We start from the raw sequence: 57,671 nt of genomic DNA on the forward strand, positions 1-57,671 counted from the left end.
CGTTCGGCTTTTCCTCCTTCCCGCTCTTCCTGCTTCCTCTTCCTTTCGCCTCCTTTGCCTTCTTCTTCTCTTTGTTCTTCCGCCTTCACCTGGACTTCTCTTTCTGAATTGACCTTTTTTTATTCAAACAAAGAATTGCTGATATTGTATCCAGCAAAATGATCTGTTTCTGCTTTCTATGGCTCATTTGCATTCCAGGTTATAGCTACCGCATTATTTTCATAATTCATAATTCATAATTCATAATTCAATAGGGTGGCGCCAGCCGCCGGAAACCATGCCCCAGCACAATCAGTAAAAACAACAGGTTCCGGGCTGGAAGTGCCGGCCAGAAATATCTGACTGGTCGAGCGGATGACCCTGGATCAGCCAGTCGGTCAGCAATGGTTTCCAGAATCCGCCTTCCACGTGGCCAGTCCCAGATTCCAGTACGCCACTGGAGAGGAATTCCCGACTCACCAACCACGGTTCCGGCCAGTGCACCGGTAATCGCGGCCACCGTGTCAGTATCGCCACCCAGGTCAAGCACCGATGTGAGTGTGGCTTCAAAATTCCCAAAATGTCGGTACCAGGCATAAAGCGCAACTGGAACGGTGTGAAACATATAGCCGGAAACACCTCGCGACAGTCCAAGCCTGTCAGCAAAAGTTTCAACTGAAATCTCTTCATCAATTGCGGCTGACAGCTTTTGGAGCAATTCCCGCCAGTCGGCATCCGTTCCAACCTGATGCAACAGGGCGAGAAAATCTTCTGTGGAAGGTCGTGAGACCGGATTTTCACGCACCACCCAGGCGGCGATATCGGTCACGGCTTGCGCACCGATTACAGCTTTTGGGTCCGTATGGGTAAGCCGGGTTGATGCCGCAACGAAGGCGTTTCTCAGTTCCTGGTTTTCGGCAAAAAATGCTCCAATCGGTGCCGAACGCATCGCCGGCCCGTTGCCAGCCGAGAAAACTCCGCTCCGACTGGGCGGGAACCCAATCCACAGTTTCAAGGTGGCTCGCAAGGTGGCCACGCCAATTCCGGCTGGCAGTGAAGCCACCCAGCCACGCAAACACCATCCCAATCGGCTGGTGAAACGCTCGACAGAGTCTGGATGCGCTAGTAAACTCTGAGCCACGAAAACCGTGTGGTCGGTGTCATCACTCACCATCCCCCAGCCAAAACAAAATCGGTGACGCCAGGTTCCACCATACCATTTTCGAATTCGTTGTCGGGACAGCCCTTCTGCCGGTAATCCGAGCGCATCCCCGACAGCCGTCCCAAGCATTAACCCTCTCAGCCGTTGTGTTCGATCCATCTTTTTGTGTGTTTGGAGGAAGCCGTCTGTTGTTTGTGTCCGCATCGGGCGCAGGCGAAGATCAAAATCCACCTTGTTATGCACCGTTACCACGATACTAACGCCATGATCATTGGTATCAGTGGCGGCACCGGTTCGGGAAAAACCACTGTCGCCAGGAAAATCATTCAAGCTGTCGGCCCTGAAAGAGTGACCTTTGTCCAGCAGGATGCCTATTACCGCAACCTGGGAGACATGCCGATTGAACTGCGCCATCGAGTGAACTTTGATCATCCCGATGCTTTTGATACCGAATTACTTTTAAACCATCTTGAAGCTTTGCGTGAAGGCGAAACCATTGAACAACCAATTTATGACTATGTGACCCACTCACGCAAAGCCGAAGCGATCCATACTGAACCACGTCCCGTCATCATTGTTGACGGCATCTTAATTTTCTTCAGTCCACAAATGCGGGCACTGATGGACATGAAAATTTATGTTGATACTGATGCTGATTTGCGGTTTATCCGCCGATTGGAACGCGACGTTCACGAGCGAGGCCGGTCGGTGGATTCGATTGTCAATCAGTACCTGACGACGGTTCGCCCCATGCATTTGCAATTTATCGAACCGCTCAAACGCTATGCTGATGTGATCATCCCGAAAGGCGGCGACAACGAAGTCGGCATTGACCTGATCACCGAAAAGATCAAAGCCATTCTGGCACGAGCCATTCCAAGCCAACCGGGCTGAAAAAACCAGGGCTGAAGATTCGCAAGCTCAGGGCCTGGGGCTGAAAAAACAAAGTCTTCAGCCCCAAACTCAACCTGATACCGATTTGCAATGGTCCCCTCGTATCAGCAAACAGTTAAGTAATTCAATCAGATAAACTTAGCATACTACTGACTACGGACTACTGACTACAAACTGGTATAATTTTTCAATTAAGGAGCCGAAGCAAGCGTTATGGACTACGATGTTTTGGTTATCGGGACCGGACCAGCCGGACAGCGGGCTGCCCAAACAGCAGCCAAATACAAACCCAAAGTGGCCGTGGTCGAACGAAATCCACTCGTGGGCGGCGCCTCACTCAATACGGGCACCATTCCATCAAAAACCCTGCGCGAAGCCGCTGTTTACCTCTCCGGTCGCCGGTTGCGCGATGTATATGGTGAAAGCTACACGGTGAAAAAAGACGTTACGATGGAAGATCTTGCCATCCGATCCCGTCACGTCACCCAGGCTGAACGCGAAGCCGTCAAACGCCGCCTGACGCATAGCCATATCGAAATTTTTCAGGGCGTGGCCTCGTTTGTGGACCCGCATACCATTCAAATTGCTGGTGCTCCACGAACTCAAACCATCACAGCAGAAAAAATTATCATTGCCACCGGGACACTGCCTCGCCAGCCGCCAGGGATTGAATTCCGGCGTGGGCATATTATGGATTCCGATGCCATCCCGGAAATGACTGAAATTCCACGCAGCCTGCTTGTGATTGGGGCCGGGGTGATTGGCGTCGAATATGCCACCATCTTTGCTTCGCTCAATGTCGAAGTCACGCTTGTGGATGGACGCCCAACCATTCTCGATTTCGTGGACCGCGAAGTGATTGACATGCTGATGTATCACATGCGCGATTTGGGAATTTCGATCCGATTGGGCGAAGCCGTGGCCAGTGTCGAATGGGTTCGCAATGACCGCATCGTCGCCACGCTTGAATCCGGCAAACGCATTATTACTCAAAGTATTCTGGTTGCCACCGGTCGCCGGGCGGCAACTGACAACCTGAATCTGGCGGTGGCTGGACTCCACACGGATGATTCAGGTCGCCTGAAGGTCAATGATTTCTTCCAGACCGAAGTCCCACACATTTATGCCGCTGGGGATGTAATCGGCTTTCCGTCACTGGCATCCACCAGTATGGAACAGGGCCGCAATGCAGCGCGGCATGCCTGTGATCGCGAAGTGTTCCGGCTGAACGAAGTCTACCCTTACGGCATTTACACCATTCCGGAAATTTCAACCGTCGGCAAAACCGAAGCTGAATTGACCAAAGCCAAAATTCCTTATGAAACGGGCGTGGCACAATATCGCGACATCGTTCGAGGACGCATTCTGGGCGATAAAGCCGGGATGCTCAAAATTCTGTTTCATCTGGAAACCCATGAAATTCTGGGCGTTCACGCCATCGGCGAAGGTGCCACGGAACTCATTCACATTGGTCAGGCGGTGATGGCGCACGGCGGAAAGCTCGACTACTTTGTGGATTCGGTCTTTAACTATCCGACGCTGGCCGAAGCCTACAAAGTCGCCGCACTGGATGGAATCAGCAAGCTCAGTTTTGCCTGAACCAGTTTTTCGTCAGTAGTCAGTAGTCAATTAAGCTTATTCAATTGAATAACTTATACCATTCTGGAATAAAGTTTTTGTGCGTGAGCGCAGTCACGTTATTCGATCAAATGGAGTTCGTGGACGATTGACTACGATCTACTGACGAAAAACTGGCATTCGCTACTTATTCAAAGAAGACAGTGATTTGAAACTGGGATAAGCAGGATAAGGGAAGCGGGTTCAGCCTGGAGCACATTCTCAAAATTGAAGCCGAACTGAATCTCTTCTCTGAGGTACCCCAATGAAATCAACCAGTTCAAAACTCCAGACTGTTCTTTTCCTTTCTCTCCTAATGACTGGACTTTGTGTTTCGCAAAGCACCATTGCTCAAACCAAACCGCCCAAATACAAAGCTGTGACCGTGGAACTCAGTATTCCAGGGTTTGGAGAACCCCGTATAAGTGAAATTCCATTGAATCATCGCTTTGGAGGTGGTGGTGGTGGTGGGCGAAGTCTGTGTAGCCTGTCGGCGGAAGAATTAGAGAAAGGTACTGGGATAACAAACTATTCCTTTTCAATGAGTGCCCGGAATTTCCGTGCCAGCCAGCTTGTTATGGTCAACCTTACTTTGACATTGTACCAGAATAATACTCGGATATTGCCTCAAGATGATGAGCCAGGGATTTGCCTCAAAGAAAGGTTATATGTCGGTTATGACGAAGTCCGCGAAGTCTCCCTGCCGCATAACGTCAAGGTCAAACTCTATTTGAAACCGCTAACTCCGCCTGAGAAAAAACCAAAAGCTAAAGCGGCAGAACCAGTTTCTGAACCAATCGAACCTCAACTCCAGCAAAACACTGCAATTGACGATTCTCAAGCCCTGAACCCTGATAAACCCCTATTTCGAATAAGGATGCCGGTGCAGGATTGTGTAGGCCCGATACAACTGTTCAGCCACCAAAACCTGGGCAATTTCATGGGTAAAGGTCAATTTTGAGAGCGACCAGCGCCAGTTGGCCCGCTTTCTGACACTTTCAGCCACGCCGGAAAAGCCACCAATGACAAAATAGAGGTCTTTGGTGGCTTCGTTCTGGTGGCGTTCAATCATTTCCGCCAGTTTTTCAGACGAAACCATCGCTCCCTCAACATCCAAAAGCACCATAAAGGCACTGGCTGGGATTTTTGCCAGAATAGCGGTTGCTTCCTGTTCCTGAGCCCGCCGGACATCACTGGCGGTTGATTCAGCAGCTTCCCGCACGGTCATGACGTCACATCGGACAAATCGCCCCAACCGTCCCAGATAATCCTGAGCCAGGGCTGCCAGATGTGGCGATTTCAGCTTGCCGACCGTGATGAAGTGGATTTGCATAAACCCTTTGGAATGAAGAATGAAGAAACAGAATGAAGAAACAGAAACATGTCTTCCTGGCTCTTGATTTGGAGCCCTAAATCACCGCCAATTCCATTTCACAGGCCGTAAACGACCTGCCTCAATTCAACCACCGCTCCGCGGCGAAAACCAGAACCGAACCAAATTCGAAAACCCGGAACCCGGAACCCGGAACCCGGAACCCGGAACCCGGCATTTTCTTCATTCTTCACTCTTCACTCGCTTCTGGTTATAAGGGATGTCGTAAGCGCGCATTTTTTCATACAGATTCTTGCGGCTGATGCCCAAAATTTCGGCAGCCCGGCTCTTCTGACCACGGGTTGAGCGCAGCACTTCACGGATATAGAGCGCTTCGAGCTGGGCCAGCGTCGGCTGTTGCTTGCGTGAACGGATGATCGAAACGGCTGATGCGACCTGTGATGGAAAGACTTCAAGGCCAAGTACTTCCGAACGTGTCAGCAAGACCGCACGCTCAATCAGATGAAAGAGTTCGCGCACATTTCCTGGAAACGCATACCCGTTGAGCGCTGCCTGACTTTCCGGAGTCAAGGTACAGAGCGGACGGGCATGACGGCGGGCAACCAGTTCTAAAAAGTATTTTGCCAGGGGGAGAATGTCTTCGCGCCGTTCGCGCAAGGGAGGGAGTTCAAGCGGAATCACGTTCAGCCGATGAAACAAGTCAGCTCGAAAGGCACGGCGTGACACTGTTTCAGGCAGATTGATATTGGTCAGGGAAATAAGTCGAGCGTTGAGGGACAGGAGTTGAGTGCCACCAAGTCGGGTAAACCGACGATCTTCGATCACCCGCAGCAACTTGGCCTGAGCTGGCTGTGAAAGACCAGTGACTTCATCGAGCACCAGCGTTCCACCTTGCGCGGCTTCAAAACGGCCTGGTTTGGTTGCCGAAGCACCCGTAAAGGCACCGCGTTCATATCCAAAAAGTTCGGCTTCAAGCAGGTTTTCAGGCAGCGTGCCGCAATCAATTTTGACATAGGCGCCCGATGCCCGGAGGCTGTGTTCGTGAATCCAGCGGGCGAGTAAATCTTTACCGGTTCCGCTTTCGCCGCTGATGAGGAGGTTCGCTTCGGTGGGCGCCACTCTGGCGGCTCGCTCCAGGACTTCCCGCATGGCCAGTGACTGAGCCACGATGATGATTCCTGGATCGGCCTTTTCCGCCAGCCGTTTGTCGGTCTGATTTTCCATAGGCGCACAAAAGCGAGTAGCGAGTAGCAAGTAGCGAATGGTCAAACCAGGATTCTTTTACTTTGATATTGCGGTAATCCCTATGCACGGTTTACTCAACCTGCAGCTTATGAATTCAACTCGTGTTGTCTCTGTTGTTTGACTACTTGCTACTCGCCACTCGCTACTCGCTTTCTACTCAGCGTCATTCGGAATATTGATCCGGCGACCATCGCGCCAGAGGCGTTCCAGGTCATAGAACGCGCGGGTTTCTTTAGTGAAAACGTGGATGATGATGTCACCATAGTCAAACAGGATCCACTCGCCAGCACCTTCTTTGTGGTTGGTGTAGGTGCCCTGCTCACCAAGTTTTTTCTCGATTTCAGAGGCAATGGCTTCGGTTTGACGGGTTGAAGAACCGCTGCACAACAAAAAGTAATCAGCAAAGCTGGTCACCTGGGAAATTTCTAAAATAACAATATCAAAGGCTTTCTTTTCTTGGGCTGCCCGAATGGCAGTCCAGAGACGCTCATCCTGAACGTCACTGGCGGAAGAAAGCACCGCATCCAGTTGCGAAGAGGGAGTTGGCATCAATTCGGTCATGTGATCTTGATTCTACTTTTCTGGTAAAGCTGATACGTGTAGATGTAGCGTTCCACCATCGGCGGAACATATTGCGCGATGGACTTTCCTTGACTGACAGCGGCGCGAATTTCCGTTGCGGAAACGTCTAACGCCACCAGATCCGTCAGAAAAATCCGTTTGTTAGGGGCGGTCAGTTCAGTTGAAATTGTTGAGAGCGAAAACCCATTTCGAAAATCAACCACCCGGTTCTCACCAAATCGTTCGCGATGGAAGGTGGCATCTCCCAGGTCATATCCTGGGCGCGACATCACGATGATGTGGCAGAGGTCAATGAGCGTCTGAAATTTATACCATTGGTGGAGCATTCCAAACGAATCGGCGCCCATGAGAAAGAAAATATGGGCATTCGGTCCATAGCTGTCGCGAAACGTACTCACTGTTTCAACTGTGTAGGGCTTTTCCGGCGCAAACAGTTCAATGGTTGAAACTCGACTGTGTTCCGAATGGAGTGTGGCCAATACGGTCATTGCGTGGCGGTGATAGGCCGTGGTCACCTGCTCAAATTGTTTGTGAGGTGGGCTGCAGGTTGGAATAAACAGCAACTCGTCAAAGCTGAACAGACCAATCAAACTTTCAGCCAGGCGCAAATGACCATAATGAATAGGATCAAAAGTTCCCCCAAACAGTCCAATTCGGCGCGGTGTTCCCATACCCTCACTCTTCGACAACCGCAGTAACAACGGGTTCAACCACGACCGATGGTTGAAAAATTGATGGCGGTGCGGGCTGTTTGGCTTTTAACTCCGTTAATTTCTGGTCAACTCGATAGATCAGCGGTTTGACGCCTTCACCCGTAACTGATGAAATCACAAAGAGTTCCAACCCACGGGCCTTGCAAAAATCACGCAGGGCGTCGGTTCGTTCAGATGATTGCACCACGTCCTGCTTGGTGGCCACCACGATTTGCGGACGCTCGGCAATCTCAGCATTGTAGAAGCGCAATTCACGCATGATCGTTTCATAGTCCTGTATCGGATCACGACCTGAAAACTCTGATACATCAATCAAATGGAGCAGCAACCGCGTTCGTTCGACGTGGCGCAAAAACTGCAGGCCAAGGCCGTGGCCTTCGTGGGCGCCTTCAATCAAGCCTGGAATATCAGCCACAACGAAACTGCGGTAATCTTCCAGTTGAACCACGCCCAGGTTGGGTACCAGTGTGGTAAATGGATAGTCGGCAATTTTGGGTCGCGCCGCGGAAATCACTGAAATCAAAGTGGATTTCCCGACATTTGGATATCCGAGCAAGCCAACATCCGCCAGAATTTTGAGTTCAAGCTGCAGATAGCGCATCTCGCCGGGGTACCCAGGTTCGTGTCGGCGCGGTGCCCGGTTGGTTGACGTCGCAAACTGGGCATTGCCGCGTCCGCCGCGTCCGCCGGCAACCACCAGCACTCGCTGACCCGGTTCCATTAAATCCGCCACGAGTTCATTGGTATCAAAATCAAAGACCTGGGTGCCAATCGGTACTTTGACAATCATATCGGCGCCGCTTTTGCCGTGGCAGCAACTGCCCTCGCCGTGTCGGCCACGATCAGCCTTGTATTGTGGGTTATAGCGAAATGAAAGCAGGGTGTTCATCTGGTCGGAAGCCTCCAGGTACACCGAGCCTCCATTGCCGCCATCCCCTCCGGACGGACCGCCGCGAGGGACAAATTTCTCACGTCGGAACGCCAAACAGCCGTTCCCACCGTGACCGCCTTCGACATAAATTTTAGCTCGATCAATAAACATATAGCAAAAAACACAAAGGCACGGGACTGCTCTGGTCAGCCCGTGCCCGTGAAGAGTGGAAACCTGTGAGGACAATGAATGCTGGAAAAATTAGACAGCGGCGGCAGCCTGAGCCTGTGGTACCACGGCTGGAGTTGGATACACGCTGATGTATTTTCCTTTACGTCCCTTGTCTTCGAATTTGACATAGCCGTCAACACAAGCAAACAACGTGTCATCGGAACCGATGCCAACATTATTGCCGGGCTTGTATCGTGTCCCGCGCTGACGCACCAAAATCGAACCACCTGTCACAAACTGACCACCAAAACGCTTTACACCAAGGCGTTTTGCGTTTGAATCGCGACCGTTTCGCGAACTACCGACACCTTTTTTGTGAGCCATAACAAAAACCTCTCTCAACCAATGCGAAATCTTATGATATAGAATTGCCTGTGAGCAGCGCCACGGACGCCATTAGGCGATGGATTCAATGCGCACCGCCGTAAATCCCTGGCGATGACCTTGTTTCCGCTTGTATTGCTTGCGGCGCTTGAATTTAAAAACAATGACCTTCGGGCCGCGGCCCTGTTCAACCACAACACCCTTCACGGCGGCACCGTTGACGGTTGGCTGTCCAATTTTGATTTCCGAGCCATTGGAAAGGACCAACACCTGGTCAAATTCGACCGATTCTCCAACATTGGCTGCCAGGGATGGAAAGCGAACCACTTCCCCTGCCTGAACACGAAACTGCTTGCCTCCAGTTAGAACGACTGCGTACGACACAAAGGACTCCCTCCAGGGTTTTGATCAACCCTCTCGATGTGATGATATCTTCTTCTGTATTGAAGCGAAAAAGTGTGCTTTTTGAGAAAAGGGGCATTATACGAACGAAAAAAGGAAATTGTCAACCTCAAGGGACAAACTTGGAAGTTTCAAGAATGATCTGGAAAAGCCCGAAATTAGACTGAAAAATTTACTGGAACCTTTCACCGACTCAAGCGTAAAGGCTCTTCTGAAACTTTTCTTTCCATTTCAGCACTAACTCCCAAACAATCCGTGAGACAAAACTCCAGGCCATCTTTTATCGTCCCGGAGGTGTATTTTGACTCAGTTTCCTTTGTCAAATAAGCCATTATCTACTGGAAGTGTCTTTCCGATCACATATTCTTGGATGGAACCTAAACCTGAGATCACATCGCTGGTCACGCCACAATCCATTCTTGGGGTCAGCGCCTGGGCACAGGATGCGCGTTCAATCCTGCACGCCCACGCCTCGCATGACCGTCCCCTGATTTTGATCGGGGAACCCGGTACCGGAAAACGCTTCCTTGCACGCCAACTTCACCATTTAAGCCATCGCAGCCACCAGCCGTTTATTGCCATTGAATGCCAAACGCTGTCACCAGCTTCACTCCGGGCGGCATTACTGGGATTGTCCACGATGGGAGCCAGCACAACCGGGCAAGGGCTGCTGGAACTGGCACGCGGCGGCACGCTTTATCTCGGAGGGCTCGTCGCCTGGCCGGCGGAGTTGTCTGACTTGCTGGCTCGGATCGACAGTTCGAGTACGCTCCTTCCACCCTTTCCAAAACCGACAGCCAGTTTCCAACCGCATCTGGTGACTTCCCAATCACAGGCACATTTTGATGTTCGCCTGGTGTTTGGCCTGTTGCCGGTGGGCGAAGCCGATGCCCGTGAAAGCTGTATTGCTCAGGCCGACCGACTGGTCATTCCACCTCTGCGGGAACGCAAAGCCGATATTGAAATGCTGGCTGAACATTTTCTGAGTGAATTTCTGCAAACACTGGGCCGGGAGGACCGATCCCTGGGACCCGATGCCCGACGACGGCTGCTTGAGTACGAATGGCCGGGCAACATCAAAGAACTCAAAAGTGCGATGCTGTATGCTGTGCACCATCTGCGAACCAAGCCGGTCAGTCTCCCGGATTTACCGCCGCCGCTGGGACAGGGCGAGCCACAAGAAAATAATTCATCCCTGAGTGAACTCGCTCAACAAAATCTATCGCTCCAGGACGCAGTTGAAGCTTTTGAAAAACAACTCATCACCGAAGCGCTCCGCCGCACCGGTGGCCACCAAACACGGGCGGCCCAGATTCTGGGAATCAAATTAACCACCCTCAACATGAAACTGGCCCGGTTTGGAATTGACCCGCGAACCATGCGGTTTCAGTAACCTGAAGTATTTTTCCGCTTGAGAGAGAGGCAAGGGGACTGTTTCATCCCTTGCCCTGCTCTGCGTCTTTGAGTCCCCGTGGGTACTCCGCCTTCCTCACTCCTGCCTTGATCAAACCTTCCACCAGAAGCTCTTACAGCGACAAAGTTTCACGAATAATCGGGTATACCAGCGACAAAAACTGGTTCACAATTCGCCCTGAAACGCCCCAAATCGGATCCCGATCACCATAGTGATAAAAGTACACCGGTCGAGTCCGACCCAGCACCTGAAACTGGCGGACCTCCAGAGCCTGGGGCTGATCAATGATTGGAATCGGTACTTCAATCAGATATTCAATTTCGTGGGCATTGATTTGAAACTCATACGGGTACGGAATCCACCCAACCACTGGTGTAATCAAGTACCCGCTCATGGTCAGGAATTCGTCCATTTCCCCTAGCAATCGCACATCCTGGCGACTCAGCCCAATTTCCTCCTCGGCCTCACGGAGCGCGGTGACCTGCGGGGTTTGATCTTCCGGATCAACTCGACCACCAGGAAAAGCCACTTCGCCGCTGTGATCGCGCAGTTTGGTGGAGCGCTTGGTCAACAATAAATGCGGGATATTGTCTTTTGAAAAAATTGGCACAAGCACCGCTGCCGGAATATAGTCCCAATCAGCACGAATCTGTTTGGAACGCGATGCCAGCAGGTGCGTGACACGATCCGTGATCTCCGGTTTCATGGCACTTCCTTCACAAGGTTTCGGTTTCCGGATATCAATTTCCACTGTGAAACCATTTCAATTCAAGAATTTCCGACCAAAAAGGACTCCTTATGACGCTTTTGGCCCGCTACATTTTTTTTGCCAGTGGACGGCAAGAACTCAGAAAAAGCTCACGGCACATTGGCCTGACATTGGCTTTGATTCTTACCGGCACGGTCACGACCTTAGCACAGGAACGACCCGCAAACGAGATTGCCACGCGAATCTCACCTCAAACGACACGCCCGTCCTCGCGTCCCACTCCCCCATCACCCCAACCCGGTGAAGCGGTCAGTTCTGAAACTGAATCGCCCGAACTAGCGATAGCCAAAGAACTTCGCGCTCTGGTCAAAGCCGTGGAATCAATGCGCGACCAGCAGCAAGCGCAGGTGGCCGTCAGTTTTCTGCAGGTTCAACAATCACGCTTGAGCACGCTCGAACAACAGATGACCACGACCCGCACCCAACTGACACAGCTCAAGCTCAGACAAGAACAAAACCAGGTTCGAACAGGCAATATTCGCAACGAATTGATTGGCCGGACAATTCTGGATCAAGCTGAAGGAGAACGAATTATACGCGCTGAAATCCAGGCCGAAGATGCCCGCTTGCAAAAGGAAATTCTGGCAACCGAGCAACAACTGCTTCTGATGCAGCAGGAATATGATCAAATGAAGTTCGAGACCCAGCAAATTCGTGATCAAATTTGGAATTATCTGCGAGCAACTCCCACAACGAATGAATGAAGATTGATGACATTTGACACTCAGCCAGACTACAATCAGGGCTTCTACATAATCTGCTTGACCATCGTTCGCACAATTCAAAAAAAGGTAGTCAGCCATTAATCTGGCCAATGAATTTTTTAGGTGGCCAGAGTGTTGCCGATCCCTGCAACGTGTCAGGTGAATTTCTCGAATTTCTTCATTTCTAAAAACTCTGGAGTTGAATTCTCGCCGCCATGTACTCACTGATCATTCGTTCACCTGGTTACCCGCCTCAGAAAGTTCGTCTGGTCCGTCCACAAAATACCATTGGACGTTCGGTTCGGGCTGACATTGCAATTCCAGATTCTTTTGCTTCGCGCCTGCATGCACGCCTTCAGGCTGAAGAAAACGGATATATCCTGGAAGATTTGCAAAGCGCCAATGGCACCTACTTCAATGGAATGCGGGTGAGTGTGCCGATTCGGCTCAAACCGGGAGATGTGATTCGGATTGGTGAAACGGATCTGGAATTTGCCAGCGATACCATTCACTCAGTCAGTAACCTTTCACGGACAGCCGTGTTTCTGGCCGATAGTTTGCCAGCCGCCGCTCCGGAAGCGACGATTGGGATGGCCGGATTTCGGGCAACGGATGAAATTCTGGGACGTGCCTCCGGGCAATTAGGTGGAAAAACCTCAATGGTGGCACCAAAGATGCCCAGCGGCGCCAGTGCCATCGAGGTCAGCGGGCCACCGACCGATCCCAAACGCCGGTTGCTCGCCCTGGTCAGCAAGGTGGGTGTGGCACTTTTATCCAACTCTGACTTAGACGAAGTGTTGGACCAGGTAATGAACATCGTCTTTGAATCCCTGCCGGTTGAGCGGGGGTATTTGATGATGAGCAATGAAAACCAGTCGGAACCAAATGCCAGTTCGCTCATCTGCAAGGTGGCCCGTGTGGGAGGAAAATCCATCAGTGGAGAGGTGACCTTGAGCCGCCATATCACTGAACAGGTGCTGGTGGCCCGAACGGCGGTTCTGACGCTGAATGCCCAGCAGGATCCACGATTTGCCGGCCAGCAATCCATTGTGCTTTCCGGGACCCGGTCCGTGATGGCGGTCCCGCTTGCGCTGGGTGATCAGGTTCACGGGCTCATTTATGTTGAAAACCCCTATGAGCAACGCTTTACCCCAGATGATCTGGAGGTGTTGACCACCATCGCCAGCGTGGCGGTGATTAAAATTGAAAATGCTCGATTGCTGGAAGAACGGCTGGAAAAACAACGCCTTGAAGAAGAAGTAGCCCTGGCCGGACGAATTCAGGCTTCGATGCTGCCACGCTGCGACCCGGAACTGCCTGGTTTTGAACTGGCTGGACTTTCACGACCAGCGGCTGGGGTGAGCGGCGACTATTATGATTACATCCGGATTTCAGACAGCCATCTGGCCGTCGTGATTGGTGACGTTACAGGCCACGGTATTTCATCCGGGTTGCTGATGGCACTTGCCAAAGGTGGTCTGTTAAATCAGGTCATTATTTCGAGCAAAGCCGAAGACGTGATGACCGCCATGAACACGTTGATTTATGAAAATGGGAGTCGGCGTGACCTGATGACCTTCTGCTACCTGCTCGTCAACCTCTACTCCGGTGAAATCTCGCTCTCAAATGCGGGCCACCCCTTTCCGTACTGGTTCCAATCCCCAACCCGAACTGTTCACAGCATCGAAATTGGGGCGTATCCACTGGGGGCAAAAGCCCTGGCGGTCTATCCGGCCCAAACTCTCACCATGTCCGTCGGCGATGTGATCGTAATCTATAGTGACGGGATTGTTGAGCTGCAAAATACACGCAAAGAACAACTTGGCTATCAACGATTTGAAACCATGATCCGCGATATTGCCCATAAACCGGCGCGTGAAATTTGCGAAGGACTGGTGGAATCAGCTTTGAAATTTTCAGCCGGGTGTCTCCCCGAAGATGATATTACGGTTGTCGTTCTCAAACGCCGACCACCGCTCGTCCGCTGATGACAAGGTGACAAGGTGACAAGATGACAGGGTGACACAACGACAGGGTGACACAACGACAGGGGGCAGGTACAACCAAAGCGAATTGTTTTACGACTCACTACTCGCTACTCGCTATTATGCGCTACTCGCTTTGGGGGTTCTTGTTATGCGTCTGTCGTTGATTTTTGTTTGCCTGTTGACAGCCTGCTCAACCCTGGGAAATTCCAACACCTCACCGCTGGTTGTGTCGCCCACGAATACAAATGCCTCAAATCAACTCATTGATCGCGTGCGGGTTCCAGTTGGGTATCAGCGATTGAAACCGCCAACTGGGAGCTTTGCCAACTGGTTGCAGCACCTCAAGCTCAAACCTGGTACTCCTGCCGTTCACCTTTTTGATGGTTCACTGAAGAGAAACCAAAGCGCACACGTTGCGGTGGTTGACATTGATACTGGCACCACTGATTTGCAGCAATGTGCCGATGCCGTGATGCGGCTTCGGGCTGAATATCTCTTTTCATCCGGAAAAAAATCTAAAATTGCCTTCAATTTTACCAGCGGCTTTCGGTGTGATTTTGCAAAGTGGGCCGAAGGGTACCGCCCTGAAGTCACCGGAAATACTGTGCGCTGGGTCAAAACGGCTTCAACCGATGGTTCTTACAAAAGCTTTCGGGAATATCTGATCCCAGTTTTTACCTATGCGGGAACGGCATCGCTCAGTCAGGAACTGAAACCAGTTTCCAACACCCGCGAAATTGAAATCGGCGATGTTTTTATTCAAGGAGGGTTTCCAGGCCATGCCGTGATTGTGGTGGATGTGGCCACGCATCAACAAACCAAAGAACGGCTGTTTTTGCTGGCTCAAAGCTATATGCCCGCCCAGGAAATCCACCTTCTACGCAATCCAACCAATAATCAACTCAACCCATGGTACAGCGCGAATTTTCAAGGAAATGTTGAAACACCAGAATGGACTTTTCCTCCTGGCAGCCTGAAGCGGTTTGGTGAGTAGTCAGGAAGAGCGAAGTAGCGAGTCGCGAACAGAAAGCGAGTAGTGAGTAGCGAGTAGTGAGTAGCAAGTTGCAAACAGTCAATCCAGGATCAATTCCCAGTTTAATTCAAATGATTGCTCTGAAAATAAAAGGTTTATAGACAGGTGCTCTGTCTGACTACTCGCAACTCGCAACTCACTACTCGCTTACTTGAGCCCTTCTTCCCCAGCCTGCCTGAGAAACGCCCAGGTGAAAATACTGGAATGATTATCCTGCCACGTCACACCCAGCGCATATCGCCCGACGTGGTGCATCGAAGTTACTTCAAATTTTGTGACATCACCGAGCAGTGGAAGACTGAGCGAGCGTTTTTTCTTTTCAGGCTCAACGGGGACTTCTTCAACCAGTTTGGGATGTGGATTTTCGCCACGTTCCTGAGCACAGGTGGCACAAGGGCAAACCCGCCGAAGGCTCATCAATCGGAACACGCTTTTTTCACCATCGCGCCACACCAGTTCCATGGTGGCAGTTGAGCGGCTCACATTGACCGCTTCCGGAAATAATTCACCTGACATAGTCGGATTCTTCCTTCGATTGTGGTTGTAATTGCTGGAAATATGGGGCTTTCCCCATGGGGTGTTTGGTGATAACATACGCCCCTCTTATCGCCGGGCGCAATCCAAGCAAACGGCACTTTTTTCAGCAATCCCAAATATCATCCCAAACACGATACCCAAATCCAACATCACTGTGTAAGGAAACGTCTGCCATGTCTTCAGAAACCCCACGCGAATTGAAAGTGGGCGATCCCGCACCAGCTTTCAGTTTACAAACCGGCGACGGAACCACCGTCAACCTGTCTGATTTCAAAGGTCAGCGCGTCGTGCTTTATTTCTATCCACGCGACAACACACCAGGATGCACCCGTGAAGCCTGTGGGTTTCGCGATGACCTGGCCAAACTCAATTCCCTGCGCGCTCAGGTGCTGGGAGTGAGCACCGATAGTGTGGCGTCGCACAAAAAATTTACCGAGCAATACCAGCTCAATTTTCCGTTGCTTTCCGACCCGGAAATGACAGTCTCGCAGGCATATGGCGTCTGGCAGGAAAAAAGCAACTATGGGAAAAAATACTTCGGCATTGTTCGAACGACCTTCATCATTGATGAAGAGGGCAACATCAGCCGGATCTTCCGTCGGGTGAAAGTTGATGGGCACACTGAAAAAGTGCTCGAAGCTTTAGCTGCCAAATAAGACCAGTTTGTAGTCAGTAGTCAGTAGTCAGTAGTTCGCTCAGTTTATTTGGTTGAACCACTTGACTATTTGCTCATACCGAAGATTTCGTTGCAAAGTGGCATACGACCATTTTGGAATGAACCCTTGCATTACGGGAAAGCTAAAGTATTGAAGAAATTGTATTTCCCTGAACCCTGAACCCTGAACCCTGAACCCTCAATGGTACAAGGTCAGTCCCTCCCAACAACCGATCCCAATCAAAGCTGTTTTCCATGGAAATTCCGATTCTTACCACTGAGCGCCTGTTGATGCGGGCATTTCGTGAATCAGACCTTGATGAGTACGCCGCCATGTGTGCTGATCCGGAGGTCATGCGCTACCTGGGCGAAGGTCACACGCTGGCCCGGTGGGAAGCCTGGCGGCAGATGGCCATGATCATGGGTCACTGGCAATTACGTGGATACGGAATGTGGGCAGTCGAAGAAAAATCAACTGGAAAATTGCTGGGCCGAATCGGGTGTTTTTACCCCGAAGGCTGGCCCGGATTTGAAATCGGCTGGACACTGAGCCGTACTGCCTGGGGCAAAGGATTTGCCACCGAAGGGGCCCGGGCGGCTCTCGACTTTGCGTTTCACAGGCTCGATCAAGATCACGTCATTAGTTTGATTCGTCCCGACAACCAGGCTTCCATTCGCGTGGCAGAACGCCTTGGCGAATCGCTCGAAGGCTCAGTCACTCTCTTCGGAGGCGAAGCGCTGATTTATGGGATTCATCGTCCCTGAGAACCAGGGGCTGAGGGCTCAGGGCTGAAGAAGACCTGAAGCTATCTGAGCCTGTTTTCAATCCTTCGGCTCCAGGTCCGAAAAAGCCAGATCCCAGACAACTCTCACAAATTCTAAGAAAAAAAATATCCAACACCATTCAGGCCAAACATCTACCCGAATACTCACTTCTGACGATCTCACTTTATCTTTGTGTTTTCTTTCACTTCGGAGTCTATTCAATGAAGGTTCGTTCTTTGTCTTTGTTGTGCCTGGCACTCTTTTTTTCAACCATACCGGGCATTGCCCAACACGCGGGAACTGCGTCTCAGAACCTGCTCAAACCCCGAACCCCGAACCCTGAACCCCGAGTTCAGTCAACTCAGCAGAAAAAAGAGTTGACCCTCGATGATGTGGCAACCCCATTTCGATTTTTTGGGGATACCGCCGATGTGCAATGGCTGCCTGACGGACAGGCATATTTGATCGAAAATCCATCCGGCGGCGGATTGGCCAAAGTTGACGTTGCAACTGGCCGGATGACGCCGTTTCACGATGCCCCGCGAATTGCTCAAGGGTTAAAAACCACTGGGCTAGGTGACTCAGAGGCCAATATTTTGGCGTCACTCAGCAATTGCACATTCAACGCCGGGTACACAGCGGCTCTTTTTGATTACAAAAACGATCTCTTTGCCTGCGATCTGACCACCGGTAAAGCTATTCGGCTGACCAATTCACCAGATAAAAGCGAACTCGAAGCCAGTTTCAGCCCTGATGGACAGTGGGTTGCCTTTGTTCGTGATTCCAATCTGTTTGTGGTTTCCGTGGCTGACGGCAAAGAGCGCGCGCTCACTCAGGACGGAAGCGAGAAGATCTTCAACGGTTATCTCGATTGGGTGTATGAAGAAGAAGTCTATGGTCGCGGTACCAAACGCGCCTACTGGTGGGCCCCCAATTCATCGGGTCTGGCTTATCTGCGGATTGACGACACTCAGGTGCCGCCCTTTACGGTGATTGATGACCTGGTGCCGGCCCAAAAGATCGAAGTCACCAACTATCCGAAAGTCGGTGATCCCAACCCACTGGTCAAACTTGGCGTCGCCAGCGTCCAGGCTGGAAGCACTCAATGGATGGACCTGTCGGCCTACCAGCCGATTGAATTCCTCATCACCCGTGTCGGCTGGAAGCCTGATTCAACCAGCGTGGTGTTTGAAGTCCAGGATCGAATTCAAACCTGGATGGACCTGAATCTGGGCAATGCGCAGTCTGGAAAACTCCAAAAGCTGGTGCGCGAAGAAAGTAAAGCCTGGGTGGATGTGGTGGAATTGCCGCTCTGGATACCAGATGGCACCTTTTACTGGCTCAGTGACCGCTCTGGATATCGCCACCTCTATCACTTTGGGGCTGATGGCAAACTGATCGCTGCCGTGACCAAAGGCAACTGGGATGTGCGTGACTTTCACGGTGTTTCAGCCGATGGCTGGGCTTACTTTTCAGGAACTGAACGCTCGTCAATTGGCAATGATGTGTATCGCATCAAAACCGACGGCTCGGGCCTGCAACGCTTGAGCAATCAGAACGGCACCCACACAGCCAGCTTCAGCCCGGCACTCAATGCCTTTGTTGATACCTGGAGCAACCTGACCAAAGCCCCGAAATCACAACTCTTGAGCAATAACGGGACGCTGATTCGCACACTGGCTGAAAATAAAGACAACCCGTTGCGCGAATACAATGTAGGCAGCAGCGAACTGCTCAAAGTCTCCACCCGCGATGGCTTTGAAATGAATGCGCTGATGATCAAGCCGCCTGATTTCGACCCGACGAAGAAATATCCGGTATTGACTCACACCTACGGCGGTCCTGGTTCGCCCCAGGTGCGCGACTCCTGGATTGGCCGCTGGACACTCTGGCATCTGTTTATGGCCCAAAAAGGCTATATCGTCTGGATTTGCGATAACCGATCCGCCAGCAACAAAGGTGTGGCTTCGGCCCACCCAGTCTATCGGAATCTGGGCGAACTGGAATTACGCGATTTGGAAGACGGTGTCAGCTACTTGAAAAAACTCCCCTATGTTGACGGGAGTCGGATTGGGATCTGGGGCTGGAGTTACGGCGGCTATATGACCGCTTATGCCCTGACGCACAGCACCACCTTTAAAGTCGGGATTGCCGGCGCTCCGGTCACCGATTGGAGAAACTACGATTCAATTTATACCGAGCGGTATATGGGACTTCCCATGGATAATCCAGAAGGCTACCGCAAAAGCTCGGTGCTCGAAGCGGCTGGAAATCTTCACGGCAAACTGCTGCTGATCCACGGACTCATTGACGACAACGTTCACCCGCAAAACAGCGTGCAGTTGATCGAAGCCTTGCAAAAAGCTGGGAAACAGTTTGACTTTATGGTGTATCCAGCTTCACGGCACGGTGTTTCCCAACCACATCGAGTCAAACACCTCCAAAAACTGATGACACGGTTCATCACAGAAAATCTTTAATGAGACAAAGGATTGACACTCATGATCTATGGATTAATCGTCGGTTTGCTGATCCTTGGCCCGCTCCTGGTTTTAGGAGGTGCCAATCTACTTCGGGTAATTCTTGAGAAAGCTGGTCACCCATCAGGACTTGCCATCTTGTTTCTGACCGAAGTCTGGGAACGGTTGAGCTACTACGGGATGCGCGCGTTGCTGGTGTTGTACATGGTCGAAGCGATGACAGGCGGTGGGTTTGGGTTTGCAAATGCCAAAGCCACTCAGATTTATGGGTATTACACCTCAGCCGTTTACCTCACCGCAATTCCAGGCGGATGGATTGCGGATAACATCCTGGGCGCCAAAAATGCAGTTATTTTGGGCGGGATTATCATCGCACTGGGACAGTTTACCCTGGCGGCTCCATCGCCGGAGGTTTTCTACCTGGGATTGTTTTTGATCATCATTGGCACTGGTTTCTTGAAACCCAATATCAGCGCCATGGTTGGGGCGCTCTACAAGCAAGGCGATGTCCGGCGAGATGCAGGGTTTTCAATCTTCTATATGGGAATCAACTTAGGAGCATTGCTTGCCCCGCTGACCTGTGGCTTTGTGGCCCAGGACCCACGGTTTAAAGCCTGGTTGATTCAATCAGGTGTTGATCCACATACCTGCTGGCGGTGGGCTTTTGCAGTCGCTGGGTTTGGAATGTCTCTGGGCGTAATGCAATTCCTGTTTGGTCGCAAATACCTGGAGGCAGTCGGCAATCGCCCAATTGGTAAATCGGCCTCAGCCGAAGCCGTTGCCAATGCGAAAAGTCAGCAACCTGAAGGGTATGACAAGCCAATCACCAGGGAAGACTATAAACGGCTGGGCGCAGTTATCATTTTTTGTACCTTTGCGGTACTGTTTTGGGCCGTGTTTGAACAGGCGGGGTCCAGTCTGACGTTGTTTGCCGATCAGATGACCAACAACCAGGTTCTGGGAATCCCTTACCCATCAAGTTACTATCAGTCAGTCAATCCATTTTTCATTATTGCTCTGACACCGCTTTTTGCCTGGATGTGGGTGAAATGGGGTGAAAAACAACCTTCAACCCCTTTGAAATTCGGGATTGGGTTGTTCTTTGTCGGTGTGGGATTTGTAGTTGCGGCTTATGCCTCATCAATCGCGGGCAGCACCAACGCCAAAGTGGCAGCCTGGTGGTTGATCGCAGTTTACTTTATTCACACCGTTGGTGAACTGTGCCTCAGCCCGGTTGGACTCAGTACGATGACCAAACTGGCCCATCCAAAGCTGGTCGGCATGGTCATGGGGATTTGGTTTCTGGCACCGGCTATCGGCAACTTCATTGGTGGCTTTGTGGCCGGGTATTTCGACGCGAAGGATCCAGCCATTGTTGTGAAGTTGTTTGGCATTTTAGGGTGTGTTGCCATTGGGGGAGGGGTCGTGATGGCGCTACTCACTCCGGTTATTCGGAAGCTGATGGGCAATGTGAGATAAGCACCAGGTCTCCAGTTTGTTACCCACAAAAACCAAAGGGCGGTTCACCATTCAGGTGAACCACCCTTTTTTATTTCTACTTCACTACTTCACTATTTCGCTACTTCACTATTTCGCTCATTTTTTCGCTTTGGCCGCTTTGACCAGCTTTGGTTGGAGCGGGTCGAAGTCGCCCATTTTGAGAATGGTCGGAGTCACTTTCAGTGCGCTCAGGTCTTTTTCAAAGACTTTGTAGTCACCAACCAGCACGATGACCGGTGTGGAGACATTCAACTGCCGTTTGGCGAAGTCCTGCGCCTGGGCAACCGTCACGCCATTCACGTTGGGGATAAATTCATCCAGGGTCTTGAGGTTCTGTCCAAGGTGGATGGTGGTTGCCACCTGCTCCATCACAGCCTGAATAGATTGCAATTCCTGGACAAAGTCTCCGGTGGTGGCCAGCTTGCGGGTGGCCAGTTCTTCGTCGGGAATTGTTTCCGCTTGAATGCGCTTCATCTCATCCAGAAAAATCTGGACGACTTCAAAGGTAGACTGGGCTTTGGTGCTGCACCGGGTTCGGAAGAGTCCAATCCCTCGGCCAGCCACCAGATTGCTCCGGGCGCCATAACTCAAACCACGTTTAATGCGGATTTCCTTATTGAGCCGGGCTGAGTATCCATCCCCCAACACGCTATTCATCACCAGTCCCTGGAAGTACCGGGGATCAATCTGGGTAATGCCTGGATGTCCAACCCGGACTTCGGTTTGGGCCGCGCCTGGTTTATCAATCACCACACATTGAAGTTGTTTGGCCATCGTCGGTTGTGTCAATCGGGCCGCTTTGGGCGCCTTGCCGGGCTTCCAGGCGCCAAAGGCTTTTTCAGCTTTGGCAAAGGCTTCGTCTGGGGAAATATCGCCGCCAACCACCAGGAAAGAAGTGTTGGGGACATAGTTTTGCTTATAGAAATTGACCACCTGGGCACGGGTCAGTTTTTTGAGTGTATCGGGCGTTCCCATCAGCGGTGTTCCAGCCGGGGTCATTCCAAACACAAGGCGGCGCAGGGCAGTGTCGGCAACAAAGGACGGCGTGCCATACTCAACCTGTAATTCACCCAGAAGCTGCTCGCGAAGCCGTTCGATTTCCTGCGGTTTAAACGCCGCGTTTTGAACCAGATCGGCCACCAGTTCAAACCCAAGCTGGCTGTGTTCGGTGAGAACGGCTGATGAAATTTCGGCTGATTCATAAGCGGCGCTGGCTGAAAGGGTGCCGCCGATTGAATCAATCGCTCCGGCAATCTCCTGAGCACTGCGGGTTTGTGTCCCCTGATCAAGCATTCGGGCGGTGAAAAAGGCCAGTCCGGGGGTTGAGGTTCCCGCTGTGGCCGAACCAGCTTCAGTGACCAGTTGCAGGGCGACAATTGGCAGGCTGTGATCTTCCACGACATATACCCGAAGTTGATTGGGCAGCGTTTTTGAGACAACCTTTGGAAAAGCGACTGATTTGGGCGGGTCCAATGGCGGGAGCTTTTGATATTGCGCCTGATTGGGTTGAAAAAATCCACTCATCACAACCAGTGCTGGCAGTACCAGACTGAGCAGATACATTTTTTTCATGCGATTGAATGTTCTCATTTGGCACCTCCGGCAGTTCCTTTGGTTGTGTCGGCGGCTTCGGGTAAGGACACGTAAATTACCGTTCGATTCTGGGGGGTGAAGTACTTTTTGGCCACGGCCTGAACATCAGCGATGGAAACCGCCTGCAACTGCTCCATATCTGTCAGGGCGCGATTCGGATCGCCAAAAAATGTTGCCGCCTGGCCCAGCGCTTCAGCCCGTTCCATCAGCGATTGCCAGCCATTGAGTTTCGAAGCCAGCAATTGATTCTTTGCCTTTTGGAGCTCTGATTCTGTGACGCCTGAGGTCTGCAGTTTTTCAATCTCAGCCAGCAAGGATTTTTCACCTTCTGGTAAAGTTTTTTCCGGCGCCAGCGTGGCAACAAAACTGAACAGATTGGGATGTTCTGAAAAATACCCGCTCCCATTGGCCTCAGTGGCCAGCCCCTGCTGGTACACCAGTGATTGATAGAGGCGTGAGCTTTGACCATTAGAAAGGATGGCGCCCAACAACCTGAGGGCATAGCTGTCAGAGTGACCATTCCCTGGGGTATGAAATGCAATCCTGACCTGTGGCAATGGGGCATTTGGGTCTTTGTAGGTCAACCGGCGCTCGGCTGTCTGGGGCGGCTCAACCACGGTAATGCGGGTAATCGGCTGCGAACTGGCCGAAATCGGGCTGAAGTATTCTTTGATGACTGGAAGGATTGCCGCTGAATCAAAATCTCCGGAAAGCACCAGCGTTGCATTGTTTGGCGCATAAAAGGACTGATGAAACTCATTCACATCAGCCAGTGTCGCCCGGTTCAGGTCTTCCATGCTGCCAATGGTCGTGTGCTGGTACGGATGTTTGGTAAACACCGACGCATACAGGATTTCATCAACCATTCCATAAGGCGCATTTTCAACTGACTGACGGCGTTCTTCTTTGACGACATCGCGCTCAGATCGAAAATTTTCTTCAGTGACGGCCAATGCCCCCATGCGGTCAGCTTCGGCCCACAGCAACCGTTTCAAATGATGTGATGGGACAATTTCCAAATACACGGTCACATCATCATTAGTAAACGCGTTGTTCATTCCGCCGACATCTTCAGTCAACCGGTCAATGGATTCACTGGGCAGGTTTTTTGTTCCTTTAAACATTAAATGCTCAAACAAATGGGCAAAGCCGGTGCGTCCGGGACGCTCATCTTTTGAGCCAACATGATACCAGACCTGGATTGCAACCAGCGGCAGCCGATGGTCCTCGTGCAGCACCACCTTGAGGCCATTGGGCAATTCAGCCGTTTGGATCTTTAATTTCGGAAGTTTGGTTTGAGCCTGGGTTGGGCTCCAGTTCAAACCCGTGCTCAACATCACACACACCAACGCCAGGAGCGTCAGCATTTTTTGCTTTGGCATACTCACCAACCTCAATGTTTGAAAATATAAGTGCAGACGGCAACCGATGCAGGGTAACGGGGAAAATAAAAATTGCAACCCTTTCAGCAAATGATACCATTTTGGGCTGGTGGTATCGGGTCATAAGCGCCAGGATACGGAAAATTGAGTGTGTTTGAGACAAAAGAAGATAGGGAGACAAGGAGACATCAAAAAACCAGTTCTTATGAACCAAACTCACCTCCGATCAGAAGCAGGGATTGATACCAATTTGCAATGAAATCGTCGGATTAGAGAATAGTCAAATAGTTCAATCAAATAAATTTAGTGAACTACTGACTACAGGCTACTGACTACAAACTGGTATGAGACTATCAGTTTTTGTCTCCTTGTCTCCTTGTTCTCTGTCCAGATCGGGTTCCTGGGAAAGCAATTGGGCTGGATTTACCTAAAAGTAAATCCAGCCCAAAAATCAATATAGGACCAGGTTTGATCAGCAATCCAGACCGCTTACTGTTTTTGCTTTGAAGGATCCGGCTGAGGTCTGAGTTTTGATGGAGTCTCAGCCTTCCGGACTTCCGTCGGCGCGTTTTTTCGCGCATCTCGTAACTTTTCCATATTTTCCTTGGTCTTGAGTACTCGACCTTGCGCGTCTTTTTTGAGGCCCTCAGTCGGTGTTTTGACAACGATATCAAACTCTTTCGCCGGTAAGCCGGTTGGGGACTTCACCTCATTTCCAGGGGGAAGCGGGGGAGGCGTGGGAAGAGCCTGATTTGGTGCTGGTGACGCCGGTGGAGGCGTTACCGGTTGAGCCCCCTGAGGTTGAGCAGGTTGATTGCCTGGACCACTTGATTGGGTTTCAGTTTTACACCCAACCCCCAGCATAAGAACTGAGCAGACCAAGGCCACTGATAACAGTTGAATTGCAGAAACAAATGAACGTTTTGAACCACGCATAAGACTTTACTACCTCAAAAAAATTCCAACACCGTTGACCACCAAACGACTTATGGCTGAACGGTTGCTTTGTGAATGATCACTGCTGTGATCGGTCGGTCGTTACGACCAGTTGGAGCCGTGGCAATTTTATCAACCACTTCCATTCCCTCAAGCACACGACCAAAAATCGTGTAGTTGGACGGAAGCGGATACGGCTTGTGCATAATGAAAAACTGGCTGCCGTTGGTATTCGGGCCACGATTGGCCATGGCCACCATGCCTGCGGCATATCCGGTTTGATAGAGTGGGGACCCAGCATTGATTTCGTCGTCAAATTCCCCACCCCAGGCAGATTCGCCTCCGGTGCCATTGCCATTTGGATCGCCGCCTTGAATCATAAAGCCATTGATGACTCGATGAAAGGTAAGCCCATCATAAAATCCCCGGCTGGTCAGCAACCGGAAATTCTCACAGGTTTTTGGGGCATCCTGAGTGAGAAGCTCAAACCGAATCGTGCCGAAATTGGTTTCAAGCGTCACCTGCGGAACCGTTACCGGTGCGGGTGCGGGCGCAGGAGCAGGTGGTTTGGCGGCAGCCGGTTTCGGAGCAACTGGCTTACGTCGGCGGGTGGTGCGCTTTTTCTGACTGGTTTTGGTCGTCTTTTTCCGTGTTTGCTGACCTGAAACAGCCGATGAATCAAATGTCAGGCCACTGGTCACAACCAGCACAATCATTCCAATCACCATCCAGACTGACCGTCCAGATCGAAAGGGCCTTGCCAGTTCTCCCAGTCGCGGCAGGATCAAGCTTCCAATGATCATGGTTTAGCCCCCCATCTCAACGACTTTGGCGCTGGTGATCACCATTTTGGAGAGTGGCCTGTCGTCTTGACCAACCGGGGAGGTGGCAATCGCGTCCACCACATTCTGCCCTTTGGTCACCCGACCAAAAATCGTGTACTGAGGTGGCAAGGGGTACGTTTTGTGCATGATGAAAAACTGGCTGCCGTTGGTGTTTGGACCACGATTGGCCATGGCCACAATGCCTGGTTTATATCCACCCTGATACAGTGGCGAACGAGGATTGATTTCATCATCAAAGGTTCCACCCCAGGCGGATTCGCCTCCGGTTCCATTCCCATTAGGATCTCCACCTTGAATCATGAACCCATTGATGACCCGGTGAAAGACCAGATTATTGTAATACCCGCGGTTCGCCAGCAATCGGAAATTATCACAGGCTTTTGGGGCATCATCGGTTAACAATTCAATCTCAATCGTGCCTTTGTTGGTCACCAATGTGGCAACCAGTTTTTTCCCGGGCTCAGTTTGGGCCGGTTTGGTCTCACCTGACGGGGTCGTCGGAACGGAGGGTGACTCAGGTTTAGAGGGTGACGTCGGCGTTGCAGGTGACGAAGGGGCTGGCGGCGCTTCAGGTTGGCACCCCTGGGCCAGAAAGCCAGCTAAACATAAACACAACACACCAATGGTCCGAAAAAGAGATTTCAGTGAATTTGACATAGATTTTTGGATGAGTCAGTTGAGCTGGGGAACGCCTTGTGTCTGCCCTGGTGTCGCCTCAAGGGCAAAATGGTTCCCAATTTGGAAAAATTTAAGGTTAAAACACCAAACCCGCTCTGGCAAAGCACTTGCCGGCGGGCTTGTCGAAACGCGAACAGGTTCAGGATTCCTGAAGGGACAACCGTTTATTCGCACCGAAGGTCAGGCGTTGACTTCTTCCACCGTTGCCCGCTGGATTGTTACCGGAGTCAATGGCCGATCACGATGATCGGTCGGGGTGGTCGCAATCGAATCAACTACGTCCTGACCAGCAATCACACGACCAAAAATGGTGTAATTTGGCGGAAGTGCGGCCCGTTTGTGCATGATGAAAAACTGACTGCCGTTGGTGTTTGGTCCCCGGTTGGCCATCGCCACCGTTCCCGGTACATACCCGGTTTGATAGATGGCCGAGGACGGATTGATTTCATCGGCGAAGGTCCGCCCCCAGACTGATTCCCCGCCAGCACCAGTCCCAGTCGGATCGCCACCCTGGATCATAAACCCGTTGATCACCCGGTGAAAGATAATGCCCTGATAGTACCCGCGCTCAACCAGTAATTTAAAATTTTCGGTCGTTTTTGGGGCATCCTGGGTTAAAAGCTCAAAACGAATCGTGCCTTTGCTGGTCTCAAGTGTGGCAATCAATTTTGTAGACATGGTGTTTTTCCGTTGAAAGAGAGGGGTTCAGGGTTCAGGGTTCAGGTTCAGGGTTCAGGGTTCAGGGTTCAGGGTTCAGGGTTCAGGGTTCAGGGTTCAGGGTTCAGGGTTTTCGAAACCAGGAACTAACCACTAATCACTAACCACTAGCTACTAAAGGGTTCAAGGTTCAGGGTTTCGAACATTTGCCCTTTCCGTCCTTTTTGTCCTTTTGTTAAATCAGTTATGAATCGAAAAGCACTGGGAAACCTTTTGATTGTGGGATTGCTCATCGTGGTGATGGTGGGCCTCAATCTGTTGTTTTATCGTGATAGCCGCGAAGAAACCGAGACCGAGCAGCGTGCGGATCGTTCGACGTATTCGGGCCGAACCTATGGATTGCTGGGCTATTTCACGTTGCTCGAAGAATCGAAAATCCCGGTTGGTCGGTGGCGACAACAATTCACCGAACTCAAAAACTCGCCCACAACCAAAGTATTGGTCATTGTTTCCCCGTCGCCAATTCACTTTCCAACCAAAGAAGAAATCACCGCGTTGCAGGAGTGGGTCCATCAGGGAGGCACGGCGGTGATTATTGACCGCTCAATCAAACTTGATTTCACTGGGTTTACGCTGGAGACTGGCTACTTGCCACCGGTTGCAACCAGCCAGCCCAACGAAACGCCACAGCCTCGGCGGGCTTATCCCTGGCAACCAACCAGCACTCTCTATGGTGTTGATCAAATTGAACTTTCAGAGTTTGCCAGCAGTCTTCAACTTTCCCTTTCAGAAGCAACCAAACCTCAGGTGACTCCTCCCTGGGCAACACAATCCGAAGAACCAACTCCCGAGACGGCTGAAGAAGCCGAAGAATGGGTTGAAGATCCCGACCTGGAAGAAGACTCCGAAGCAATTCCAGCACAACAACTTCCAGCGAAAGTGGCTCAACCCGTGGCAACCGACGATGCCGTGTATTTACCGCTCGCTGGGGTTGACCATTTTTCAATCCTGGCCCAGTTGAAATATGGTCAGGGAAATTTTCTGTGCCTGTCAGATGAATTTATTTTCGCCAACAACGGCATTTCCAGGGCGGACAATGCCATTCTTGGTCTCAACCTGGCGAGTGCCGTACTTGATGCGGTCAATAAACAGTACCCCAATGATAAAAATCAGATCCTGTTTGATGAATTTCATCACGGCTACCATAGCGGCGGCCCAAACTATGCCACTCTGGCCGGATATTTTCGCGGTTCGCCGATTCCATGGCTGATGTGGCAGTTTGCGTTTTTGGGATTGTTTATCGTGTTTACTTATGGCCGCCGGTTTGCCCGCCCGGTGCCGCTCAAACGGGTCAACCGGGCCAGTTCGTTAGAATATGTTTCGGCCATGGCGCAAATCCAGCTTGTCGCCAAAAGCTATGATCTGGCGATTGAGAATATCTATAACCGGTTCCATCGGGTTTTGTGCCGGTACGGTGGTGTACCGACCAATGTCAGAATTGACCGCATTGCCACGGCGGTCGCTTCGCGGGGACAGGTTGATGCCACCGAACTCATCCGTATACTCCAACGCTGCCAGGAAGTCCTCAATGGTAAAGCAATTACCGAAAAGGAAATGTTGCACCTGACCCAAAAGATTCGGGAAATTGAGCACAAGATTGGAAGCTGATGAATTGAGGCGGAAGGCTGGGGGCTGAAGAATTCAGCCTCCGGTGGTGGCGCCTCCAAAGCGAGGCTGACCACCGGCTAACTTTGCTCTATCCCTCCGGGATGAGAACCAAAAGCCTACACGTAAAAGCAAGCCTTAAGCCCGACTTCTTCAGCCCGAAGTTTTCAGCCCGGTTTCTTCAGCCCTATGCTTTCGCCACCAAAAACCCTTCCGATTGAAATCATCGAAAACCTGCACGGACACACAATTATTGACCCTTACCGCTGGCTCGAAACCGGTGAGACACCGGCGGTTCAGGAATGGACAGCTCAGCAAAATGCCCACTGCCGGGCGTTGCTGGATGCCTTTCCGCATCGTGAATACCTGCGGGAACAGGTCACCAGGTGTGCCCAGCTCGGTGCAATTTCGACGCCTTCGGTGTATGGGGGAAAATACTTTTGGACCAAACGGTCAGGACTGCAAAACCAGGCAGTACTGTATGTTCGCGAGATACTTTCTGGGCCAGACCGGGTCTTAGTTGATCCAAATACCTTGAGTGAACATGGAACAGTGACGCTGGACTGGTGGTTTCCGTCACCGGATGGTACCAAAGTCGCCATCGGCCTCTCAGACAATGGAAGCGAGTTGAGCACCCTGTCAATTTTGGATGTTGCGACGCGACACTACCTGCCAGATACCATCCCCGATACCCGATTTGCCTCACTGGCGTGGATGCCGGATGGTCACGGGTTTTATTACACTCGCTATCCTGGCCGGGGAACACGACCAACCGGACAGGAACACTATCACCGGTGGATCTACTTTCATCGTCTGGGAACTGATTTCGAGACGGATCCGGTCATTTTTGGCCCCAGCCGTAAACCGGAAGAATATTTTCACGTGCAGGTCTCCCCTTCGGGCCGCTATGTGCTGGTGACGGCTTCGCGGACCTTCGATTACCAGGACCTGTACCTGCTTGATTTGCGAAGCGATTCCGGGTTTGTTCCAATTGTCGAAAACATCAATGCGTCTTTTTTTGGCGAAATCGTGGGTGACTCGCTCCTGATTCGCACCAACTGGAATGCTCCCCGGTTTTGCCTGATGAAGGTCAAATTGTCTGAATTGAAAGCGCCCTGGAGCATGGTTGTGCGCCAGTCGTCTTCTGTTTTGACCTCCTTTGCCGTTACCCACGGTCAGTTTGTGGTGTGTTCGTACCTGACCCGAGCCCAATCGGAGTTGCGGGTGTTTGACCTGGAAAGTGCCTTCACGATTTCAGTGCCGGTGCCGAAACACAGCACCATCACCACCCTTTCAGCGAAATGGGATTCCGCCGAAGTTTTTTTCAGTCTAACGTCATTTGCGATTCCAACCACGATTTATCGCTTTGAGATTGAAAAACAATCGCTGGACGTGTTTGCCCAGATTGAGTCCATGGTTGACCCGGCCAGCTATGTCGTCAAACAAGTCAACTTTCCATCACTTGACCAGATACCGGTCACAATGTTTATCGTTCACCGCAAACATCTGAAATTCAATGGGATGTCGCCAACAATCCTGACCGGGTACGGAGGGTTTAATATCAGCCGGACGCCTGAATTTTTGGGGTCATTTTTAACACTGCTCGATGCGGGTGCGGTGTACGCGCTTCCCAACATACGCGGAGGCGGTGAATATGGCGAAGACTGGCACAAGGCTGGAATGCTCAGCCGGAAACAGAATGGGTTTGATGACTTTCTCTGCGCGGCGGAGTACCTGATCCAGCACCAGTATACCTGCCCTGAAAAACTGGCGATTCAGGGGGGCAGCAACGGCGGATTGCTGGTTGGCGCCGCCCTGACCCAGCGTCCGGATTTGTTTCGGGCCGTGGTTTGTCAGGTGCCATTACTTGATATGCTGCGCTATCACCATTTTTTGATTGCACGAACGTGGATTCCCGAATATGGTTGTGCGGAAGACCGAGACGCGTTTCAGTGGCTTATGGCATACTCTCCCTACCACCACGTCACGCCAATAACGCCATATCCAGCCGTTCTGCTTATGACTGCCGAATCCGACACCCGGGTAGATCCACTTCACGCCCGAAAAATGGCGGCTCGACTGCAAGCGGCAACATCATCAGGGTATCCAATTTTGCTTCGGGTCGAATCCCAGGCCGGTCACGGCGTTGGGAAACCGACCATCAAACGCATCGAGGAAAGTGTTGATGTGCTGAGCTTTCTCACTGCTCAGCTTGGAATTTCGCTGTAAGGAGTGTCAGACCTTGATTTGGTATTTGAAAGCACCACAGGACAAGCTGGGAGACGCCAGACATTTCAGAATGAGTCGGTTGGTACTGAGCCTGATGCTGGTACTCACCCTAAGTCTCGCCACTGGAATGACTTCAGCGTATCAAGGAGGGGGAGGATACACACTACAGGTTGGCTCAACCAATGACGAAGCCGCCGCTCGGGCCCAGGTCGCCCAACTCAAGGCGGCGGGTCATACGGCGTATTATGTCCGCGCCGAAATCCCCGGCAAAGGCACCTGGTATCGGATTCGAGTTGGTCGGTTTGGATCTCCGGCGGATGCCCAGCGCTACTCACGCACACTCGGCGGAAAGAGCACATTTGCCACTTCGTACGACGGCCCCAATGGATCGCCGAATTCGCGCGTTCCAGCCGTCCAACCATCAGCCGTCGCGACCAAAACTCCAACGTCATCAACCACTTCGAAACCTAAAACTGATCCTGCCAAAATTGCGGCCAGTAAGTCGCCCGCCAAACCGGATGCCGGCAAATCCACCCCTGGTAAAGTGGCGAAGCCCGACACCAGCAAACCTGGCGCGACCCTGAGTAAACCTGACAGCGCTTCAGTGAACAAAACATTAACTCAGCCCAAAACTGAAATTGCCAGGAACACACCACCTCCTTCAAAATCGAAATCAGCCGAATCAAAGGCTTCCGTTCCAGTTCAACCCAAAAACACTCCGTCGGAAGTGAAACTGGAAATGCCTACCCTGGCAGTGGCAAGCAAAATTTCCCGGAGCACCCAGTTAATCCCCCTGCCAAAAGAGACATCGAAACCAGTTCCATTTCAAGAACCCACGCCATCCGTTGACCTGACGGCATCGAAACTTGAACCTGGGAAAGGGCCATCAAGTCGCCAGGAATTGAGTTCAAAGCCCGCCTCGCCAACATCGGCTCGCCCGTGGATTGCCGAAGCCAGTCGCAAAGAAAAAGGTGAGGAAGTGGCATCGCTGACATTGCCGAATTTAGGAAACCCACTGCCTCCCGAAAGCGGGTTGTCAGGCGGGGTTGGGATGAAACTGGTTGAAGCCAGTACAACCAAAGCCCTCGTCGAAGCCGCTCCGGCCAGGCCACCGGCGCCAAAGCTGGTCAAACCTCATCCACCAATCAAATTGCCAGCACTGCTTGCGGCAGCACCGACCTCGTTCAAAGCCAAAGATTTACCCTCGTTGCTTGGGGCGCCTGAACCACAGCCAACTGGCTGGGTCAGACAATATCCAACCCTTCGAAGTGACTTAACCCGCGTGTTTTTTGTTGATCCCGCCCGTGGCTGGACGGCTGGGATTCAAGGAACGGTACTTTCAACCGAAGATGGCGGAGAAACCTGGAATTCGCAGTCAGTCGGAGTGCGAGGCACCGTTAACGATTTGTTCTTTATTGATCGGCTCCGTGGCTGGGCATTGATTGGCGGCACGCTTGGCACTCAGGCGCGAGACCTTCGTGATGAGCAGGTGCTGGTCAAAACCGAAGATGGCGGGAAAACCTGGCAGCGGCTGGCGGAAATGGACGCCCTGTCGGTGCATTTTGTCAGCCCTCACATTGGCTATGCGGCTGGAAATTATGGCGCTTTGCTCAAAACTGAAAATGGCGGAAAAACCTGGGCCCGCTGTGGATCACTCGAAGCAACACTCAATAAATCGGTCAAGCTCCAGGATGCCATTTTTTCTTTTACCCGAGTCAAATTCCTTGATTCCCAAACCGGCTGGGCGATTGGCAATTATTACGGCACTGGCAGCGTCCAGGCTGGCGGCCTTTTTTCCACTCACGATGGTGGTCTGACCTGGGAAAAAGCAAACGTATCGCTGACCGCCTCCCGCGCGGAGCTGATGAATGTGCATTTCTTCGACAAGTTGCATGGTTCTCTGACCGCTGAAACCTATCAAGGCGATAGCCGCTATTTGACGCAATTTCAGACAGCGGATGGTGGCAAAACCTGGATTGAGCGGACCACAACCTTCCCTGGCTATCACGTTACGACCTTTACCGACCCATCCACCGGCTGGACAATTGGGAACCGTCCGTTGCGACTCAATGGCCCAACCTTTGAAACCGGGTTCTGGAAGACGCAGGATGGCGGCCAGACCTGGAAAGAAGAAACCGCCCTGCCGGGAATGCGGCTCTATGATGTGTTCTTTTTGGAATCAGGCGTGGGCTGGGCCGTCGGCGAGCGTGGACTGGTGCTCAAGTATGTCCCGCGCAGCTAAGTACCTTGCCGAAAATTCCCAGACATTTTGAACCACGAAACACACAAAATACACGAAAAGAATCAAACACTTACCAAATCCAATATCTCAGAAAATTTATGGCAAGGTACTTAGCAGGAACAAAAGAACGAGTAGCGAGGAGTCAAGTTTGAAGAGTGAAGTATAGCTTTTCAGAGAAATATTTCCCTGGTGCTTCTTCTGACAATATCTCAAAACCATTGAAATATTTGGATTTATTTTTCGTGTATTTCGTGTGTTTCGTGGTTTCTTACTATGCCATGTTTTTCTCGTATTGAATTCACATCGAATAAAGTGTGTCACCAAACATAAACTATGAACAGAAAAAACCGCGTGAATCTCAATCAACTAGATTCACGCGGTTTTGTTTTTGCCGATATGGGTTGGGGTTAGTCTTCGAGCGGCGGGTAGGTAAATGGATGATTGGCCAAAACGGCCCGCATATTGACCTGACCGAGCAGCGTCTCAAGGAAGGTCCCAAACAGGTGATTGACTTTGAGGAGTTCTTCCAGATTGCGGGCGGCAACGACTTCTTCCAAAAAATGCTCGTATTCGTCCCAATCCTTATACATTAAATATTTCAACGTCGTGTCGCGATAAACCGTGATCTGCTCGATGAGTGGTACGACTTTCGACTTGTCGGCTTTTTCTTCAAACCGGCGCAGGTGGCACAGCAGCCGCCAGGTATCGCTCCGCAATCGAAGCGACTGCTCCAGTTTGGTTTGGAAGGTGTCAAACACCATGCTGCCATCAAATTCGGGGTCAAAAACCTGGGCCAGCGAAACGATGGATTGCTGGAAACAATCTCGAAGCAACCCGTGTGAGTTTTCGACTTTGGCGTAGATGGGCGGCGCCTGCCGCAGGTGAACAAATCCGATCAGTTCACGGCCAAAGACCTTGCGCAGTTCCATTTCCAGCGCATACACCGTCGCGTCAACCGCTTCAGAAACCGTCACCTGGAGATCTGGGATTTTCATCACCCGCATGTTGAGAAACTCAATCAACATTTCGGCTTCAGCATTGATCAAGGTAAAAATCAGAATTGAATCCTTGAGCGGACGATCCTGGCTCAAGTCGGTCTGGATAAAATCGAGGTAGCGCAGCAGGCGATAGAATTCGAGGAAAATCTTGGCCATGTCCTGCCGCAACAAATCGTTTGGGATGCTTTTGACAATCACCGACAATCGCTGGTTTTCAATCCGGTCATATTGCGGTTTGAACTTATAGATCATCAGCAGATCAATATACCGGCAGCGTTTGATCTCGCGGTTGATCAGTTTTCCCATGCTGGTAAAGGACTGAAAACTGACTGACGACAACCGGGTCAAATCATCAATCAACACCCGCATATCCGCCAGACTCTCGGTCAGGAGTGCGAGTGAATCTTCCGGTGTCGGCTGGGTCAACAACCGTTCCACCAGGCTGTCCATGGTATGAACTCGCTTGAGATGGCCTTCGATGTAGTGATTAAACCGTTTTACACCGACGCTGTCCGCATTCATGATTTCGCCGCAGAGATAGCTCATCCGCAGGGTGGCATTCCGAACAATCCGCAATTCTTCGGTAAAATCGCGCCGGACGATGTCTTTGAGTTCCTGTTCCGAAAGCGGATGGTTTTTGATGCGAAAAAATCGGTCAAAGCACTTGATCCACATTTCCAGTTCAAACAGAAATGCGGTTTTGTGCTCCCTCCCCAAAATATCAAGCCAGCGATTTAAGGAAGTCCGGCTGCTTTCAAAACCCTGTCTGTCAGCCCCTTCTTGTGTTTCGAGAAAATCGCCGGGTTTGGTTCGGAGTAGCGGATCGCTCATGACTTGCGTCCTAAAAATCAGTTTGGGATGTTCGGGGTTTGGTGGTGACAAATCGAGGTGCAAAAAAGCTCGATGGTTATACTCTACAAGCTGTCAAAACTCAAGAATGAGTTGGACTTTCAGGCGTTGGCTGATTTTGATTCAGGCACGCAAATTGCTTCTTTGAACGCTCCAGGTCACCTGGAGAATGAAGAATTGAAAAACCTGTTTTCTATTGGTCTGGAGTCAGGTTTCTCAATTTTTCATTCTTCATTCTCAATTCTTCATTCATTCGAGGTTTTCCATGCGGATTCGAACCCAGTTGTTTTTTGGAATCGTGTTACTGATGTTGGGATTGATCGGCGTTCAATGCTGGCTGCAAATGCGTCAACTTCAGGCAATTGAACGTGAACTGACCGAAGTCGCCACCAATTTGTCTCAGGCGTTCTATTTTAAGAGCGGGACTGAGTTCAAACCCGGTGACCCGGAACTCAAAACCTGGCAGGAGTTTCAAGGAGAACCTCAACACTTACCGGCACCTGATCCGTCACAAACCAAGATGAGAATTCGGGTTCCAGCCCAAGGTGAAAAATTCCAAATTCCAATTCCTCCAGGTCAGTTCCCTATCCCCAATCAAAGTGCGGACCAGGGCACCACGACATTCGAAGAACAAACTGATCCGAAAAATCCTCAACAGCCCAAGAAAAAGCTGGTCATTACCCGAGTAACCACTGATGTCACCGAAGATGGAAAACAAGCCAGGTCGGAATATACCGTCGTTCACCCAGAGGGAACGCCTGGGCATCACGTCAGCCTGCCTCGCATCCAGGCACGGATCGTCGAAGCTGAAGCAACGCCTGACCGACTGATTGTCATTAGTGGCGCTCCAGGGGGTGAAAAACGAATTCCGCTTCCGACATCACGCTCGACACAGGTGATCCAAACCACGCTCCAACAAGGGTTAATCGCTGGCGTCCTGCTCCTGCTGGCTGGTTTCTTTGCCTCGGCGATGATTGCCCATCGGCTGACGTCTCCGCTCCGTCAGTTGATGGCTGGGGTTGAAGCCCTGGAACGAGGACAACTGGGAACTCAAATTCAGGTCACCTCCAAAGGTGAGTTAGGCGAACTGCAAACCACGTTCAATCGGATGTCCGCCCGGCTGGCTGAGCTTGAAGAGGAAAAACAAACCTGGAAAGCCCGTGAACACTTAGCTGAACTGGGCGACCTGGCTCGCGGATTGGCGCATACACTTCGCAATCCACTCAATACACTTGGGTTAGCCGTCGAAGAGCTGGCATCAACCACCGCTGACGGCAGCCAGGATTTGGTGACAACCGCACGTGGTCAGATTCGGCGGATTGACCACTGGCTGCGGTCATTTTTGGCGCTTGGCGCCGGAGGAGCGGCGGAACCAGACATTGTTGACATTCGCGATCTGGTTCAGGATGTTGCTTTTGAAGCCATCCAGCTTGGCAACGACATTGAAATCACGTCCTGTTCCGAGCCCATGAAAGCCCTGGTTGTCCCGCCCGCACTTCGCTCGGCATTGGCTAATCTGATCAACAATGCCGTCGAAGCCGCTCCGGAACATTCCCCTGTCACCGTGTCGGTCACCAGAGTTGAACAAACAGGTCTCATCCGCATTGCCGACCGTGGACCAGGGCTTCCGGATGAGGTGAAACGACGGTTGTTTACCCCACATATCACCACCAAAACCGGTGGCTCGGGGATGGGCATTTTTTTGGCGAAACAATTGATTGAAGGCGGTCACGGTGGGAAACTGGAGTTTCAAGATAACCCGGACGGCGGTACGATAGCCGTCATCTCCATACCACTCAACATCAAGTAAGAATGAAGAATTGAGAATGAAGAATTAATCGGTTCTTGGTTCTTGGTTCTTGGAAGGTATTGATCCCTAAGCACTAAGCACCAAGTACTAACCACTAACCATTTGTATTTTCTTCATTCTTCATTCTTCATTCTTCATTCTTTTAGGCCCATGTCCCACCCATATCAGCTCCTGGTTGTCGAAGATGAAAATGCTCAACGGCGGTTGATCGCCGATATTCTGCGCAAGGATGGATTTCAGGTTCAGGAAGCGGCATCAGGAATTGCCGCACTGGAAATCCTTGAGAATCAATCAGTTGATCTTGTGCTATGCGACTGGCGAATGCCTGGCATGAGCGGTGGCGAGGTACTGACCGAGGTTCGCAAACGGCAGTATCCCTGCTCGTTTATCGTGATGACCGCCTATGGTTCGATTGCCCATGCGGTTGAAGCAGTGCGCCTTGGTGCTGACGACTATCTGGCCAAACCCTTTGAAAAAGAAGCGCTCCTGCTGGCAATTCAGCGCGTCTTGCGCACCAAAAAGCTCGAACAGGAAAATCTCCGGCTCCGCGAGGAAATTGTCCAGCGCGATCAGTGTGGCGAGATTTTTGGCCAGGCTGAATCCATGCAGCGCCTCTATCGGACGCTGAAAAAAGTAGCGATCACTGATGCCACGGTCCTGATTCAAGGCGAATCCGGCACCGGCAAGGAACTGGTCGCCCGGACGCTCCACACCGAAAGCCCACGGGCCAAGGCCCCGTTCGTGGCCGTCAACTGTGCCGCCATTCCTGAAACACTCATGGAAAGCGAGTTGTTTGGGTATGAAAAAGGGGCGTTTACGGGGGCTCAAAAACGACGGGAAGGCAAATTTGAAGAAGCCGAGGGCGGTACACTTTTCCTGGATGAAGTGCCGTCCATGCCGCTCTCGCTTCAGGCGACACTCCTGCGCGTACTTCAGGAACGCCGGTTTACTCGACTTGGCGGACGTGGCGAAGTGTCGTGCAATGTTCGCATCATTGCCGCCTCAAATCGGGACCTCCCCCGACTGGTCAGCGAAGGTGCTTTCCGTGAAGATCTCTACTACCGCCTCAACGTCGTTCCACTTACCATCCCACCGCTGCGTGAACGTCGTGAAGATATATCCCTCCTGGTTTCAATCTTTACCAAACAAGCCGAAGCCCGCTATAACGTCACGGTCGAACCCTTCCCTCCTGCTGTATTGCGCTGTCTGATGGAATACTCCTGGCCGGGGAATGTGCGCGAACTCTCAAACGTCGTCGAACGGCTGGTCCTTCTGACCGACAACGGCAAAGTGACCCTTGACGATTTACCCGAGGAAATTCGCCGCCCAACCTCTCAACCTGGGTGCCCATTCCGCCTTCCGGCCTCGGGAATTGTCTGGGAGGAAATGGAGGAAGGACTGTTGCGTCAAGCACTTGATCAGGCCGCCGGAAACCGGTCGGTGGCCGCAAAACTCCTTGGCATGAGTTACAAAACTTTCCTCTATCGGCTTGAGAAATTTGGAATGTAAGTCTTTCGGGTTCCGGGGTCCGGGTTTTCAGAAGGGATGAGGGATGAGGGATGAAGGATGAAAGAAATCACCCTCTCACCGTGTCATTCGGTCATCTGGTCTGGGTTCCGGGTTTTCGAATTTTGATCCTTTTTTGCAGGCCGTAAACGACCTGCCTCAATTCAACCACCGCGGCGGCGGCGAAAACCAGGACACAATGACAGGATGACATGGGGACAAAATGACATGGTGAAAAGGTGATTTCTTTCATCCCTCATCCCTCTTCCCTTCGAAAAACCCGGAACCCAGAACCCAGAACCCTAATTCTTCATTTTCTTGAAATCCCTATATCAGGAATCAATCTCCTCAAATGAGGAACTCATCTCTGCTTCGAACCACTGGTTTCTCTGAAATTCGCTTTGGGAGACTGTGCGGCTGAAAAGAATTTTGCCTGATTTGAAATCTTTTGAATCCTTTTTTTAGATGAAAATCAACTTGTTCTAATCATTCGCTTTATTTTTTAACTGGCTAATCTGTTGTGGAAATTGTATTTCCCTGACCCCTGACCCCTGACCCCTGTTTCTCGGATTTTCGCACTTGTGGCACAGTGGTTGCCCATAGGTACATCGTTCAGTTCGATTGAGGAGACACCGTTTCATTCCCTATAACCTAATTTTGGAGCACAACACAGTATGCGAAACAGAAACTTTTCCCTTCTTGCATTTACCGTCTGGTTTTTGGCGACATTCATCATTACCCCCAATTTCACTGCCCATGCCCAGGGCCCACACGTTCTTCGGACGCCAGATGAACGCAATGTTTTCATTTTGGGCAAAGATAAGCCGACCCGCATCAACGTCAATGACCTGGCTGATGGGGAAACCAAAACGCTGACTGTCAACAACAGCAATATCGCGGTTACCCGCAAGGGCGATAGTCTGACCGTGCTCGTTGATGGCAAAGAAGTGAAGGACCTCGACGGAATGCCCGGCGAAGCCGGCAAACGAGTATTTGTTATGACTGATCACGAAGGTGCCCACCCAATTGATGGCCTTACTGATGGACAGGTCATGATCTTCCGTGAAAAAGATGGCAATGGCGTGGTGAGCAACACCAAACTGATTATCACCAATCAGGGCAAAAACCTTACTGTTTTTCAAAATGATGCCAAAACTGAATACAACGTCGCGGACTTTGCCGAAGGTGAATCCCGAACGATTGTGAGTGGAAAAGCCACGATCACGGCCACTCGCAAAGGCGAAGCGTTTGTCCTGGCCAAGGACGGCAAAGAATTTCCCGCCGAGCCAGTGATGATCCGGATGCGCGGCGACCACTTCAAAGTTGCGGCGCCTGGTGATGCCAAAGAAGGCGACCACAAGTTTGTGTTTGTTGAAAAAATCGAAAAGACCGATGGCCAAACCAAGGTCAGAATGCATGAATCATCCGTCAACGTGATGCTTGATGATTCTCAGGAACTGATGATTCATAACAACGGCCAGGTCCAGAAACATTCCTTGAAAGATATGAATGACGGCGAAACCCGCACCTTCACCTCCGGCAACGACACCATTTTGGTGACCAAAAAAGACGGCCACTTCCAGGTGATGGTCAACAAACAAGGTTCGGTAAACTAATCCCAGAATTTTTGATCGTCTCTCGAAAGATTGCGTGGGGTTTGAGGTTTAAGAACAGGTTCTTGACCTCAAGCCCCCATTTTTTTGCCCAGATACCATCAGCCCGATTCAGGCTTCTCTCTTTAAAGGTATTGTTATGCAAACTGCTCTGATTCCGTTCATTCTGGCCCTTCAGGTGTGTTTTCCAGGCTTGAGTTTTTGTCAGTCACCTGCTCCGGCACAAACCTCCCAGCAACCGTCACCAAATCAACCAGCACCATCCTTGTCCAAAGCTGATCGTGACCGCATTCAAAATCATGGGCAGGAGTTTGTCAGTGCTGTAAGCTCTGGATCACCAGAAACCGCACTCACCACTGCCCAGAAGATTTTTTCCGAGGAGACCCTGACGCGTCTGGGGGCGCCCAAACTCTCCGAAAGTATAGTTTCAAAATACAAAAGCCTGGGCGAACTGGAATTTCACCATGCGGAGTTGATGGAACTTCCAATAGGTGACCGAATCAGCCGGGTGCTGCATGTTTTTGCCAGATCTAAAGCTTCAGGCTGGCTGGACTTTCAATTTCGCGTCGAACCCAATCCACCTTATAGATTGAAAGAACTGGTATTTATCGCCAACGTCGCCGAACCGGTGTACCTGCCAAACGGAGATATTTCCGACGCCACGACGCTCAAATGGCTCAACCAGTACATTGATACACTGATTGAAGCCAATGATCTTTCCGGCAGCGTGTTGATTTCACAAGCCGGAAAACCGCTGTTGGAACGAGCCTTTGGCTTTGCTGATGCCAAACGGACTCAAAAAATCACTCCTGAGACCGGGTTTAACCTTGGCTCAGGCAACAAGATGTTCACGGCCATTGCCATTGCCCAACTGGTTGAGCAGGGCAAATTGAAATACTCTGACCCACTCATTGAGTTTCTTCCTGATTTTCCCGATCCGGCCTTTGCCCGCAAAGTGACCATTCACCACCTGCTCTCGCACACCTCGGGGATCAATGAATACTGGACACCCGAATTTAATCAACAGCGGACTCAGATGAAGGATCTCAAGCAGTTCCTTCCCTGGATTTATAAAGTTGGAACAGGGTTTGAACCCGGAAGCCAGTTTGCCTATAGCAATTCGAACTTCATCCTGGCCGGTCTGATCATCGAAAAAGCCAGTCGGATGGACTATTTTGAGTACATCCGCCAGCATATTTACAAGCCACTGGGAATGACTGCGTCAGATTCTTATCTGATGGATGGATCGGTGCCCAACCTGGCGTCTCCACTGAAAAAGACACCAACCGGGTGGGAATTTGCCCCGCATGGGCGCCGGGGTTCTTCAGCCGGAGGTGGATTTTCCACCCCCCGCGATATTTTAAAATATGCCCGGGGTTTGGCCAGTGGAAAGCTTGTTTCCCCAGCCAGTTTCAAACTCCTGACAACTTCAAAAACCAGAGCGCTCAATTCATCCACCGACTATGGATATGGGTTTATCCTCGAACAGCATGGCATGCTCGCTTCCTACGGCCACGGGGGGATTGCTTCGGGTGTGAATTTTGAATTCCGTCATTTTCCGCAACTTGACCTGACGGTGGTGCTGTTTTGCAACCAGGACAATGGCGCCTATGACGATCTGCGCAAAAACATCATCAAGCTGGTTTCAGGGGTTCGGTAATCCCCGTCAGGGTTCAGGGTTCAGGGTTTGGGGTTCAGGGTTTCGAATTTATGTCCTTTTCGTCCTTTATGTCCTTTATGTCTTTTAAACCTCGAACCCTAAACCCGATTTCAGTGGGATTTTATTTTCTTCCGACTCCCTAAAAGTAAGATGACCATTGTTTCATTCTCTCAGGGGCAATGATGGTGGCATACATCCCACAGCATTCCATGCTGTGGGCAAATGCCGACATGGCCATCATCAATGGGAATTGAGTCCAAATCTGGAGATTGTGGATCCCCATCACCTGACCAAATCGAAACCACCGGCGACTATCGAGCAACATATGCCAGAGCATGGTCACTATCGGTTCAAAGATTGTGGTTCGACGAATCCACTGGTTGGGATAATTTGGATCAAGTCGGCGCAACCAGTAGATTTCATACCCATAGCGAAAATGAACGCGATGCCACCAGTACAATGAAAAAACATGAAGGACTTGTTGCTGCGGTTCTAACACGATCTTTCGTCCATCATCGGTCATTTTACGGTAGAGGAGCGAAGGCGAAAGCGTGCGCCCATACTCGGTTTCATAGTAATACTGATGGAAGACGTCAGCTCGAAAGGCGACATTGTTTGACTGCCACCCGACAGCAGGAAAAGTTTCTGTCGCCGAGCGTTTACCAATAATCCAGCCAAATGTAATCGAAGCGACACTGCGCATCCGTGCGGTGTACGGCTCCAACCCCCGGTGACTGCGAAACAGGGTAATGCCGACCGTGACATCCGCACCCTGGTTGATCCGGCTCACAAGACTGTCGAGCCATTGGGGCATAAGCCACGTGTCGGAATCGCTAAAAGCCAGAATTTCACCCGAAGCCTCGCTGGCACCGAGATTTTTCATTTTGTAATAATGTTCCTGTTCAGACACGACCATTTTTACCCTGTGAAAATCCGTCAACCCCAGCTCCATTTCCTGTAATTCCTGAATTTGTTGGGCCGTGCCGACAATGATGACTTCCACGTGATTGAGCGGGAATGACTGTTGTTTGAGCGTGTCAAGAAACGTCACAAAGGAACCTTCATTGCGTGGGGCGTTGTATCCTTCAACAATGACGGAAACCAGAGGAGGAGGCTGATGTGTCATTTAACAGTGCTCCTGAGCGACATTCATTTTATTTCGAGAGCCTTCCAACACTTTCTGATAAATGGCCAGAAGTTGATGAAGATATGTGTCCTGGCCAAACTTTTCAAGCATGCGCTGGCGACCGGCACGGCCCAGACGTTCAGCCAGCTCCTGATCGGTCAGAATCGTCAATAATCGTTCGGCAAGGATCTGGTCATCACCTGGAGGAACCAGAAAACCGGTTTCACCTTCTTTAACAATCTCAAGCGAGCCTCCGCAGGCCGTTGCAACCACGGCAGTCCCCCGCATCATGGCTTCAGTGGTGATATTGCCAAAGGGTTCAGCCCATCGTGACGGCACAACCTGGACCCAGGCAGAAGCCAGGCGGCAGGCAAGTTCAGATTGAGAAAGATGTCCCAGGAACCGCACGTGATCAGTGAGACGCAATTGGTTCACCAGGTCTATCAGAGACTGTTTTTCTGGACCATCGCCAGCAATCCAAAATTGCAAAAGTGGAAGGCGGGAAATAATTCTGGCCGTGGCTCGAATGGCAACGTCAATGCCTTTTTCTTTTACCAACCGACCAGCGAAGGCAATAATCGGAGGGGAACTCAGCGGCGGGCGCTCGGGCTGGAGCGGCACCAGGTTATGGAGGACCCCGGCGACGTCAATGCCTTCCGCTCTCAACCGCTGCCCGACAGCTTCACTATTGGCAATGATCATTCGAAAATTCATGTGTTGCGCCTGCCACAACTTTAACTGAAGCATCACCGGTACCCAGTCACGCAAGGGCACACACCCCTGTTGATAACAGACCCACCCGGCTTGAAAACCGCAAGATTCACCATTTGGTAAGAGTTTAATTCCCGTTGGACAGATGGGGCGATACCAAACCACATGGTAGAGACTGGGAACAAGATTCAACAACGGAAGAATCAATGGTGAAATCTGACTCAAAAGCATTCGCACATGGACCAGATCAGGCTGAAACTCGTTGAGCACCTGATGCAACCGCCAGTAAGCTGATGGATTTGCGGTCTGAAGGAGGGTTCGAAACCGGGACATGGTTCCAAAACAGTGATAGTCAGCCCTGGATTCAACATTGAGCGGCGCGGCTGAACTCGCAAAGATTCGGGCGTCGTGACCGATGGCTCGCAAAGAGTCCCGGATGGCCAGGGTTTGAATCTCCGCACCCCCAAATGGATAGCTGTAATCGTTCACCAAAAGCACCTTCATACGTTCACTGAAAGCCACAACTGAAATCAGGATGATAAGTACCTTACCGAAAATTTCCAGACATTTTAACCACGAAACACACGAACTACACGAAAAGAATCAAACACTTACCCAATCCAATATCTCAGGAAACTTATGAAAAGGTACTTATCATTGAAGGATCAGGGGTCAGGGTTTTAGGAAAAGACAAAAAGGGCATAAGGGACGAAAAGGACAAAAAAGATGTAAGGACGCTATGGCTTTGAATGGTACCCAATTCGAAAACCCAGAACCCTGGAAGAATGACAGAATGACACAATGCAAGGTGACAGGGGATTTTTTTCATCCCTCATCCCTTGGTTTCGGCCCGGAGCCCTGGACTCCTCACACATATTTAATACCAACTTTCGAGAGGAACTCTTTCGGTGGGACGCTTCCGATCATGGCAAACACAACATCGTTTGGGACCACGGCCAGTTCTTTTTTGCCGCGCACAGATTCCAAAACCACTTCCCCGTCACGGATTTCGCGAATTGCAGCACCAAAATAGGCTTTGACCCGTCCCTTATCAATGCAGTAATAGACCCACATTTTGTTTTCGAGGGTCAGATCTTTCGGAAAGTCAGATCGAACCACCAGCGTTACCTCATTGCCACCTTCCTCTGAAAAAACAACCGTGCCGTCAGGTTGGCGTTTCCCGGCTAAATCAACTGCCGCTTCAACTGCCGAGTTTCCAGCACCGACCACCATGACCTTCTGATTTTGATACTCACTGGCTGTCTTCAGCCGATAGCGAACACGATCCTCAGTTTCACCAGGAACACCGAGTCTTCGTGGCTCCCCAGCATTTCCAATCGCCAAAATCACTTTCCGGACTCGATACCCATCCGGGTTCTTCACGGTTCTCACCAGAAAGAACCCCTCGTTTTTTTCAAGCCCGGTACAGCCTTCAAATTCGTGAATTTTTAACCCAAGCCGAGACACTGAGTCATCCCACCACGAAATCATGCGTTCCTTCAGATCACCTGTTCCCTCTAACTTAATCGGCCCTAATTGAGCATCATCCGGGACAAAAGGATTAAAGGCGACATATTTTCCAGCCGGATATTTCTCGGCAATCGTGGCATAGCGTCGGCCCTGCTCCAATGCCAGATAGCGCACCCCTTTCTCCGCCGCCCGAGCCGTGGCCGCCAGACCTGCCGGGCCAATGCCGATAATCGCCACATCATATTCAACCTCGGGCAGTGGGGGTTGATGACTGAGGAGTTCAACAATTTTGTCAATCGCGGTGCGGCCTTCCCGGATGGCATTTCGAATCAATGGCACTCCCGAAACATCCCCGACCAGGTAAATTCCAGGCACATCGAAGGTTTCAAAGCCTTCGGTGGCACTTTTGCGGAGCGGCTTGGGCGGTTCGCGAATTTCCAGCTTGGTGTTGATCAACACACACGATTGGGGCACGGTTGGGCAGGCTTGCTGACATCCGGTATCCTCCATGCATTGTTCATAATTCACCACCACCGCGTGATGCTCCTGCTCGTCAAAGCCCAGAACATCCTGCGGACAAGCCAAAATACAGGCGTGGCAGCCAATACACGTTTCATAATTGATGATTGGGTGCGGAACTGGTCGCTCTTTGGCCGAAGTTTTGGCGAGTTCCCGCTGCACAGCCGACTCCCAATGATCGGCATAGCGGGTATCGTTAAATTTGGGTCGGGCTTCTTGAAAATCAATCACCTGACCGCTGAGGCGTTGCAAAATCTGGCGGCGGCGAAAGACATCCAGCAACAAAAATCCGGTGGCGGCAACCGGAATCACACTCAAAAACAATGTCCAATCTGTCAGGCACATACCGCCGAACCGGGCGCCCAGCGATGTCCATTCCCAGGCTTTCCCACCCCGATAGGCATCCCCAATCGAAATCACCGGCTTTTCTTTTCCGGGTGGATGAAGCGCCGCAATGACCTGCCGATCTTTGCCATGTTGCGGATGGCACGAGGCACAATCCATTTGAGACGCATTGGCAATCACGTCAAGCTGATGCGAGGTATCAACCCCAAGGGACTGACTATGACACACAGCACATTTGTTTCGGTCAATGGTTCGGATAGCCGCCGGAGTGGCAAAGGAAGTATGACAACTGGAACATTTCCAGTCCTGATTGACAGAAGCCGCCATATGCACCAGATGAAATTGTTCCTTCGGCGAGAGGTATTCCGGCAAAACCATATGTGGATTCAGCGGTTTGGTCCAGATCCAGGTGCCATCCACGATTGGATATCCAATCCCGCCGCCGTGGGGTGCTGTCAGTTTCGTGCCATCGGCTTTGACCGCTTTGGGGTGCCTTGGACGTTCACGATGACAATCCACACACATGCTTCGGGAAACGTGACCGGGTTCAAATTTCAACCCTTTATGTTCGGTATGACAATCGGTACATCCAACCCCAACCCGGTCATGGGGTTCAATGACCTTTGGATTAAAATGGCTGGTCTGATGGCAATCAACACATTGGACCTGCATGCTCCCGTTGCGTGGGTGACACACCGCGCATTTGTTTTCAACCAATCCATTTGCCACCAGTTTATGACGTAACCGGCTCATCACCAGTGGCGATTGATCCACGAGTTCTTCAGCTTTGAGTGAATGTGGGCTGGAAACCGGCCCTGGCGAATACATCTTCTCCCAGGCAAAGATGGCGATAATCACGGCCAGCAGGGTTACGGCACCAACCGTAAACAAGTACCCGCGTGGCCAGGGCAGGGTCAAATCACTGGTGGGAAGCCAGTGAAACCGCCATTTCCCAAGGTAGAGATTGTGTTCCTCAAGCACCGGGTCCGGCTTTTGGGGCCGGAGCACTGATTCGTCGTGAAGTTTTTGCTTATTTTCAATCGCCTGTTTACGGCGTTCCCAAAACACCGTCATGGCTTGTTGAAAGTCTTTTCGATCTTCATCCGGCAAGGCGGTAATCGAAGTCAACAATCCGGCCAGATCACGTTGCAGACGGGCTTTGTTTAAGAGCAGCGTCGAATTTCGCGATGTGGGCTGTACGGGAACGACCTTTCCCTGATAGGACACCTGGAGTGGCGCGCCCTGGACCCGCTGACGGGCCAGCAGTTTCTGTAAATCCGACACCTGAATCATGACCCGTTCGGCGTTTCGATTGGCAGCCGAAACTTCAACCACCCGATGGTGAGCATCAGATGGGCCTAACTGTTCAAAAATAAGGTCAATTTCCTGGATTAATTCACTAAACCATTGATCCATCTGTGGATCTTTGGCCCCAGGCACCACGACCGAATCAAAAAGCAGGTCAATTTCCTGGATCAGGTCTTGAAAGACCTGTTTGATCTCAACCGCACTGGCCGGGCTTTTTCCAGCCACCCGGAGATGAACGGCTTTTTCAGACAGCGGCGCCAGATCAATGGTTGGTGCTTCCTGTGCTTCAGGAGTTATCGCCGGTGCATTCAGGGCAGCGGCGACAATTGCCGCGCCATTTTCTATCATCACCGTTGAAGGTCCTTCTGGCCCAACCAGTCCCGCGTCGGTTAATAACTGAGCTCCCCGATTTCCCGCGGTAAACGAGTCAAAGTACCGTTCGACATCCAGGATCAATTCGTGCTGCTTGACAGTGGTCCGAACCAGAAACACCCCGATCTGAATCATGTCTCCGGTCTCCAGATACACCAGATCCGTGAGTTTCCCATTCACCAGCGTGCCGTTTGATTTGGAAAGATTGGTCAGCCAAAACAACCCCGCGACTTCGCAAATCCCGGCGTGCATTCGTGAAACGGTTGGGTGATTGAGTAGCAAATCGTTTTCAAAGGCGGATCCAATGGTCAACCCATCACGCTCGATGCTTAACTCATAGCGGCCCCAATCCTTTTTGCGAATGACGTAGCGTGAAAGCATGGCGAACCTGGAGGCAAAATGAAGAATGTGATTAGTGGTTAGTGGTTAGTGGTTAGTGGTGCCAGTGAAGAGTTGAAGCCGTTTTGGTTCTCAACCCACGAAGTGGGCGCCGGCTCGTAGCCCAGGGCGAGTCTTCGAGCCCTGGGAATTCGGGTCATTCCCCGCCTTTTCCCCGCCCGGCCAGCCGCCGTAGGCGGCGGCTGGCCGGGCGGGGGTGAAGAGGCAACGGTTTCCCAGGGTTGCACCCTGGGCTACAAGCCTGCCACCCGCTTCGCGGGTTCAAGAACAATTTTCTTTCAAATCAATACCTTACGGAAATTCCAAGAATTTCCAAACAGTCTCTAACCACTAACCACCAATCACTAATCACTAACCACTAATCAACGCCACAGGTAATAAATTACTTGAAAAATATGCGCCAACAACAACACCAGCATAAATGAAGTGGTGATGACATGCGGAGGAAGCCAGAGCCGTAATGCCCGATGAAGGTAAATCAGGGCGTCAATCCGCCGGGCTGTCACGGCGGCTTCGACAATCCGCTTGAAAATCACCTGTTCTGATTTGGTTTTGAGCCTGGTTTGATCTGCCTGAAAAACCCAGGTCATGGCTTCCAATAATACATCCAGCGGCTCCCGATAGAGATAATTGCGAAATAAAAATGAAAGGGAGGTGGTGAGTTTCAGGACCCGGTCACGTGCTGGAAGAAAGTATTGAAGAAAATCTGATTCGGTTTGATGCTCCCGCGCCTGACATTGGGCGGTTTCAAGCAAATCGGCGATTTCCTGATAGAGTTCTTCCCGGCGACGGACCAAATCCTCAAGCAATAAAGGCTCTTCTTCGATTTGGGTCAACAATCGCGGGCCAAGTTGATAGATCAGGATACCCACCAACCCGGTTAAAATCACCAGATCAAACGATATCATCAATGCCGTGGTCAGCAAACCACCTAAACTGGTGCCTCCGTGGAGTAAAATCACCAGCCCGGCAATCACTCCGGCATACGTATGGCCAAGCATCCAGTAGCGAAGTGGTCCAACCCGGTGTTTCCAAATCTGGCGTCTGATTGGGTAGGTCATCACCACCGCAATTCCAAACAAACCCACACATCCCGAGATCCAGCGCAGGTTCATCCAGCTTGTTCCCCACAGCGGCGTCCCCAAGCCATATTCAACAATGCCTGAAACGATACTGCCACACATGAGAATCGTCATCACAATTCCAGCCAGATGGGCCCTGCGCTTCAGGACATCAACCTGTGCCGTATTCCCAACCAGCGTGGTTTCTTCACTCGTTCGAAAGGCTTTGCCGGTAATAGCCCCTAACTCTTCAAAATACTGAGTGGGCGAGACGCGCATCAGTGCCCCAGTCGGGCAATTTTCCTCACAACTATACTTGTGGTCCGAATAGAGGGCTGCGCCAGTGGTATCCGTTGGGTTGAGCGGTGTTCCTGTACAGAGGTTGCATTTAATCGCAACCAGATCCTCGACCGATGTGACCAGCTTTGGGGGTTCCACCTTCAGACCGAGTCGGTGAAGCCAGTCGTGGAGGGTGTTTGGGTTCCGGGTTCCGGGTTCCGGGTTCCGGGTCTGTTTTCCTTGTGTCCAGCCAATCAATGAAAAAATTGATGTACTGGAAAACGACGACGATGAGGATTTCCCGCCACCGGATGGGCTTTTCGGCACAGGCGCGCCAGATTGAGAAGCTCGGGGAGCCGATAAAATCGGCAGCGTCGCCTTGGGTTTGGCGGGAGGTTTGGGCGGGGCTAATTCACTGCGTGGAATCAACGAAATCGCATTGTATGGGCATTGCGTGGCGCAATCCCCACACCCGATACACAGTTTGGTATCAATATCTACTTTGCCTCCGGCAAATCGAGCAATAGCCCCTGTCGGGCAACCCGTGAGGCACTCCGGATCTTTACAATGCAAACAAACGGCTGGAGACAACAAATTCTGAGTTCGGGTTGACATCAGTGTTGCCTGTGGCCGAACAAAATGAATCCCCCGGCGGGTCAACCGTGAATGGTGATGCACCATGTGACAGGCTCGTGAGCAGTTTCCACACCGCACACACAGATCCATATCCATCAAGAGCAAATTGGTGGCATCAGACAGACCCTTATCCAATATTCGCGCCTGGGCCTGCTGAACTTCAGGGGTGAACGTCAGAGAGTCTCCGGGTTGAATCGGGGTCCCAACCGAAGCATATGGAATAAAAGCCCGCCGCACAGCGGCCAGCAATTCGGGCCGGGTTTTCAGTTCGGTCACGGGGATTTCCAAAACTTCGGTTCGGCTGAGCGTAACCACCTTGTAGGGCCACCGGGCTTCGGGATATTCCAATACATTCAGCCCCAAACAATGCCCTGGCCCCAAAAAATCAGCGAAATCATCCCCTTGATCGCGACGATCTGGCGCAATTCGCTTGACCCAGCCTTCTTTGATCAGAATCAATTGCTCGACTGAACTGCCTTCCCGACACAGGTCATGCCCGCGTGCCAAAACGGTAAATTCAGCAATATCAACCAGTTGATCACGAACCTCAGCCGGTATGGCCAGCGCGGTCAAAGCAAACTCACGTCCCTTATTGCGGTACGTCAGGTCCAGTGCCGTTCCGAATTTTTGGAGCTTCCGCAAAATCCGCAGGGCCGGGCGCTGCACTTCGAGCACGGTCATTCCCTGCTGAGCATGGGCCTTGACGGTATAGGTCTGGGAGGTGCCGGACAAAACCGCCATTTCCCCAAACGGGCGGCCTTTTCCAACTTCACCAATCGGTTCAACTCGTCTGTCTATAAAGACTTGAGCCAGGCCATCAACCACAATGAAAAACGTATTGGTTTCCCATTCACCTTGTTTGAGGACTTCGGCGCCAGGTGGATAAACCAGCAGCCTGAAATAGGGCCCGACCTTCTTTCCAGGACCATAATTGCGACCATAAAGTGCTACCTCCAGGTCAACTCCAAATTTGTACCCAAGTCCTGGCTCGACTTCGGCCAGTTCCTCCAAAGCACTGATGGATTTAATCGCTCCAAGAATGGTGTGGTGATCTTTAATTTCCTGCGGCTGGGAAATATCACTCATAAAGAACAAGCTCCGGGGGCGTCCCAATTCACAACAAAGGATTCATATCACACCGCACCCCAAGTACCCACTCTGGGTAACGGCCTGGTTGGATCGCTTTCAGATGGAAGGAAAAGAGTCTACCAGTCAAACCTCAGACACCACTGATTGCTCAGAATGTTACCTTACCATACAACCCTGGTGTTGGCTTATTTAGGGAAATGAGAATCTGATGCGGGGGAAGAATTTTATTTTGGGATAGGAACGAAGTGAAAAATTGTGTCCAAATCGAGCGGGGACTATAGCAGCAGTCGTGCATTTTGTGGCAAAAGAAGAGCTGTTGAAACGAGACGGGTTACTGGAATTTACCGATCTTCCACAAAGATAAATAAATCCTGTGTCGCGGCAGGAATTTTTTGAGAAGTAATTGGTACTAAAATTATTACTTTACTTTGATCAAACCAGAAACTGCCTGCCCGCTATTCCCTGCCGCATCCTGAGCGGTCACTCGAATTCGGGCCGCTTTAGCTTTGGAAAGGGTCGAGGGTACATCCCAGGTGTAGACCTGAACCATTCCTGAAAGTCCCGTCACAATCACTTCATCAAAGGTTGCACCGTCAGCCGCATACTGAAGATCCTGGGCCATGACGCCGACGTTGTCGGTTGAACTCCAGGTAATTGAAACCGGTTTACCGCGCTTGAGCTTGGATGGAACCCCAATTGACGACACCGTTGGTGGTTGCGTATCGGGCGGGGACAAGACGCGAAAACTGGTTACCGCCTGATTATTCGCCCGATTGGCATCTTCGATAATGCCCGCCACATCAGCCATCACACTCACAAACACGGGTCCAGGTCTGGTACTGCCCGGAATCGAAAACGTCAATGAAAGCGGTAGCCGAGTCCCAGGGTTGATGGGTTGGGTCTGGACCAGTCCAAGGGTAATATCATCCTCGTCAATTTGAGGATCCGTTGAAAACACGATCCGGTTGGTCACGGCATCGGCCCGGAAGTTTCCAACATTGTGCAGATCAAACGTCAAGGTCACGCGCTCTCCAGCCAGTCTGGCGGGTGGATCAACCTGCAGGTTTTCAGGTGTCAAATCTGGTCGTGGAGCGTGCGGGTTGGTGGCAAGTTGAAACATTGCGCGACCATAGGTGGCCGCATAAATCACCCCGGTTCTGGCGTTGGCGGTCAAATCAGTCACCACCACATTTGGCAGGCCATAACTGAACGGCACCCACGATTCGCCGCGATTGCGGCTTCGATAGACACCAATATCGGTGCCGACATACACCGTTGAACTATCGGTGGGATCAATCAGCACCACATTGGCTGGAATATTTGGCAGCGTCTGACTGACATCCCGAAAGGTCAAACCACCGTCGGTGGTTTTAAAGACGTGGCCAGTTCCAAACCCTGAGACCACCACAAAAGCGACATTGGGATCAGCCGGATCAATCGTTACCCGGCGAATCACCCGATCAGGGATTCCAGCCACCCGGTTGAAGGTCGCCCCGCCATCCGTTGAACGACTCAGCACGCCATCACTTGAACCGACATACACCAGGCTCGGGTTGAGCCTCGTCACCGCAATCGCTGAAATGGTGCCGAGCGGTGTTGAGGTCAAATCCTGTTCTGAAGTCCGGGCCCAGTGGCGGCCCATATCTTCAGTGCGCCAGAGCCGATACGTTCCAAAATACAGCGCCTTTGGATTGATTGGGTCAATCACAATTGGAGCATAAAACGAGGCCCGTTCACGGCTGAATGTCTCTGGAATTGTCAGGTCAACAAAACTATTGCCACCATTGAGCGACCGCAAGATACTGGTGTAAATATAGGTTGTGTAAACAGTTTGTGGGTTTTCATAGTCAACGACGGTATAGCCGCCATCGCCATAGCTCACCTGCTGCCAGACCAGGCTTCCAGTGTTTTTCAGCGTGCCGTTATCCTGGGTGCCGCCAAACATGATGTTCGGGTCAGTCGGGTGTAGGGCCAGACCAACGTGCTGGGTCAGTGCCAGATTGCCGTTGATATCGGCAAAGCTCAGCCCCGCATCACGAGATTGGTAAATGCCGCCATCACACCCAAAATACACGATGTTTGGGTCAACCGGGTCAAACGCAATTGCATGCTGGTCAGGATGGATATTCCCCACACCAACCACCAGATTTGACCAGGAACGACCTCCGTCCATTGATTTGATGACGTCAATTTCTCCCAGGTAAATCACCATCGGATCATTGGGCGCCACCGCAATATAGTGGTCATACCAGCATTGCAACCCACAGAAAATGCTGCTGTTCGGCAACAACACCCAGGTTTCGCCGCTGTCGGTTGATTTGTAGACACCGAAATATTGTGCCGTTCCCAAAATCGAGGCATAGAGAATATTGGGTGAGGAAGGCGCAATGGCCAGCCGCATTCGGCGAATCAACGGCAACGGTGGCAATCCAGTTGACTTGAGCTGCCACGTTTTTCCGCCGTCCGTGGATTTATACACACCATTGTCTGATGAACCCGGATATGAAGCGGCGGCATAGACCACATTGCCATCCAGCGGGTTAATGGCCAGATCGTGGATACCGCTGACTTCGGTCAGTTGGAGCGTTCGCGTCCAGGTTTTTCCACCATTGGTTGTCAGCCAGACACCCGTTGGCTGAATGTCACCGGTTTCAGTATCCCGCGACGAAGCCACGCCGATCCAGACAATATCCGGGTTTTTAGGATGGATAATCACCTTGGAAATCGCGGCATATTCCAGCTCGGCAAACGCCAGATGCTCCCAGGTCGCGCCAGCATCGGTGGATTTCAACACACCGGCGCCAAAGTAACGCGGCTGATTCAACACGTTGACGTGATTGACATCACCTGTTCCAACATAGAGCACGTTCGGATCCGCTTTGGCAATTGCAATCGCCCCCGCCGTCAACGACGGCTCAAAGTCGGTCAGGGGCGTCCAGCTTGCGCCTCCGTTTTCAGTCTTCCAGACACCGCCGGTCGCCGAAGCGATATAAATCACCTGCCGGTTGGTCGGATGCACGGCAATTCCGCTGATTCGCCCAGAAACGTTTCCCCACTCTGGCGGAAGTGACTTCGCTGGGGCGGGTCCAATCGAACGCCATTCATTCCCGGCAATCGTGCGGGATTCACCAAGGGTGGCTTCAACGCGCTGACGTTCACGAATGGCTTTGACCCGCGCTCCGGTTGGAATTGAATTGGTCGGATACAGTCGCTCCTGCCAGAACCAGTCGGCTCTTGCTTCCGGGTCATCTTCAAAGACAGTTTGACCTGATTGAAAGGGTTTTGGCTCCTGTTGCGCCTGAATGGTTTGCACCGGATTCAAATAACAAAGCCATCCACCGATAAGTCCGACAACTGGAATCAACCACCTGACCTGAAGAAACCAGATATGAACCACTTTTAAAATATTGGACTTCCGCATAAAACTGGATATTTCTCGAATAAAATAGCGTGGGATTTTTTATAAAAGACGTGCAACCATAGCCGATCCAGGTGGAAAGACTCAAGGATGCTTTGGCAGCCGGCTCTGTGGTACTCTTTCGCCATCCCAGTTTTGCCATCAATCACTTTGATTCACCTACATTCTGCGTCGAGCTAACCAACTTTCTTAAAGATTAAAAGAAAGGTACCAAAACATGGAAGAAACGATCTCCCGTGACGACTATGACAGTCCCTGGAAAGAAGCACTTGATGAATATTTTAAGGATTTTCTGGAATTGCTGTTTCCCATGGTCCATGACGGAATTGACTGGAGTATTCCTCCTCAGTCACGTGACAAAGAACTTCAGAAAGTGACAGCCACCGCTCAACAGAGGCGGCAGGTAGCTGATAAGCTGAAGGAAGTACAAACCCTTGATGGAAGAACGAGATGGGTGCTCATTCACATCGAAGTTCAGAGCCAATGGGAAGCCGACTTTGCCAAGCGGATTTTCCGATTTGACGCCCGGATATATGATGAATTTGATAAACAAGTCATCAGTCTGGTGGTACTTGGCGATGGATTACCAGACTGGAAGCCAAGCCAGTTTGGCTGGTCATTCTGGGGATATGAGATGAAAGTTCGGTTTCCTATCGTGAAACTGATCAACTTGCATGCTGAAGGACTCGAACAAAGTCAAAATCGGTTTGCGCCCATTGTGCTCGCCCATCTCAAAACCATGGAGACGAAAAACGAAGCTCAAACCCGGCGCGAATGGAAGTTTCGAATTGTCCGCTCACTCTATGAGCGAGGCTATTCGGCTGAAGATGTGCGAAAATTGTTTCGCATTGTAGATTGGTTTATGCAGTTACCTGAAGAACTTGAGCGCAAGTTTCAGGCAGATTTAGAAGAATATGAGGAGCAACATCATATGCCATACATTACCAGCATCGAACGAATGGCCGAAGCTCGTGGCGAAGCTCGTGGCGAAGCTCGTGGCGAAGCTCGTGGCGAAGCTCGTGGCGAAGCTCGTGGCGAAGCTCGTGGCGAAGCCCGTGGCGAAGCTCGTGGTTTAGTTAAAGGTCGAATTCAGTCCAAAATCGAAACGCTTCTGATGACGCTTGATGCCCGTTTCGGCACACTTCCACCAGCTCTGGTTGAAAAAATTCAGTCCATTGATGATGAACCACAGCTCACCAGCCTCCAACGAACGGCGGTTTTAGTGACAACCCTTGATGAATTCACCACTGAGCTTGGAAAATAAAGGCATGGTCAGTACCACCCGTGTGAGCGGGCGGGCTCTCAATCCTTAATTTCAGATCAACCGCCTGAAGGCGGAACTCTCAACAAAAACCTCCACTTACGAAGGATGCCAGACCGTGTCTGTTTCGAACCTCAACAACCCTGAAGTCCTTGAACTTGTCCGTGACACCGCCGAATATATCCGCTATCTGAAAACGCTTGGGGTGTCACACCTTGGCGGTGCCGCCGACATCCCCGTTGATGTGCCGGCACCTCGACCGAAAGTCCAGGAACTGCCACCTCAAACATCATTGCTGAGAGAGGAATTGCCAGCCAGCAAACCATTACCTGACCCAGTTTCCGTGCAGGTTCAGGAAGCCCCACCCGCACCAGTTCAAGCCGAATCAACGATAACTGTATCTATTGAGCCAGCTTCCCTTCCCGAACCTGCCCTTCTGGAATCACTTCCGACGCTTCCTCCAATCGAAGTGCCGCCCATTGTTTCATCAACCATTCCCCCTGCCCCGCCAGTGGATCAATCCGAATCATCGCAACCTGAACCAGTTCCGGAGATTCCCACCATGCGCCTGATCAAAGTCACACCAGCGGCTTCAACAAAAAGTACCGCCAAATCAAAACCACAAGTCTCATTGTTTGATATGTTTGATGCTGAACCCGAACCACCAGCACCGGCAGCGGCAGCGCCCGTGCCTGAACCACAGGACGCCTGTTTGCAGGATATCCGTGATGAAATTGGCGATTGTCAGCGGTGCAAACTGGCCTCGGGCCGTCACCATATTGTCTTCGGCGATGGAAATCCACATGCCAGACTGGTTTTTGTTGGTGAAGCTCCCGGTGCAGATGAAGACGCCAGCGGTGTGCCGTTTGTCGGGCGGGCCGGTCAACTCCTCAACAAAATCATCGAAGCCATCGGCATGAAACGGGAAGATGTCTATATCTGCAACGTGGTCAAATGCCGTCCACCCGAAAACCGAACGCCGGAACGCGACGAAATTGACGCCTGTCAGGGCTTCCTGCATCGCCAACTGGCGATCATCAAACCAAAAATCATTGTTTCGCTTGGGGCACCAGCAGCCTTCACGCTACTCGGAGATTCCCGCATCGGACGCATCAGTGAAATTCGCGGCAATTTCTATGATTATCGGGGAACGCCACTGATGATCACATTTCATCCGGCGTATTTGCTCCGAACTCCTGAAAAAAAACGCGAAGTATGGGAGGACATGAAAAAAGTTCGCGCCTTCTTGCGTGGCGAACTCAAACTTGAATAGCGTTTTAGGAGAAACTCTCTATGCGACTTCGCCCGACGTTCCCCGTTCTGCTCAAGACGTGCGTTGGATTCATTGTGGTGCTTCTCATCCCGCCAACCATCCTGGGAAGCACCGCTCACGCCCTCACCCCAACCTGTCAGGTGCCGGCCTCTTCAATCAATTTCCCGACTCAATCCGATCAACCAGCATCTGAATCCACTCAGGATTTATCCAAACCGCAGGTTCGTGACCTCAAAGGCGGCGAAGTCCACACGTATCAGGTGGTTCTCGAAGCCGGGCAGTACTGGCAGGCGGTGGTCGAGCAACAAGGAATTGACGTTCTGGTCACGGTTTTCGACCCCAAAGACAGGCAGGTGTATTTTCTCGATAGCCCAAATGGAAGATCGGGACCGGAGCGAATTTTTCTAGTTGCTGTCACCAGCGGCCTCCACCGACTTGAAGTCCGACCTGCTGAACCGGCTGCTGAACCTGGGCAATACACAATTCAGGCTGAACCAGTGCGTAAGGCAACCAGCCTGGATCAGGCACGGATGGATGGCGAAC

The 57,671-nt window shown here is 51.4% G+C and carries 43 protein-coding genes (1 of these 43 running past the window's edge); 21 read left to right on the forward strand and 22 right to left on the reverse strand.

The genetic code is table 11. From position 1 onward, the window contains the following. Positions 1–247: 247 nt before the first annotated feature. The gene (locus HY774_22140; GenBank protein ID MBI4751188.1) at positions 248–1,270 is read right to left on the reverse strand and encodes an ADP-ribosylglycohydrolase family protein; all 1,023 of its coding nucleotides are present in this window, start codon (positions 1,268–1,270) and stop codon (positions 248–250) included. A gap of 135 nt (positions 1,271–1,405) precedes the next feature. On the opposite strand from HY774_22140, the gene udk reads away from it, so the two are divergent. The 3 genes from udk (at position 1,406) to HY774_22155 (ending at position 4,613) form a co-directional block, all read left to right on the forward strand. Further along, the gene (gene udk, locus HY774_22145; GenBank protein MBI4751189.1) at positions 1,406–2,035 is read left to right on the forward strand and encodes a uridine kinase; all 630 of its coding nucleotides are present in this window, start codon (positions 1,406–1,408) and stop codon (positions 2,033–2,035) included. Between the two features lie 213 nt (positions 2,036–2,248). After that, positions 2,249–3,634, forward strand: coding sequence for a Si-specific NAD(P)(+) transhydrogenase (gene sthA, locus HY774_22150; protein ID MBI4751190.1), 1,386 nt, complete (start codon positions 2,249–2,251; stop codon positions 3,632–3,634). Between the two features lie 283 nt (positions 3,635–3,917). After that, complete coding sequence (locus tag HY774_22155) at positions 3,918–4,613, forward strand: hypothetical protein (protein ID MBI4751191.1); 696 nt, start codon at positions 3,918–3,920, stop codon at positions 4,611–4,613. Here the strand turns inward: HY774_22155 and HY774_22160 are convergent. From HY774_22160 to rplU, 7 genes are all read right to left on the reverse strand, one after another. After that, entirely contained in the window at positions 4,515–4,985 is a 471-nt protein-coding gene (locus HY774_22160; GenBank protein MBI4751192.1) for a 23S rRNA (pseudouridine(1915)-N(3))-methyltransferase RlmH, read from the reverse strand. The two genes, HY774_22155 and HY774_22160, sit on opposite strands and share 99 nt — an antisense overlap. Before the next feature lie 222 nt (positions 4,986–5,207). Next, positions 5,208–6,209, reverse strand: coding sequence for a sigma-54-dependent Fis family transcriptional regulator (locus tag HY774_22165; GenBank protein ID MBI4751193.1), 1,002 nt, complete (start codon positions 6,207–6,209; stop codon positions 5,208–5,210). Between the two features lie 174 nt (positions 6,210–6,383). Further along, on the reverse strand, positions 6,384–6,779 hold the full coding sequence (gene rsfS / locus HY774_22170; protein ID MBI4751194.1) for a ribosome silencing factor: 396 nt from the start codon (positions 6,777–6,779) through the stop codon (positions 6,384–6,386). An 8-nt stretch (positions 6,780–6,787) separates the two neighbouring features. Further along, on the reverse strand, positions 6,788–7,483 hold the full coding sequence (nadD, locus tag HY774_22175; protein ID MBI4751195.1) for a nicotinate (nicotinamide) nucleotide adenylyltransferase: 696 nt from the start codon (positions 7,481–7,483) through the stop codon (positions 6,788–6,790). Between the two features lie 4 nt (positions 7,484–7,487). Continuing rightward, positions 7,488–8,567, reverse strand: a complete 1,080-nt coding sequence (gene obgE, locus HY774_22180) for a GTPase ObgE (protein ID MBI4751196.1) — start codon at positions 8,565–8,567, stop codon at positions 7,488–7,490. A 90-nt stretch (positions 8,568–8,657) separates the two neighbouring features. After that, positions 8,658–8,951 carry a 50S ribosomal protein L27 gene (rpmA, locus tag HY774_22185; protein MBI4751197.1) on the reverse strand — a complete coding sequence of 98 codons (294 nt, stop codon included), beginning with the start codon at positions 8,949–8,951 and terminating at the stop codon, positions 8,658–8,660. A 72-nt stretch (positions 8,952–9,023) separates the two neighbouring features. Beyond that, entirely contained in the window at positions 9,024–9,335 is a 312-nt protein-coding gene (rplU, locus tag HY774_22190; GenBank protein MBI4751198.1) for a 50S ribosomal protein L21, read from the reverse strand. A gap of 388 nt (positions 9,336–9,723) precedes the next feature. On the opposite strand from rplU, the gene HY774_22195 reads away from it, so the two are divergent. Continuing rightward, on the forward strand, positions 9,724–10,746 hold the full coding sequence (locus tag HY774_22195; protein MBI4751199.1) for a sigma-54-dependent Fis family transcriptional regulator: 1,023 nt from the start codon (positions 9,724–9,726) through the stop codon (positions 10,744–10,746). A 133-nt stretch (positions 10,747–10,879) separates the two neighbouring features. On the opposite strand, the gene HY774_22200 is transcribed toward HY774_22195, so the two are convergent. Beyond that, positions 10,880–11,473, reverse strand: coding sequence for a CoA pyrophosphatase (locus HY774_22200; protein MBI4751200.1), 594 nt, complete (start codon positions 11,471–11,473; stop codon positions 10,880–10,882). Between the two features lie 92 nt (positions 11,474–11,565). Between HY774_22200 and HY774_22205 the strand changes: the two genes are divergently transcribed. From HY774_22205 to HY774_22215, 3 genes are all read left to right on the forward strand, one after another. Continuing rightward, a complete protein-coding gene (locus HY774_22205) occupies positions 11,566–12,240 on the forward strand; it encodes a hypothetical protein (GenBank protein MBI4751201.1) in 675 nt (224 codons plus the stop codon). A 215-nt stretch (positions 12,241–12,455) separates the two neighbouring features. Next, entirely contained in the window at positions 12,456–14,228 is a 1,773-nt protein-coding gene (locus tag HY774_22210) for a SpoIIE family protein phosphatase (protein ID MBI4751202.1), read from the forward strand. A gap of 148 nt (positions 14,229–14,376) precedes the next feature. Beyond that, the gene (locus tag HY774_22215) at positions 14,377–15,222 is read left to right on the forward strand and encodes a DUF4846 domain-containing protein (protein ID MBI4751203.1); all 846 of its coding nucleotides are present in this window, start codon (positions 14,377–14,379) and stop codon (positions 15,220–15,222) included. Positions 15,223–15,408: 186 nt separating this feature from the next. Here the strand turns inward: HY774_22215 and HY774_22220 are convergent, their stop codons facing one another. Further along, positions 15,409–15,777, reverse strand: coding sequence for a DUF971 domain-containing protein (locus tag HY774_22220; protein ID MBI4751204.1), 369 nt, complete (start codon positions 15,775–15,777; stop codon positions 15,409–15,411). A gap of 194 nt (positions 15,778–15,971) precedes the next feature. Between HY774_22220 and bcp the strand changes: the two genes are divergently transcribed. The 4 genes from bcp to HY774_22240 all read left to right on the forward strand — a co-directional run bounded on the left by bcp (position 15,972) and on the right by HY774_22240 (position 21,177). Next, positions 15,972–16,454 carry a thioredoxin-dependent thiol peroxidase gene (gene bcp, locus HY774_22225; protein MBI4751205.1) on the forward strand — a complete coding sequence of 161 codons (483 nt, stop codon included), beginning with the start codon at positions 15,972–15,974 and terminating at the stop codon, positions 16,452–16,454. A gap of 254 nt (positions 16,455–16,708) precedes the next feature. Continuing rightward, positions 16,709–17,218 carry a GNAT family N-acetyltransferase gene (locus HY774_22230; GenBank protein ID MBI4751206.1) on the forward strand — a complete coding sequence of 170 codons (510 nt, stop codon included), beginning with the start codon at positions 16,709–16,711 and terminating at the stop codon, positions 17,216–17,218. Positions 17,219–17,439: 221 nt separating this feature from the next. Beyond that, positions 17,440–19,698, forward strand: a complete 2,259-nt coding sequence (locus tag HY774_22235) for a S9 family peptidase (protein MBI4751207.1) — start codon at positions 17,440–17,442, stop codon at positions 19,696–19,698. A gap of 21 nt (positions 19,699–19,719) precedes the next feature. Then, on the forward strand, positions 19,720–21,177 hold the full coding sequence (locus HY774_22240; protein ID MBI4751208.1) for a peptide MFS transporter: 1,458 nt from the start codon (positions 19,720–19,722) through the stop codon (positions 21,175–21,177). A gap of 117 nt (positions 21,178–21,294) precedes the next feature. Here HY774_22240 and HY774_22245 read toward each other — a convergent pair whose 3' ends face one another. From HY774_22245 to HY774_22270, 6 genes are all read right to left on the reverse strand, one after another. Continuing rightward, complete coding sequence (locus tag HY774_22245; protein MBI4751209.1) at positions 21,295–22,788, reverse strand: insulinase family protein; 1,494 nt, start codon at positions 22,786–22,788, stop codon at positions 21,295–21,297. Then, positions 22,785–24,173, reverse strand: a complete 1,389-nt coding sequence (locus HY774_22250; GenBank protein ID MBI4751210.1) for an insulinase family protein — start codon at positions 24,171–24,173, stop codon at positions 22,785–22,787. The genes HY774_22245 and HY774_22250 overlap by 4 nt, the downstream gene beginning before the upstream one ends. Positions 24,174–24,662: 489 nt before the next feature. Next, positions 24,663–25,109 carry a hypothetical protein gene (locus tag HY774_22255; protein MBI4751211.1) on the reverse strand — a complete coding sequence of 149 codons (447 nt, stop codon included), beginning with the start codon at positions 25,107–25,109 and terminating at the stop codon, positions 24,663–24,665. 50 nt (positions 25,110–25,159) lie between these two features. Beyond that, positions 25,160–25,825 (reverse strand): peptidylprolyl isomerase, encoded by a 666-nt coding sequence (locus HY774_22260; GenBank protein ID MBI4751212.1) that lies wholly within the window; start codon positions 25,823–25,825, stop codon positions 25,160–25,162. A gap of 90 nt (positions 25,826–25,915) precedes the next feature. Further along, on the reverse strand, positions 25,916–26,611 hold the full coding sequence (locus HY774_22265) for a peptidylprolyl isomerase (protein MBI4751213.1): 696 nt from the start codon (positions 26,609–26,611) through the stop codon (positions 25,916–25,918). A gap of 201 nt (positions 26,612–26,812) precedes the next feature. Then, the gene (locus HY774_22270; protein ID MBI4751214.1) at positions 26,813–27,310 is read right to left on the reverse strand and encodes a peptidylprolyl isomerase; all 498 of its coding nucleotides are present in this window, start codon (positions 27,308–27,310) and stop codon (positions 26,813–26,815) included. Positions 27,311–27,535: 225 nt separating this feature from the next. On the opposite strand from HY774_22270, the gene HY774_22275 reads away from it, so the two are divergent. The 3 genes from HY774_22275 to HY774_22285 all read left to right on the forward strand — a co-directional run bounded on the left by HY774_22275 (position 27,536) and on the right by HY774_22285 (position 33,425). Further along, entirely contained in the window at positions 27,536–28,957 is a 1,422-nt protein-coding gene (locus tag HY774_22275) for a DUF4350 domain-containing protein (protein MBI4751215.1), read from the forward strand. Between the two features lie 186 nt (positions 28,958–29,143). Then, a complete protein-coding gene (locus tag HY774_22280) occupies positions 29,144–31,183 on the forward strand; it encodes a S9 family peptidase (protein ID MBI4751216.1) in 2,040 nt (679 codons plus the stop codon). A 13-nt stretch (positions 31,184–31,196) separates the two neighbouring features. Next, a complete protein-coding gene (locus HY774_22285; GenBank protein MBI4751217.1) occupies positions 31,197–33,425 on the forward strand; it encodes an SPOR domain-containing protein in 2,229 nt (742 codons plus the stop codon). A gap of 407 nt (positions 33,426–33,832) precedes the next feature. Here the strand turns inward: HY774_22285 and HY774_22290 are convergent, their stop codons facing one another. Beyond that, complete coding sequence (locus HY774_22290; protein MBI4751218.1) at positions 33,833–35,254, reverse strand: hypothetical protein; 1,422 nt, start codon at positions 35,252–35,254, stop codon at positions 33,833–33,835. Between the two features lie 283 nt (positions 35,255–35,537). Here HY774_22290 and HY774_22295 point away from each other — a divergent pair, with 283 nt between their 5' ends. The 4 genes from HY774_22295 (at position 35,538) to HY774_22310 (ending at position 41,861) form a co-directional block, all read left to right on the forward strand. Next, entirely contained in the window at positions 35,538–37,082 is a 1,545-nt protein-coding gene (locus HY774_22295; protein MBI4751219.1) for a HAMP domain-containing histidine kinase, read from the forward strand. A 150-nt stretch (positions 37,083–37,232) separates the two neighbouring features. After that, positions 37,233–38,591 (forward strand): sigma-54-dependent Fis family transcriptional regulator, encoded by a 1,359-nt coding sequence (locus tag HY774_22300; protein MBI4751220.1) that lies wholly within the window; start codon positions 37,233–37,235, stop codon positions 38,589–38,591. Between the two features lie 671 nt (positions 38,592–39,262). Continuing rightward, positions 39,263–40,204, forward strand: a complete 942-nt coding sequence (locus HY774_22305; GenBank protein ID MBI4751221.1) for a hypothetical protein — start codon at positions 39,263–39,265, stop codon at positions 40,202–40,204. Between the two features lie 136 nt (positions 40,205–40,340). Next, a complete protein-coding gene (locus HY774_22310; GenBank protein ID MBI4751222.1) occupies positions 40,341–41,861 on the forward strand; it encodes a beta-lactamase family protein in 1,521 nt (506 codons plus the stop codon). 139 nt (positions 41,862–42,000) lie between these two features. Here HY774_22310 and HY774_22315 read toward each other — a convergent pair whose 3' ends face one another. The 5 genes from HY774_22315 to HY774_22335 all read right to left on the reverse strand — a co-directional run bounded on the left by HY774_22315 (position 42,001) and on the right by HY774_22335 (position 54,597). After that, positions 42,001–42,987 (reverse strand): glycosyltransferase family 2 protein, encoded by a 987-nt coding sequence (locus HY774_22315; GenBank protein MBI4751223.1) that lies wholly within the window; start codon positions 42,985–42,987, stop codon positions 42,001–42,003. Continuing rightward, positions 42,988–44,202 carry a glycosyltransferase family 4 protein gene (locus HY774_22320; GenBank protein MBI4751224.1) on the reverse strand — a complete coding sequence of 405 codons (1,215 nt, stop codon included), beginning with the start codon at positions 44,200–44,202 and terminating at the stop codon, positions 42,988–42,990. Positions 44,203–44,565: 363 nt separating this feature from the next. Then, positions 44,566–48,093 (reverse strand): NAD(P)-binding domain-containing protein, encoded by a 3,528-nt coding sequence (locus tag HY774_22325; GenBank protein MBI4751225.1) that lies wholly within the window; start codon positions 48,091–48,093, stop codon positions 44,566–44,568. A 380-nt stretch (positions 48,094–48,473) separates the two neighbouring features. Further along, positions 48,474–51,173 carry a cyclic nucleotide-binding domain-containing protein gene (locus tag HY774_22330; protein MBI4751226.1) on the reverse strand — a complete coding sequence of 900 codons (2,700 nt, stop codon included), beginning with the start codon at positions 51,171–51,173 and terminating at the stop codon, positions 48,474–48,476. Positions 51,174–51,594: 421 nt separating this feature from the next. Further along, entirely contained in the window at positions 51,595–54,597 is a 3,003-nt protein-coding gene (locus tag HY774_22335; GenBank protein MBI4751227.1) for a hypothetical protein, read from the reverse strand. A 214-nt stretch (positions 54,598–54,811) separates the two neighbouring features. On the opposite strand from HY774_22335, the gene HY774_22340 reads away from it, so the two are divergent. The 3 genes from HY774_22340 to HY774_22350 all read left to right on the forward strand — a co-directional run. Beyond that, positions 54,812–55,858 carry a hypothetical protein gene (locus HY774_22340; protein ID MBI4751228.1) on the forward strand — a complete coding sequence of 349 codons (1,047 nt, stop codon included), beginning with the start codon at positions 54,812–54,814 and terminating at the stop codon, positions 55,856–55,858. A gap of 559 nt (positions 55,859–56,417) precedes the next feature. Next, positions 56,418–57,128 (forward strand): uracil-DNA glycosylase, encoded by a 711-nt coding sequence (locus HY774_22345; protein ID MBI4751229.1) that lies wholly within the window; start codon positions 56,418–56,420, stop codon positions 57,126–57,128. A 20-nt stretch (positions 57,129–57,148) separates the two neighbouring features. Continuing rightward, positions 57,149–57,671, forward strand: the start of a protein-coding gene (locus HY774_22350) for a CHAT domain-containing protein (protein MBI4751230.1). The gene runs 3,086 nt beyond the window's last position; 523 of the gene's 3,609 nt are visible here — the first part of the coding sequence; its start codon is at positions 57,149–57,151; the stop codon falls past the right edge of the window.

It is taken from the genome of Acidobacteriota bacterium, from assembly GCA_016208495.1.
Classification (GTDB): Bacteria; Acidobacteriota; Blastocatellia; order Chloracidobacteriales; family Chloracidobacteriaceae; genus JACQXX01.

Bases quoted from the DNA above. Each gene is read 5' to 3' on its own strand.
- HY774_22140 (MBI4751188.1), bottom strand. From the start codon at position 1,270: ATGCTTGGGACGGCTGTCGGGGATGCGCTCGGATTACCGGCAGAAGGG.
- udk (MBI4751189.1), top strand. From the start codon at position 1,406: ATGATCATTGGTATCAGTGGCGGCACCGGTTCGGGAAAAACCACTGTC.
- sthA (MBI4751190.1), top strand. From the start codon at position 2,249: ATGGACTACGATGTTTTGGTTATCGGGACCGGACCAGCCGGACAGCGG.
- HY774_22155 (MBI4751191.1), top strand. From the start codon at position 3,918: ATGAAATCAACCAGTTCAAAACTCCAGACTGTTCTTTTCCTTTCTCTC.
- HY774_22160 (MBI4751192.1), bottom strand. From the start codon at position 4,985: ATGCAAATCCACTTCATCACGGTCGGCAAGCTGAAATCGCCACATCTG.
- HY774_22165 (MBI4751193.1), bottom strand. From the start codon at position 6,209: ATGGAAAATCAGACCGACAAACGGCTGGCGGAAAAGGCCGATCCAGGA.
- rsfS (MBI4751194.1), bottom strand. From the start codon at position 6,779: ATGCCAACTCCCTCTTCGCAACTGGATGCGGTGCTTTCTTCCGCCAGT.
- nadD (MBI4751195.1), bottom strand. From the start codon at position 7,483: ATGGGAACACCGCGCCGAATTGGACTGTTTGGGGGAACTTTTGATCCT.
- obgE (MBI4751196.1), bottom strand. From the start codon at position 8,567: ATGTTTATTGATCGAGCTAAAATTTATGTCGAAGGCGGTCACGGTGGG.
- rpmA (MBI4751197.1), bottom strand. From the start codon at position 8,951: ATGGCTCACAAAAAAGGTGTCGGTAGTTCGCGAAACGGTCGCGATTCA.
- HY774_22195 (MBI4751199.1), top strand. From the start codon at position 9,724: ATGGAACCTAAACCTGAGATCACATCGCTGGTCACGCCACAATCCATT.
- HY774_22200 (MBI4751200.1), bottom strand. From the start codon at position 11,473: ATGAAACCGGAGATCACGGATCGTGTCACGCACCTGCTGGCATCGCGT.
- HY774_22205 (MBI4751201.1), top strand. From the start codon at position 11,566: ATGACGCTTTTGGCCCGCTACATTTTTTTTGCCAGTGGACGGCAAGAA.
- HY774_22210 (MBI4751202.1), top strand. From the start codon at position 12,456: ATGTACTCACTGATCATTCGTTCACCTGGTTACCCGCCTCAGAAAGTT.
- HY774_22215 (MBI4751203.1), top strand. From the start codon at position 14,377: ATGCGTCTGTCGTTGATTTTTGTTTGCCTGTTGACAGCCTGCTCAACC.
- HY774_22220 (MBI4751204.1), bottom strand. From the start codon at position 15,777: ATGTCAGGTGAATTATTTCCGGAAGCGGTCAATGTGAGCCGCTCAACT.
- bcp (MBI4751205.1), top strand. From the start codon at position 15,972: ATGTCTTCAGAAACCCCACGCGAATTGAAAGTGGGCGATCCCGCACCA.
- HY774_22230 (MBI4751206.1), top strand. From the start codon at position 16,709: ATGGAAATTCCGATTCTTACCACTGAGCGCCTGTTGATGCGGGCATTT.
- HY774_22235 (MBI4751207.1), top strand. From the start codon at position 17,440: ATGAAGGTTCGTTCTTTGTCTTTGTTGTGCCTGGCACTCTTTTTTTCA.
- HY774_22240 (MBI4751208.1), top strand. From the start codon at position 19,720: ATGATCTATGGATTAATCGTCGGTTTGCTGATCCTTGGCCCGCTCCTG.
- HY774_22245 (MBI4751209.1), bottom strand. From the start codon at position 22,788: ATGAGAACATTCAATCGCATGAAAAAAATGTATCTGCTCAGTCTGGTA.
- HY774_22250 (MBI4751210.1), bottom strand. From the start codon at position 24,173: ATGCCAAAGCAAAAAATGCTGACGCTCCTGGCGTTGGTGTGTGTGATG.
- HY774_22255 (MBI4751211.1), bottom strand. From the start codon at position 25,109: ATGCGTGGTTCAAAACGTTCATTTGTTTCTGCAATTCAACTGTTATCA.
- HY774_22260 (MBI4751212.1), bottom strand. From the start codon at position 25,825: ATGATTGTGCTGGTTGTGACCAGTGGCCTGACATTTGATTCATCGGCT.
- HY774_22265 (MBI4751213.1), bottom strand. From the start codon at position 26,611: ATGTCAAATTCACTGAAATCTCTTTTTCGGACCATTGGTGTGTTGTGT.
- HY774_22270 (MBI4751214.1), bottom strand. From the start codon at position 27,310: ATGTCTACAAAATTGATTGCCACACTTGAGACCAGCAAAGGCACGATT.
- HY774_22275 (MBI4751215.1), top strand. From the start codon at position 27,536: ATGAATCGAAAAGCACTGGGAAACCTTTTGATTGTGGGATTGCTCATC.
- HY774_22280 (MBI4751216.1), top strand. From the start codon at position 29,144: ATGCTTTCGCCACCAAAAACCCTTCCGATTGAAATCATCGAAAACCTG.
- HY774_22290 (MBI4751218.1), bottom strand. From the start codon at position 35,254: ATGAGCGATCCGCTACTCCGAACCAAACCCGGCGATTTTCTCGAAACA.
- HY774_22295 (MBI4751219.1), top strand. From the start codon at position 35,538: ATGCGGATTCGAACCCAGTTGTTTTTTGGAATCGTGTTACTGATGTTG.
- HY774_22300 (MBI4751220.1), top strand. From the start codon at position 37,233: ATGTCCCACCCATATCAGCTCCTGGTTGTCGAAGATGAAAATGCTCAA.
- HY774_22305 (MBI4751221.1), top strand. From the start codon at position 39,263: ATGCGAAACAGAAACTTTTCCCTTCTTGCATTTACCGTCTGGTTTTTG.
- HY774_22310 (MBI4751222.1), top strand. From the start codon at position 40,341: ATGCAAACTGCTCTGATTCCGTTCATTCTGGCCCTTCAGGTGTGTTTT.
- HY774_22315 (MBI4751223.1), bottom strand. From the start codon at position 42,987: ATGACACATCAGCCTCCTCCTCTGGTTTCCGTCATTGTTGAAGGATAC.
- HY774_22320 (MBI4751224.1), bottom strand. From the start codon at position 44,202: ATGAAGGTGCTTTTGGTGAACGATTACAGCTATCCATTTGGGGGTGCG.
- HY774_22325 (MBI4751225.1), bottom strand. From the start codon at position 48,093: ATGCTTTCACGCTACGTCATTCGCAAAAAGGATTGGGGCCGCTATGAG.
- HY774_22330 (MBI4751226.1), bottom strand. From the start codon at position 51,173: ATGAGTGATATTTCCCAGCCGCAGGAAATTAAAGATCACCACACCATT.
- HY774_22335 (MBI4751227.1), bottom strand. From the start codon at position 54,597: ATGCGGAAGTCCAATATTTTAAAAGTGGTTCATATCTGGTTTCTTCAG.
- HY774_22340 (MBI4751228.1), top strand. From the start codon at position 54,812: ATGGAAGAAACGATCTCCCGTGACGACTATGACAGTCCCTGGAAAGAA.
- HY774_22345 (MBI4751229.1), top strand. From the start codon at position 56,418: ATGCGCCTGATCAAAGTCACACCAGCGGCTTCAACAAAAAGTACCGCC.